Source organism: Paenibacillus sp. JMULE4, assembly GCF_013337105.1.
Classification (GTDB): Bacteria; Bacillota; Bacilli; order Paenibacillales; family NBRC-103111; genus Paenibacillus_G; species Paenibacillus_G naphthalenovorans.
This window is the reverse complement of sequence record NZ_SGWF01000014.1, coordinates 458,300-515,970: the sequence shown is the minus strand read 5'-3', so window position 1 is coordinate 515,970 and position 57,671 is coordinate 458,300. Positions and strand designations below refer to the sequence as shown.

The 57,671-nt window shown below is 48.3% G+C and carries 56 protein-coding genes, 1 tRNA gene and 2 pseudogenes (2 of these 59 running past the window's edge); 37 read left to right on the top strand and 22 right to left on the bottom strand.

Going from position 1 to position 57,671, the window contains the following annotated elements:
• On the top strand, positions 1–368 hold the 3' portion of the coding sequence (locus tag EXW96_RS15430; RefSeq protein WP_062407004.1) for a lytic transglycosylase domain-containing protein. The gene continues 208 nt to the left of window position 1, outside the view; 368 of the gene's 576 nt are visible here — the last part of the coding sequence; its start codon lies beyond the left edge, outside the window; it ends in the stop codon at positions 366–368.
• Between the two features lie 95 nt (positions 369–463).
• Here the strand turns inward: EXW96_RS15430 and EXW96_RS15425 are convergent, their stop codons facing one another.
• A complete protein-coding gene (locus tag EXW96_RS15425; RefSeq protein ID WP_054819156.1) occupies positions 464–688 on the bottom strand; it encodes an alpha/beta-type small acid-soluble spore protein in 225 nt (74 codons plus the stop codon).
• A gap of 97 nt (positions 689–785) precedes the next feature.
• On the opposite strand from EXW96_RS15425, the gene nrdR reads away from it, so the two are divergent.
• Positions 786–1,268 (top strand): transcriptional regulator NrdR, encoded by a 483-nt coding sequence (gene nrdR / locus EXW96_RS15420; RefSeq protein WP_062407006.1) that lies wholly within the window; start codon positions 786–788, stop codon positions 1,266–1,268.
• A gap of 275 nt (positions 1,269–1,543) precedes the next feature.
• Positions 1,544–1,616, top strand: a tRNA-Ala gene (locus EXW96_RS15415).
• 1,150 nt (positions 1,617–2,766) lie between these two features.
• Here EXW96_RS15415 and EXW96_RS15410 read toward each other — a convergent pair.
• Positions 2,767–4,104, bottom strand: a complete 1,338-nt coding sequence (locus tag EXW96_RS15410) for an IS1380 family transposase (RefSeq protein WP_027093557.1) — start codon at positions 4,102–4,104, stop codon at positions 2,767–2,769.
• 157 nt (positions 4,105–4,261) lie between these two features.
• Here EXW96_RS15410 and EXW96_RS15405 point away from each other — a divergent pair, with 157 nt between their 5' ends.
• Positions 4,262–4,996 (top strand): stalk domain-containing protein, encoded by a 735-nt coding sequence (locus EXW96_RS15405; protein WP_174350919.1) that lies wholly within the window; start codon positions 4,262–4,264, stop codon positions 4,994–4,996.
• A 279-nt stretch (positions 4,997–5,275) separates the two neighbouring features.
• Here the strand turns inward: EXW96_RS15405 and istB (EXW96_RS15400) are convergent, their stop codons facing one another.
• The gene (gene istB / locus EXW96_RS15400) at positions 5,276–6,001 is read right to left on the bottom strand and encodes an IS21-like element helper ATPase IstB (protein WP_174350918.1); all 726 of its coding nucleotides are present in this window, start codon (positions 5,999–6,001) and stop codon (positions 5,276–5,278) included.
• A 1-nt stretch (position 6,002) separates the two neighbouring features.
• Positions 6,003–7,493 carry an IS21 family transposase gene (gene istA / locus EXW96_RS15395; RefSeq protein ID WP_174350917.1) on the bottom strand — a complete coding sequence of 497 codons (1,491 nt, stop codon included), beginning with the start codon at positions 7,491–7,493 and terminating at the stop codon, positions 6,003–6,005.
• 137 nt (positions 7,494–7,630) lie between these two features.
• Here istA (EXW96_RS15395) and EXW96_RS26970 point away from each other — a divergent pair.
• The 3 genes and pseudogenes from EXW96_RS26970 to EXW96_RS15375 form a co-directional block, all read left to right on the top strand.
• A pseudogene (locus EXW96_RS26970) lies at positions 7,631–7,891 on the top strand (alcohol dehydrogenase); the annotation flags it as partial.
• A gap of 408 nt (positions 7,892–8,299) precedes the next feature.
• Positions 8,300–8,722 (top strand): VOC family protein, encoded by a 423-nt coding sequence (locus EXW96_RS15380; protein ID WP_062407012.1) that lies wholly within the window; start codon positions 8,300–8,302, stop codon positions 8,720–8,722.
• A 160-nt stretch (positions 8,723–8,882) separates the two neighbouring features.
• Complete coding sequence (locus EXW96_RS15375) at positions 8,883–9,296, top strand: EAL domain-containing protein (protein ID WP_174350915.1); 414 nt, start codon at positions 8,883–8,885, stop codon at positions 9,294–9,296.
• A 587-nt stretch (positions 9,297–9,883) separates the two neighbouring features.
• On the opposite strand, the gene EXW96_RS15370 is transcribed toward EXW96_RS15375, so the two are convergent.
• The 3 genes from EXW96_RS15370 to EXW96_RS15360 all read right to left on the bottom strand — a co-directional run bounded on the left by EXW96_RS15370 (position 9,884) and on the right by EXW96_RS15360 (position 14,443).
• Positions 9,884–12,103: a methyl-accepting chemotaxis protein gene (locus EXW96_RS15370; protein ID WP_174350914.1), complete on the bottom strand. Its 2,220-nt coding sequence runs from the start codon at positions 12,101–12,103 to the stop codon at positions 9,884–9,886.
• A gap of 261 nt (positions 12,104–12,364) precedes the next feature.
• Positions 12,365–13,702 carry an IS1380 family transposase gene (locus EXW96_RS15365; RefSeq protein ID WP_027093557.1) on the bottom strand — a complete coding sequence of 446 codons (1,338 nt, stop codon included), beginning with the start codon at positions 13,700–13,702 and terminating at the stop codon, positions 12,365–12,367.
• Positions 13,703–14,095: 393 nt separating this feature from the next.
• Complete coding sequence (locus EXW96_RS15360) at positions 14,096–14,443, bottom strand: hypothetical protein (RefSeq protein ID WP_174350913.1); 348 nt, start codon at positions 14,441–14,443, stop codon at positions 14,096–14,098.
• Positions 14,444–14,721: 278 nt separating this feature from the next.
• Here EXW96_RS15360 and EXW96_RS15355 point away from each other — a divergent pair, with 278 nt between their 5' ends.
• Positions 14,722–14,988 carry a VOC family protein gene (locus tag EXW96_RS15355; protein ID WP_174350912.1) on the top strand — a complete coding sequence of 89 codons (267 nt, stop codon included), beginning with the start codon at positions 14,722–14,724 and terminating at the stop codon, positions 14,986–14,988.
• 256 nt (positions 14,989–15,244) lie between these two features.
• Here EXW96_RS15355 and EXW96_RS15350 read toward each other — a convergent pair whose 3' ends face one another.
• Positions 15,245–15,937: a cupin domain-containing protein gene (locus EXW96_RS15350; protein WP_062407018.1), complete on the bottom strand. Its 693-nt coding sequence runs from the start codon at positions 15,935–15,937 to the stop codon at positions 15,245–15,247.
• Between the two features lie 604 nt (positions 15,938–16,541).
• Between EXW96_RS15350 and EXW96_RS15345 the strand changes: the two genes are divergently transcribed.
• The 7 genes from EXW96_RS15345 to EXW96_RS15310 all read left to right on the top strand — a co-directional run bounded on the left by EXW96_RS15345 (position 16,542) and on the right by EXW96_RS15310 (position 25,026).
• The gene (locus EXW96_RS15345; protein WP_254611395.1) at positions 16,542–17,345 is read left to right on the top strand and encodes a transposase; all 804 of its coding nucleotides are present in this window, start codon (positions 16,542–16,544) and stop codon (positions 17,343–17,345) included.
• An 861-nt stretch (positions 17,346–18,206) separates the two neighbouring features.
• Entirely contained in the window at positions 18,207–18,599 is a 393-nt protein-coding gene (locus EXW96_RS15335) for a hypothetical protein (protein WP_174350910.1), read from the top strand.
• Between the two features lie 334 nt (positions 18,600–18,933).
• Positions 18,934–19,932, top strand: coding sequence for a hypothetical protein (locus EXW96_RS15330; protein WP_375256455.1), 999 nt, complete (start codon positions 18,934–18,936; stop codon positions 19,930–19,932).
• Positions 19,886–20,122 (top strand): hypothetical protein, encoded by a 237-nt coding sequence (locus tag EXW96_RS15325; RefSeq protein WP_174350908.1) that lies wholly within the window; start codon positions 19,886–19,888, stop codon positions 20,120–20,122. The genes EXW96_RS15330 and EXW96_RS15325 overlap by 47 nt, the downstream gene beginning before the upstream one ends.
• The gene (locus EXW96_RS15320) at positions 20,094–22,211 is read left to right on the top strand and encodes an NEAT domain-containing protein (RefSeq protein ID WP_174350907.1); all 2,118 of its coding nucleotides are present in this window, start codon (positions 20,094–20,096) and stop codon (positions 22,209–22,211) included. Before EXW96_RS15325 ends, EXW96_RS15320 begins: the two co-directional genes overlap by 29 nt.
• Positions 22,212–22,299: 88 nt before the next feature.
• Entirely contained in the window at positions 22,300–23,766 is a 1,467-nt protein-coding gene (locus tag EXW96_RS15315) for an S-layer homology domain-containing protein (protein WP_174350906.1), read from the top strand.
• A 99-nt stretch (positions 23,767–23,865) separates the two neighbouring features.
• Entirely contained in the window at positions 23,866–25,026 is a 1,161-nt protein-coding gene (locus EXW96_RS15310) for an S-layer homology domain-containing protein (protein WP_174350905.1), read from the top strand.
• A gap of 15 nt (positions 25,027–25,041) precedes the next feature.
• On the opposite strand, the gene EXW96_RS15305 is transcribed toward EXW96_RS15310, so the two are convergent.
• Both EXW96_RS15305 and EXW96_RS15300 read right to left on the bottom strand, forming a co-directional pair.
• Positions 25,042–26,235, bottom strand: a complete 1,194-nt coding sequence (locus EXW96_RS15305) for an oxalate decarboxylase family bicupin (RefSeq protein ID WP_174350904.1) — start codon at positions 26,233–26,235, stop codon at positions 25,042–25,044.
• Between the two features lie 168 nt (positions 26,236–26,403).
• Positions 26,404–26,847, bottom strand: coding sequence for a hypothetical protein (locus EXW96_RS15300; protein WP_217437367.1), 444 nt, complete (start codon positions 26,845–26,847; stop codon positions 26,404–26,406).
• 1,078 nt (positions 26,848–27,925) lie between these two features.
• Between EXW96_RS15300 and EXW96_RS15295 the strand changes: the two genes are divergently transcribed.
• Complete coding sequence (locus EXW96_RS15295; protein WP_062407030.1) at positions 27,926–28,255, top strand: winged helix-turn-helix transcriptional regulator; 330 nt, start codon at positions 27,926–27,928, stop codon at positions 28,253–28,255.
• A 57-nt stretch (positions 28,256–28,312) separates the two neighbouring features.
• Here EXW96_RS15295 and EXW96_RS15290 read toward each other — a convergent pair whose 3' ends face one another.
• Entirely contained in the window at positions 28,313–29,059 is a 747-nt protein-coding gene (locus EXW96_RS15290) for a polysaccharide deacetylase family protein (protein ID WP_062407032.1), read from the bottom strand.
• Positions 29,060–29,176: 117 nt separating this feature from the next.
• Complete coding sequence (locus EXW96_RS15285; protein ID WP_074727789.1) at positions 29,177–30,193, bottom strand: aldose 1-epimerase; 1,017 nt, start codon at positions 30,191–30,193, stop codon at positions 29,177–29,179.
• Between the two features lie 236 nt (positions 30,194–30,429).
• Between EXW96_RS15285 and EXW96_RS15280 the strand changes: the two genes are divergently transcribed.
• The 4 genes from EXW96_RS15280 (at position 30,430) to EXW96_RS15265 (ending at position 35,519) form a co-directional block, all read left to right on the top strand.
• The gene (locus tag EXW96_RS15280) at positions 30,430–31,428 is read left to right on the top strand and encodes a LacI family DNA-binding transcriptional regulator (protein ID WP_174350902.1); all 999 of its coding nucleotides are present in this window, start codon (positions 30,430–30,432) and stop codon (positions 31,426–31,428) included.
• Positions 31,429–31,539: 111 nt separating this feature from the next.
• Positions 31,540–33,345, top strand: coding sequence for an L-fucose isomerase (locus tag EXW96_RS15275; protein ID WP_174350901.1), 1,806 nt, complete (start codon positions 31,540–31,542; stop codon positions 33,343–33,345).
• Complete coding sequence (locus EXW96_RS15270; protein ID WP_174350900.1) at positions 33,342–35,015, top strand: ribulokinase; 1,674 nt, start codon at positions 33,342–33,344, stop codon at positions 35,013–35,015. Before EXW96_RS15275 ends, EXW96_RS15270 begins: the two co-directional genes overlap by 4 nt.
• Before the next feature lie 171 nt (positions 35,016–35,186).
• The gene (locus EXW96_RS15265; protein ID WP_054819715.1) at positions 35,187–35,519 is read left to right on the top strand and encodes a metal-sensitive transcriptional regulator; all 333 of its coding nucleotides are present in this window, start codon (positions 35,187–35,189) and stop codon (positions 35,517–35,519) included.
• 72 nt (positions 35,520–35,591) lie between these two features.
• On the opposite strand, the gene EXW96_RS27565 is transcribed toward EXW96_RS15265, so the two are convergent.
• Positions 35,592–37,097, bottom strand: a complete 1,506-nt coding sequence (locus EXW96_RS27565) for a transposase (protein ID WP_254611197.1) — start codon at positions 37,095–37,097, stop codon at positions 35,592–35,594.
• A 169-nt stretch (positions 37,098–37,266) separates the two neighbouring features.
• Between EXW96_RS27565 and EXW96_RS15255 the strand changes: the two genes are divergently transcribed.
• The 5 genes from EXW96_RS15255 to EXW96_RS15235 all read left to right on the top strand — a co-directional run bounded on the left by EXW96_RS15255 (position 37,267) and on the right by EXW96_RS15235 (position 41,747).
• Entirely contained in the window at positions 37,267–37,428 is a 162-nt protein-coding gene (locus EXW96_RS15255) for a cation transporter (RefSeq protein ID WP_309225121.1), read from the top strand.
• A 327-nt stretch (positions 37,429–37,755) separates the two neighbouring features.
• Complete coding sequence (locus tag EXW96_RS15250) at positions 37,756–38,982, top strand: GTP-binding protein (protein ID WP_174350899.1); 1,227 nt, start codon at positions 37,756–37,758, stop codon at positions 38,980–38,982.
• A 33-nt stretch (positions 38,983–39,015) separates the two neighbouring features.
• Complete coding sequence (gene rpmG / locus EXW96_RS15245) at positions 39,016–39,165, top strand: 50S ribosomal protein L33 (protein ID WP_137669913.1); 150 nt, start codon at positions 39,016–39,018, stop codon at positions 39,163–39,165.
• Between the two features lie 148 nt (positions 39,166–39,313).
• Positions 39,314–41,089, top strand: coding sequence for a stalk domain-containing protein (locus EXW96_RS15240; RefSeq protein ID WP_174350898.1), 1,776 nt, complete (start codon positions 39,314–39,316; stop codon positions 41,087–41,089).
• A 172-nt stretch (positions 41,090–41,261) separates the two neighbouring features.
• Positions 41,262–41,747: a hypothetical protein gene (locus EXW96_RS15235; RefSeq protein WP_074727801.1), complete on the top strand. Its 486-nt coding sequence runs from the start codon at positions 41,262–41,264 to the stop codon at positions 41,745–41,747.
• 52 nt (positions 41,748–41,799) lie between these two features.
• Here EXW96_RS15235 and EXW96_RS15230 read toward each other — a convergent pair whose 3' ends face one another.
• Entirely contained in the window at positions 41,800–42,750 is a 951-nt protein-coding gene (locus tag EXW96_RS15230) for an SPL family radical SAM protein (RefSeq protein WP_256832001.1), read from the bottom strand.
• A gap of 111 nt (positions 42,751–42,861) precedes the next feature.
• Here EXW96_RS15230 and EXW96_RS15225 point away from each other — a divergent pair, with 111 nt between their 5' ends.
• The 3 genes from EXW96_RS15225 to EXW96_RS28580 all read left to right on the top strand — a co-directional run bounded on the left by EXW96_RS15225 (position 42,862) and on the right by EXW96_RS28580 (position 44,923).
• A complete protein-coding gene (locus EXW96_RS15225; RefSeq protein ID WP_137669915.1) occupies positions 42,862–43,140 on the top strand; it encodes an alpha/beta-type small acid-soluble spore protein in 279 nt (92 codons plus the stop codon).
• Between the two features lie 184 nt (positions 43,141–43,324).
• Positions 43,325–44,683, top strand: a complete 1,359-nt coding sequence (locus EXW96_RS15220; protein WP_174350897.1) for a sensor domain-containing diguanylate cyclase — start codon at positions 43,325–43,327, stop codon at positions 44,681–44,683.
• 84 nt (positions 44,684–44,767) lie between these two features.
• The gene (locus tag EXW96_RS28580; RefSeq protein WP_375256454.1) at positions 44,768–44,923 is read left to right on the top strand and encodes a transposase; all 156 of its coding nucleotides are present in this window, start codon (positions 44,768–44,770) and stop codon (positions 44,921–44,923) included.
• Positions 44,924–45,173: 250 nt separating this feature from the next.
• Here EXW96_RS28580 and EXW96_RS27560 read toward each other — a convergent pair whose 3' ends face one another.
• On the bottom strand, positions 45,174–45,302 hold the full coding sequence (locus EXW96_RS27560) for a DUF6254 family protein (RefSeq protein WP_254611394.1): 129 nt from the start codon (positions 45,300–45,302) through the stop codon (positions 45,174–45,176).
• A 186-nt stretch (positions 45,303–45,488) separates the two neighbouring features.
• Between EXW96_RS27560 and EXW96_RS15210 the strand changes: the two genes are divergently transcribed.
• Positions 45,489–46,694: an MFS transporter gene (locus tag EXW96_RS15210; RefSeq protein ID WP_174350895.1), complete on the top strand. Its 1,206-nt coding sequence runs from the start codon at positions 45,489–45,491 to the stop codon at positions 46,692–46,694.
• Between the two features lie 106 nt (positions 46,695–46,800).
• On the opposite strand, the gene EXW96_RS15205 is transcribed toward EXW96_RS15210, so the two are convergent.
• Complete coding sequence (locus EXW96_RS15205) at positions 46,801–46,986, bottom strand: hypothetical protein (RefSeq protein ID WP_062407055.1); 186 nt, start codon at positions 46,984–46,986, stop codon at positions 46,801–46,803.
• Between the two features lie 217 nt (positions 46,987–47,203).
• Between EXW96_RS15205 and EXW96_RS15200 the strand changes: the two genes are divergently transcribed.
• Positions 47,204–47,683 (top strand): DUF2062 domain-containing protein, encoded by a 480-nt coding sequence (locus tag EXW96_RS15200; RefSeq protein WP_174350894.1) that lies wholly within the window; start codon positions 47,204–47,206, stop codon positions 47,681–47,683.
• A 30-nt stretch (positions 47,684–47,713) separates the two neighbouring features.
• On the opposite strand, the gene EXW96_RS15195 is transcribed toward EXW96_RS15200, so the two are convergent.
• On the bottom strand, positions 47,714–48,145 hold the full coding sequence (locus EXW96_RS15195) for a MarR family winged helix-turn-helix transcriptional regulator (RefSeq protein ID WP_174350893.1): 432 nt from the start codon (positions 48,143–48,145) through the stop codon (positions 47,714–47,716).
• A 111-nt stretch (positions 48,146–48,256) separates the two neighbouring features.
• On the opposite strand from EXW96_RS15195, the gene EXW96_RS15190 reads away from it, so the two are divergent.
• From EXW96_RS15190 to EXW96_RS15185, 3 genes are all read left to right on the top strand, one after another.
• Entirely contained in the window at positions 48,257–48,430 is a 174-nt protein-coding gene (locus EXW96_RS15190; protein WP_375256453.1) for a DUF2642 domain-containing protein, read from the top strand.
• Complete coding sequence (locus EXW96_RS28575; protein ID WP_375256457.1) at positions 48,414–48,485, top strand: DUF2642 domain-containing protein; 72 nt, start codon at positions 48,414–48,416, stop codon at positions 48,483–48,485. The genes EXW96_RS15190 and EXW96_RS28575 overlap by 17 nt, the downstream gene beginning before the upstream one ends.
• 198 nt (positions 48,486–48,683) lie before the next feature.
• Positions 48,684–49,001 carry a hypothetical protein gene (locus EXW96_RS15185; protein WP_074727817.1) on the top strand — a complete coding sequence of 106 codons (318 nt, stop codon included), beginning with the start codon at positions 48,684–48,686 and terminating at the stop codon, positions 48,999–49,001.
• A 209-nt stretch (positions 49,002–49,210) separates the two neighbouring features.
• On the opposite strand, the gene EXW96_RS15180 is transcribed toward EXW96_RS15185, so the two are convergent.
• Both EXW96_RS15180 and EXW96_RS15175 read right to left on the bottom strand, forming a co-directional pair.
• The gene (locus EXW96_RS15180; RefSeq protein ID WP_174350892.1) at positions 49,211–49,837 is read right to left on the bottom strand and encodes an FMN-dependent NADH-azoreductase; all 627 of its coding nucleotides are present in this window, start codon (positions 49,835–49,837) and stop codon (positions 49,211–49,213) included.
• A gap of 129 nt (positions 49,838–49,966) precedes the next feature.
• Complete coding sequence (locus tag EXW96_RS15175; protein WP_174350891.1) at positions 49,967–50,224, bottom strand: hypothetical protein; 258 nt, start codon at positions 50,222–50,224, stop codon at positions 49,967–49,969.
• A 272-nt stretch (positions 50,225–50,496) separates the two neighbouring features.
• On the opposite strand from EXW96_RS15175, the gene EXW96_RS27555 reads away from it, so the two are divergent.
• Positions 50,497–50,922, top strand: a complete 426-nt coding sequence (locus tag EXW96_RS27555; RefSeq protein WP_309225120.1) for a tetratricopeptide repeat protein — start codon at positions 50,497–50,499, stop codon at positions 50,920–50,922.
• 639 nt (positions 50,923–51,561) lie between these two features.
• Here the strand turns inward: EXW96_RS27555 and EXW96_RS27550 are convergent.
• Together EXW96_RS27550 and EXW96_RS15165 are read right to left on the bottom strand one after the other, a co-directional pair.
• A pseudogene (locus tag EXW96_RS27550) lies at positions 51,562–52,599 on the bottom strand (recombinase family protein); the annotation flags it as partial.
• A complete protein-coding gene (locus EXW96_RS15165; protein ID WP_174350889.1) occupies positions 52,596–53,255 on the bottom strand; it encodes a helix-turn-helix transcriptional regulator in 660 nt (219 codons plus the stop codon). The gene EXW96_RS15165 and the pseudogene EXW96_RS27550, both read right to left, overlap by 4 nt.
• Positions 53,256–53,563: 308 nt before the next feature.
• On the opposite strand from EXW96_RS15165, the gene istA (EXW96_RS15160) reads away from it, so the two are divergent.
• The 3 genes from istA (EXW96_RS15160) (at position 53,564) to EXW96_RS15150 (ending at position 57,317) form a co-directional block, all read left to right on the top strand.
• Complete coding sequence (gene istA, locus EXW96_RS15160; RefSeq protein ID WP_155615814.1) at positions 53,564–55,159, top strand: IS21 family transposase; 1,596 nt, start codon at positions 53,564–53,566, stop codon at positions 55,157–55,159.
• Positions 55,156–55,935 carry an IS21-like element helper ATPase IstB gene (istB, locus tag EXW96_RS15155; protein ID WP_174349575.1) on the top strand — a complete coding sequence of 260 codons (780 nt, stop codon included), beginning with the start codon at positions 55,156–55,158 and terminating at the stop codon, positions 55,933–55,935. The genes istA (EXW96_RS15160) and istB (EXW96_RS15155) overlap by 4 nt, the downstream gene beginning before the upstream one ends.
• Positions 55,936–56,171: 236 nt before the next feature.
• Positions 56,172–57,317: a hypothetical protein gene (locus tag EXW96_RS15150; protein WP_174350888.1), complete on the top strand. Its 1,146-nt coding sequence runs from the start codon at positions 56,172–56,174 to the stop codon at positions 57,315–57,317.
• Positions 57,318–57,609: 292 nt separating this feature from the next.
• On the opposite strand, the gene EXW96_RS15145 is transcribed toward EXW96_RS15150, so the two are convergent.
• Positions 57,610–57,671 carry the 3' portion of a hypothetical protein gene (locus tag EXW96_RS15145; RefSeq protein ID WP_174350887.1) on the bottom strand. Its footprint extends 721 nt past the window's final position, so the window shows 62 of its 783 coding nt (coding positions 722–783); its start codon lies beyond the right edge, outside the window; it ends in the stop codon at positions 57,610–57,612.

Genomic DNA, 57,671 nt, shown 5'->3' with positions numbered 1-57,671 from the left:
CTTCCAGTAAAGGTGCGCACGGTCTTATGCAATTGATGCCGGATACATCGGAATGGATTATAGAGAAGGCTCCTTTTCCGGGTGAATTCAAAAACCGCTTGGATGATCCGGCCGTCAGCATTGAACTCGGTTCATGGTATTTGAACTGGATGTTTAAGCAGTTTAACGGCAATACGTTTGCCGTCCTTGCCGGCTACAACGCAGGACACGGTATAGTGAGCCGTTGGCTGCTTGAGGGAAGATGGGATGGAACGCTCGACAATACAGATCAGATTCCTTATGGCGAGACCAAGCGTTATGTGCAGCGTGTCACGTATTATTATGACAAGTATTACAAAACCTATGCGGAGGATTGGGGAATCCGTTAATATTTTGGCTTATAGCAATAAAGAAGCGCCGGACAAGCTCTCCTTATGGGGAGTTTGTCCGGTCTGCTTCTTCTCGTATGCTTCAAAACGTGTTATTATTTGAATTGACCAGCGATTTGCTGCTCGGCGATTTGCACCAGGCGGCGCGTAATGTGACCACCGATCGCACCAGTATCACGAGTAGCCATATTACCGTAATAGCCATCTTGAGGAATGGCTATACCCAGTTCCTGAGCTACTTCGTATTTCAATTGATCCAGAGCGGCATTTGCTTGTGGTACTACCAATACATTGCTGCTGCGGGATTGACCTGCACCCATGTCTGTTCACCTCCTTGTCGTTGGTAAACCTATTATGTGCGTTTACACGAATCTCATGTCAGGGAGCTGTTGGGAATTATGGAAAGGAGAAAGGCCGATGAAATGCCCATATTGCGATTATCCCGGCACCAAAGTGTTGGACTCGCGTTCCGCAAACGAGAATAAATCGATAAGACGCCGCCGGGAGTGCGAGAAGTGCCAGAAGCGGTTCACTACGTTTGAAATGGTGGAAGAAACGCCGTTGATCGTCATTAAAAAAGACGGCAGCCGTGAGGAATTCAGCCGGGAGAAAATGCTCCGCGGGCTTATCCGCGCTTGTGAGAAACGACCGGTATCCGTAGAAAGATTGGAAATGATCGTCTCCGAGGTCGAAAGGCAGATCCGCAATACCGCCCAGGCGGAAGTAGACAGCCGCGAAATCGGCGAGATCGTCATGTCCGAATTGTATCCCGTTGATGAAGTAGCCTACATTCGTTTTGCCTCCGTTTACAGACAATTTAAAGACATTAATATGTTTATGAAGGAGCTGAATGAATTGCTCTCCAAGCACCATGTTGGCGGGAACGGCAGCGTAAATTAATTTTAATAAAAATGTTGACAAGCCCCATCCCGATGTGCTATCTTTAATTTTGTCGCCGCTGGAGAACAAAATGATAACAACATCAGGGGGCCTCAGCGCAGCCGGGAAAACGATGTTGTCTGGTACATTATCTTCTCATAAAAACGGACAGATTATCATCGCAATGGTTTCGTAATTTATGGGGTCACGGCTCAGTTGGGAGTTCGGGCCGAGCGAAGACGCCGCTCAAAAGTGGAACAACTTCATTCTTGATATTTCCTTAACCGAAAATTCCTGGGGAATTAGCTCAGCTGGGAGAGCGCATCGCTGGCAGCGATGAGGTCAGGGGTTCGAGCCCCCTATTCTCCATACACCTTAAATTCAAACGGCAGAGATGCCGTTTTTTATTTTGATTTGTTTTGTACCGACACATGTAGAATGCGTAGTATCAACATATCGTGTTGATAAATGACGGGACACCTAAACCATATACTTTAGTGGAGCGAATATGATTAGGGGTTCGACCCTCCACTATAAAAGCTCGACTCTTACGGTCGGGCTTTTGATTTGCTCGAAAATGTACAATCAATTTAACTTTTTATCGCTATTTGTAGTCATCATTAGGAACATTAATCCTATTTTCTAGTTCCTTCTTACGTTCAGCAAAACATTGTAGTTAGCGTTAAATAGGGCTAAAAGAATTAGTACTTTTTGCAGGAAAAACAATGAAAACGTCGAAATTTTGGAATGTTTGATTAATTTCCATTAGGAGGAACAAGATGGAACTTATTGAAATATCAAGACCTGCTCGTCCTCAAAATGGCGAGATCCTTTTTGGCACTCCGATTCCTCCTATTGATAAATTACTGTTACTACACTTTTATTGGCGATTACCCTATCCCTCAAAAGTACAATATTGTTGCATCTCAGGGGATCGGTCCCAAATTAAAAGATTATATAAATCCAGCGCGCGGGTTGCCGCATGGTGGCGGAAATAATCCTCACACAATAGCCGAAGATTTGATACAGAATTGGGATAAGTATTGCAATGCAAGACTGGTATCAGCAAGAAGAGCCATGTAAACCTCACTGTAGAGTTGGAGACATATATACGCAATTTTGATTTTTCTATTGTTCAGGAAATCCCTCCCATTCAACTTATTGATGAATACAGTAAGACATAGTTTTTCTTTCAATTGGGAGTAAGTATATTTAGTATTGTAAAACTGAACTTTAAGGGGAAATTACTTTTTTTACATTCATACACCAAAAACCTCCATTTATTGGTATTTTAAAAACTACCTGAATCCGTGACAAACTTAAGTCCACTCCGCCAGAGAGGGCAGTATATGGAAAAAAGTAATCGGAAATCCCCCCATCAGCTAAAGATTCGTGATGAAAACAAATCTACAAATGACAGAATCCATCAAGCAAGGCATGCTCAATAAGCCTTGCTGTTTACGGTAAGGCCGGAACAGGGAAGAGCAGTTTGGGTTGGTCTGGATGGCGAAAAATGGATTCAGGCAAACGCTTGGTACACTCGTCGTACGGTCTGAAACCAGGGACTGTATCGCCCAAAATTGAAAATCGTTTGACGAGCGTGTCGGCTGACTCTAGCCGCGATGTACACGATGTTTTGAATCACGGTGCGGATGCGGCGACGTTGTACGCCTCCCCGAATCGGAGCATCGTCTTGGCGCAAGCTTTCCTGCCCCATGATGCGGAGCAGGTTGTAAGCGAACACCCCCGCGTGCAAAACCAGATCGTTGGTATCGAATTTGCCGGCGGGCAGTCGCTCCAAATCCAGATCCGTCTTCAGCTCACTATGAAATTGTTCGCTCGTGCCGTGATCGCGATACAACTCGATGACACGCCACGGCGAGCAGGTAAGAGAAGTCCAATAGACGTTCACTTCAATTTCCGGGAACAGGAGCATCTGACCTTCACGGTCGATCGTCCGTACGATCACTTGAAACACTTGACGAAGGGCTTGATCGAAGCCTTTTTCGGGAAAGGCGATCACGCCCATGTATTCCGTCTTGCCGGGGCGCTGCTCACAGGCCATGCCCTTGTCTTCGGCGATCCGTAGCCAACTTTCCTTGGATGTATTGCGCAGATTGACCTTGATGATATAATCGACCTCTGGCTCAGCATGACACACCTGCAGATTTTCCAGACTGTCGTGAGCGGAATCCATCCGCACGAGAAGGCGCTCTTTCGTGATGCGCCGGGCATACTGGATGCTTTCGCGCAGAAAATCAGCGCCATCCTTCTGACTGTGCGTGCTGCCTTCCCGAAGCTGCACATTCACGCTATACCCCTCCTGTCCGAGGTAGGCGAAAATGGGGGCGTAGCCGAACGTGCCTTTGTAGGTCAACGAAACACCCTCTTTTTTCGTACCGGAGTTATCGAACGGAGAGACATCGATATCCAGCGGAATCACCGTATGCTCGCCTGCTGTCAGTCCGGTTACAGGTGCTTTTACGTTTCGAATCAGATCGGCGGATTCTTGAAGCAGGATCTCGTTCCAGTTGGCATTCATCGTTTGAGCTGCGGCATCCAGACGCTGACGGAGCGTCGGGCTTGACGGCACCTTGCGGACACCGAGGCAGGTTTGGAATACGGGATCTTTTCGGAAAGGTTCGATGTGGTCGAAGTCGCTTTTGCCTTGGCAAAGCAAGCCAAGATAGCTGGTCATGACATCGCCATGACTGTGAATCGGGTTCTCCATTCCTTTCACGGTGGAGCGATTGAGACGCTGCGGCAATCGGGTATGGGAAAGCAAGGCGCCGACGGTGGCCAGGCCAGCATGCGTAGTCAACAGAATTTCCTTAGATTGGGTGAATTGGATTCTCATATGTAGCACCTCGCAGGTGAAAGTGGATCATTCATGGTTCCTTTAAAATTCACCATCGGAGATGCGATTTCCTTTCTTTTTCTTCTTTTTCACAGAAGAACTATCACGGATTCAGGAACTATATTATATAATATAGATGAAAATAAAATTTGGAGGTTTGATTTATGAAAAAAAGATAGTTATACCAGGATTAGTATTAAGTTTTTTATTTTCATCAATAGCATATTCGTCTGATTCTATTCAGGCTCTTTTATTCCCTGTATCTTTATCTATTAATGGAGAACGTGTTGAAAATTTGTATAAACCGATTTTAAATTACAATGGCGATGCTTATTTACCATTACGTTTTTTTGTAGAAAAGACTAATGGTAAAGTAGATTATGACAGTTCCACTAAAAATATAGATATAGAATATCAAAATACCGATCCATTAAAATCAGAAGTAACTTCCTTAATAAAAGATGAAAACTTTCACCTTTTACTAAATTCCGAAAAAAAGATTTACGATAGTAAAGAACCTATTAATATGTGGGGAACATTAAGATATATAGGGGAAGACCAAATAACGATCACCCATGGCGACCCCTTGCTTATTTATTCAATAAAAGATAGCAATGGTAATTATGAGGAGATGGGTATAAGAACCGTTTTGCTGGAAGAAACATTTAGTCCCAATAATGAATATACTTCAAAACCTCCATTATATCTTTCTGAATCATTTAATTTCCAAAAGAGTAAAATGTCAAGTCCTGAACAATTTCTTCAACAAACAAGAAAGGCATGGAAGTTAAATCCAGGTGAATTCACCATAGGAGTTCGTGCATTATTTACTCCAACTTCAACTAATCAAAATAAAGAGTTATATACTGAAATCGTTATACAAGTTAAATAAATGGTTTTAGTAATGTAAATCGTAAAGACTAATTTGGTTGGCTCGTCCACAGCATGCCGAGGCTAAGGGGGTAAATTCGCCGGATGCGGCGCAGTACGGCAAGGTGTTGACGCATAGCGCCGTTGCCGCTAGTCCGGTATATAAGCAAGTGTAATGGATGTGGACAGTCAGCCGCTGTATCGGCAAGAGTAGCAGTTTGCCCGCATGGGTGTTTTTCGCAAGAGAAAAATGCTAATTTCGGCAGCGAAAAATGCCGACAGACACTTGCCAGTAGAATCATCAACCCGGAATTCGTTCCATCGCCTGTTTCAGACGGAAACTATCTCCGGTAAACGAGAGAATGTGAGCGTGGTGTACAAGCCGGTCCACCAGCGCTGACGTCAATTTCGTGTCCCCAAAAATACTCGTCCATTGTCCAAATTCCAGATTAGACGTCACAATCACGCTTTGCCGTTCGTAACAATCCGCAATCACGTTAAACAGTAGTTCTGAGCCCGTTTGGCTGAACGGGACGTATTCCACCTCATCGAGAATCAGCAAATCCATCTTCCTCAGCTTCTCCCGAAACTTACTGAGTGTTCCGGAAGCAAATTTCTCTTGTAGAACAGCCACCAGATCACTGGAACGGTAAAACTGCACCGCTTTGCCCCGTCGGCACGCTTCCACGCCCAAAGCAATTGCCATATGCGTCTTCCCCGTACCCACAGCTCCCATCAGCAGCAGGTTTTCCTTGCGTTCCAGCCATTCCAGCTGCCGCAAGGTATCCAGACTTCCTCCCTGCGGGAAGACAATGTGATCCGTTACGTATCCCTCGAAGGTTTTCAGATGCGGAAATCCCGCCTGCTGGACCAGTTTGCCCAATTTGGCCCGCCGTCTGCCGTCCAGTTCGGCAACCAGCAGTTCCTGTACCAACTGCAGCAACTGCTCGCTTTGCTGGGCAGAGACGTATTCGGCAATGTGCGCCAAACGCAGCTGTCGGCACAGATTCGTCAGTTCCACCGCCATCTCACATCACCCCCATCAACCGGTCATACCGATCTAATCTGGGCTCTGTTCGTGTTCCCGGCGGGGACAACGTCTCGGACCAAGACGCCGGCACATTCCGGCTGCCGTGTTTCATGCCAAGAAAGGCCGTGATGCCAGAAATGTCTTCTGCAAGCCCAGTCATGTTAAGAGCATTAGTAATCTGCTCCAGCGTGTACACACTGCTTAAGTAGTGCAACCCCTGTAGCCGTTCTTTGCGTATATCCACATCGGGAACCGTCACATAAGTTTTCAGCACTTCAGGCAGCATCCGTAAAAACTGGGAGTGGGTCACGCTGCGCGGTTTTCGCAGCCAGCCCGCAAACACCTGCGACCAAGGAATGTCCGCTGTCTTTCCGGTGTACGGCCTTGGCACCGTCCGCATCGGTTCATGCCGGTGGTCGAGCACCACAATACGATCCCAAAACAGCTGCGCCATCACTTCTGTACCGGGAGAAGCTTGTCCCAGCAATGGAATGACCGCATCATCCACCTGGATTTCGCCGTATTTGTTCACCACCGCGGTTTGCAGCCGGAATGCTTCGAACGGTTCCTCCGGCAACTGCAGCAGATGCCGTCTTTCTTCTTCCTGCCATAATTCCTCGATCTGTCTCTCTTTGACATAATGGTGGCGTTTGCGATCCTGCTCGGCCTGATCCGTGAAGTGAGCGGTAAGCTGCTCTTGGCTTGTGAACAGCGGAATCGGCACCGCCCAGTTTCGCTTCGAGTATCCGCACTTGGTTTCCACATGTCCTTTTTCATGGCCGCTGTACGGGTTGCAAAACACCGCTTCAAATCGGTAATGGGCGCAGAATCTGCGGAACATGTCTGTCAGCTGCCGTTCACCTTGTTTTTCGATGTGCACGACGGCAGCAGAAAGATTGTCGAACCAGATGCGCTGCGGAACCCCGCCGGTCTGGTCGAAGACCTGTTTCATTGCTTCGAGGAAGCATTCCTGGTTTTCGGACGGCACCGGGTACACAAAGGCCGCATTGCTATACGGGAACGAGAGGACGAACAATTTATAGGAAACCAGCTTCTGGTTTTGGCACACTTCCATGGTCGTGAAGTCTGCTTGTGCTTCACCCGGCGGATGCTCGAGCCGTTCGTACGTTTTGGCCCGTTCCAGTTCCATCTCGGTCCTGCGCCGTTTCACATAGGTGGAAACGGTGCGTTCGCTACCGGGAAACTGGTACTCGTCGCGCAACCGTTGGAAGATACGAGCAGCGGTATGCCGCTGTTTCCGGGGAAGCAATCGATCTTCTTCCAACCAGGCATCAACGATTTCCATATAGGGTCCCATGACAGGGGAACGGCTTTTTCTATTGGTCATCCGGAGGTTCCAGTTGTCCTGATCCGCATATTTTTTAGCGGTTCGCCAGTGGACACCAACCCGATCGGCGATCTCTTGAATGGAGCAACCTTCTGCTTCTCGCAAAAATCTGATATATTGTTGTTGAGGCATTTTCAGCATCCTTTCGAGTCTCTCCTTCGTCAGTCTTAAGCAAACTTAACGATAGGAGGATTTTGGAGTGCTGACAAGTGCCTTTTTTATTGCCGATCAAGTCGGCAATTTTCTCGGCATTTTTACGCTGCAATTCTCGGCACTTTTATTTTGCGATAAACAGAGTCCATGGAAAGCCTGTCGAATTACATTTGGAGGATTTGTGGATTCGAAATGTAACGATTACAACCGGATTGGTGAGCACGTCTACGACGCCGATGTTATTGAAAACTGTTCAGTCTGATAAGATTAAACCGGCAGAGCTGATTACACACCGTTTTCCACTGCAAGATATTATAAAAGCATATGAAGTATTTGGCAATGCAGCCAAAGAAAAAGCGTTGAAAGTCATTTTGTACAATGAGTGAAGCTTTTAGGCCCTAAATCACTCCTTTACGGCTATATTTATGATGTAAAGACGGGGCGTCTGGTGGAAGTTCCGCAAGCGACAGAAGCGGGACGGACGAATGCAAACGTACAATCGCAGCAGTCTTTTATCCCATAAAAAATCATCCCTGAGAACCCTCCATAGATATTCTTATAAGACAAAGGCACCGCTTAATAACGGCACCTTTGTCTTTTTGTTATAAAACCACTCTTTCCATTATAGCTTTAAAATACAGATACTATGATCAATCCCATTTTATACATCATTTCAAGCGCTTTTACGGTCTGGCTCCTGGTCAATAACTTTGTCCGTTTTTTACAAGATCACAAAGTTAAATATGCTATCATTCAGGTAAGCAAAAATAAATCGATTTGAGGAGGTATTTATGATGAAACCACGCATTTCTGTTCTCACATTAGGCGTAGACGATTTGGAAAGGTCTTTGACCTTCTATCGTGACGGACTGGGGCTGCCGACACAAGGCATCATAGGCAAAGAGTTCGAACATGGAGCGGTTGCCTTTTTCGACTTGCAAGCTGGTGTAAAATTGGCTATCTGGAATCGCATCGATCTTTCCCATGAGGCAAAGGTCCCCCTGACACCGCCGAGTTCTACCGAAATGACGATTGGTCACAATGTAGGCAGTAAAGAAGAAGTGGATAAGATCATGGAACAAGCCCAAAACGCAGGAGCCATTATTACGGACCCTGCGCATGATACCTTCTGGGGAGGATATTCCGGCCACTTCCTAGATCCGGATGGGCATTTATGGGAAGTGGTGTGGAATCCAGAGTGGGACATCACGGATTGAGTCGCTGACAGATTCACAGTCGATTATTTATTATCTATCGCGGAATGTAGTACTCATTAAGCTAACTTTGACCCGAGCCCGCTTTACTTTATCCAGCCATTTGGAGCGTAGCGCCTCCGATGACGGTTTAACCGGGCCGATTTCGGTAACGCGTACGGGTGTGATTCCGCAAGATTGTTTAGTATTTGAAATCACGGAAAGTATCAGTATCCACCAAATCGATTCCATACTTGGCACCCTCAATGACCTGAAGAAGATCGGAGTTCGTGTGGCGATTGACGATTTTGGAAAAGGGTATTCCGCTCTCAATTATTTGAAACACTTTCCCATCGATATTTTGAAAATTGACAAATGTTTTATAAAGGATATCAACGTGGATGAGAGAGACGCCGTGATCACGCAGGCCATGATCAATATGGCGCACGGTATGGGATTGAAAGTGATCGCTGAAGGCGTGGAAACGGTAAGACAGTTGGAATGTCTGAAACATTTGAGATGCGATATGATGCAGGGTCATTTGATAAGTAGACCTTTGCCGGCAAAAATACCTTCAAGATTTTTAGAACATCCGTAATCATTCTTTACATAATTAGGAGTGACCCATATGTGGATTAAAAAGAAGCTTCATTTTCCCCAGCTTACCGATTTTGAACATCATTTTTTGGAAAAAGCAAAGCCGCCTTCGAATCCATGAATCATAACATTCAGGAATTGCAAGCGAACGCGCAGGATCTCCGCTCCCTCGTCATAGTCATTGAGGAAATCGGTACGGCTACTCAAAAAGTATCGCAATCAGCCGAAAAGCTTAACAATCAAGCGCTGCATAAATTCTGATCGGTATCTTCCTCCCGCCGAACTTCATTTGTCCAAGATATGAAGTGTATAAGCCAGACGTAAGTGCCAGCTGTTCTTGGTTCATTTCATTTCTGAGCCCCGCGGCACACTCGAACATAGAAACAAAAACTCAAAAAGCTTTGATCCACAAAGCTTTCCTCTGTTCTTTCCCTTACATACAAAACTCCATTTCTCCACCGGCAGCTATTTCGGAGGGGTTCGTCTCCCTTGGCTACATAAACGAAGAAAACCGATCCAAAAAGGTCGGTTTTCTTCGTTTTTGAATTAGACGCTGCTTTCCCGGTTATAGGTATTCTTCGATTCGGGTCAGCGGACCCGGGATTCACTCAGCTTGAATTGGCCTACGAGCTGCTGCAGCAGGACGGTAATCGCCTCCACGCTTTGCGAGGTTTGGCGGACGCTCATGATTTCGCTCATCAGCTCCTGCACCTTCGACTCGACTTCGGTTGAAATGCTGCGGTTCTCGATGCTGACGGCCGCAATCTTCTCCATCAGCGTTACGACTTCGTCGACCACCTGGGATTTCCGCTCATCCTCCGCCGTAGCGGCGGTCAGCATTCCGGAAGCGGCGGCAACCAGCTCATTGCCTTCCTTGACCACCTGTGTGCCTTCGTCCATCGATTGATACGCCCGCTGCGCATCCTGATAAATGTGCTGGATGATTTCATGCACTTCCCCGGTCGATTTTTTCGTCATTTCCGCCAGCGTGCGGATCTCCGACGCCACTACGGCGAAGCCTCGGCCGTGTTCGCCCACGCGTGCCGCCTCGATAGAGGCATTAAGCGCCAGCAGATGCGTTTGTGCGGATATTTCTTCAATGGCAATCAGCACGCTGCGGATTTGCTCGGCCGTATGCATGAACGTCCGGATCGATTCGTTGGTTTCCTGTACTTTGGAGGAGATGTGGTGCATCTTGTCCCCGATCCGCTCGACTTCACTCTGGGCCGTCGCAATTTGCCTCGCGGCTTCCATCTCCATCTGACGAAGTTGCAGCCGCATTTCCCCCGCAACGTCCTTGGCGATATCGATGTCTTTGAGCTGGCTTCGTATGCTGCGGATCATTTCCTGTACATTGAGGCTTACCCGCTCGGTCGAGTCGGCTGTGATGCCTGCGGATTTGTTTAATACGTGCTGGCTGGTCAACACGTCATTCGCTGCAGATTTGACCCGGAGCATAATGCTTTCCAGCGAATCGATCATATTGTTGATCCATTTGGCCAGCTCACGGGTCTCATCGTTTTCGAACTCATTCGGTTTTAGACGCTGTGTCAAATCCCCTTTACCTTCCGCATTGATGCGGATGAACCGGTTGATGGCGCGCAGACGATCGACAACGTTCCTTGTCTCTTTCCTGTGAAGCATCCGGGCGGCCGTTAAAGCGAACAGCAGCTGGAAAAAGGCCGCCATCGTGCCGGTTATCCAGAGAGGAGCCCGGGCGGCGATGAAATAGATCAGAAACCCGGCTATGAATGCGAAACAAACGGCCAACAACGCGTGGAGCTTGAAATGCCGCCAGCTTATGCTGCGGATCCGGTACACCTCTTCCAAATCGCCCTCGCACATCATTCCCCACAGATCCGGGCAGTGCGGGAGCCGGAACGTCACTCCCTTGCCAATGACGGGAATGTGACGATAATCGGAATATCCCGGAAATTCCACAAAAAGGTTGCTGCCGTTGCGTATGGTATTGGCGACGCCCGGGTGCAGCTGTCCGGTAGCCGGATCGGTGAATACCAGCTCCAGCTCAGTATGCTCCTTCACGCTGACAACGCCCCATTCGGTCGTCACACCGTCCTTCAAGTTTTCGCCGTGGGTAAACGTGCGGTCCTCGAACCGGCTTCTGGACAGCGCCGTACCCGGCGCGATGTGCTTATTCAGCTCAGGCTTCGCCATAAATATGTAATTGTCCCCCGAATCCGGGTAAACGTGACCGGATTCCCGCTGGATCAAGTCCCCGATCACATCGTTCGGCACTCTGCCGCAAATCGCCCCGCGCCAGCGTCCGTCCTCCACGACGGGCTGTATGAATAAAAGCGTCATTTTGTCGTGGAAGGAGGACGATCTCGGGCCGATCTGGAGCGTCAGCTTGTCTGCATACGGCCCGAACAGGCACTTCCTGCCTTCTTCGGCCGAAGCGGAATAGCTTATACCGGGACAGAACGCTTCCTGCTCCGCATAGGTTTTCCCGATATGCTGCGGAAAAGTCGAGTACACGACGCTGCGCTTGTCGTCCAACAAGAACAGTTCTGTGAAATCGGTTCCCCGATTGTAGCAGTCGGCAAACAAACGATCCCAAACCGCGGATGGCTGTCCGCTAAACAGCGAAGCGCCGTCAGCAGCAGACCTCATCAGATCGAGGAGACGATCCAGATGCCGCCAATAATCCTCCGTCCAAGACATGAGGACGTTCATTCTTGTCTCGGCGATTCCTTCAAAAATTTCTTCCACGTCCATTTTCAAGTCGTGATTCAAACGATAAGAGCGCCAAAGCGGAAACCCCTTTTTAAAACCTAACCAATCAAACATGTACCCACCCCTCACAAATGATATTTTCTATCTTTATATGTTACCTGAATCCGTGACAAACTTAAGTCCACTCCGCCAGAGAGGGCAGTATATGGAAAAAAGTAATCGGAAATCCCCCCATCAGCTAAAGATTCGTGATGAAAACAAATCTACAAATGACAGAATCCATCAAGCAAGGCATGCTCAATAAGCCTTGCTGTTTACGGTAAGGCCGGAACAGGGAAGAGCAGTTTGGGTTGGTCTGGATGGCGAAAAATGGATTCAGGCAAACGCTTGGTACACTCGTCGTACGGTCTGAAACCAGGGACTGTATCGCCCAAAATTGAAAATCGTTTGACGAGCGTGTCGGCTGACTCTAGCCGCGATGTACACGATGTTTTGAATCACGGTGCGGATGCGGCGACGTTGTACGCCTCCCCGAATCGGAGCATCGTCTTGGCGCAAGCTTTCCTGCCCCATGATGCGGAGCAGGTTGTAAGCGAACACCCCCGCGTGCAAAACCAGATCGTTGGTATCGAATTTGCCGGCGGGCAGTCGCTCCAAATCCAGATCCGTCTTCAGCTCACTATGAAATTGTTCGCTCGTGCCGTGATCGCGATACAACTCGATGACACGCCACGGCGAGCAGGTAAGAGAAGTCCAATAGACGTTCACTTCAATTTCCGGGAACAGGAGCATCTGACCTTCACGGTCGATCGTCCGTACGATCACTTGAAACACTTGACGAAGGGCTTGATCGAAGCCTTTTTCGGGAAAGGCGATCACGCCCATGTATTCCGTCTTGCCGGGGCGCTGCTCACAGGCCATGCCCTTGTCTTCGGCGATCCGTAGCCAACTTTCCTTGGATGTATTGCGCAGATTGACCTTGATGATATAATCGACCTCTGGCTCAGCATGACACACCTGCAGATTTTCCAGACTGTCGTGAGCGGAATCCATCCGCACGAGAAGGCGCTCTTTCGTGATGCGCCGGGCATACTGGATGCTTTCGCGCAGAAAATCAGCGCCATCCTTCTGACTGTGCGTGCTGCCTTCCCGAAGCTGCACATTCACGCTATACCCCTCCTGTCCGAGGTAGGCGAAAATGGGGGCGTAGCCGAACGTGCCTTTGTAGGTCAACGAAACACCCTCTTTTTTCGTACCGGAGTTATCGAACGGAGAGACATCGATATCCAGCGGAATCACCGTATGCTCGCCTGCTGTCAGTCCGGTTACAGGTGCTTTTACGTTTCGAATCAGATCGGCGGATTCTTGAAGCAGGATCTCGTTCCAGTTGGCATTCATCGTTTGAGCTGCGGCATCCAGACGCTGACGGAGCGTCGGGCTTGACGGCACCTTGCGGACACCGAGGCAGGTTTGGAATACGGGATCTTTTCGGAAAGGTTCGATGTGGTCGAAGTCGCTTTTGCCTTGGCAAAGCAAGCCAAGATAGCTGGTCATGACATCGCCATGACTGTGAATCGGGTTCTCCATTCCTTTCACGGTGGAGCGATTGAGACGCTGCGGCAATCGGGTATGGGAAAGCAAGGCGCCGACGGTGGCCAGGCCAGCATGCGTAGTCAACAGAATTTCCTTAGATTGGGTGAATTGGATTCTCATATGTAGCACCTCGCAGGTGAAAGTGGATCATTCATGGTTCCTTTAAAATTCACCATCGGAGATGCGATTTCCTTTCTTTTTCTTCTTTTTCACAGAAGAACTATCACGGATTCAGGTATGTTATATATAATACCATAAAAGATTAGATTTTGGGAAAAATTATAAAAATCAAATTTATGTTATGTAATATTACTCAAGATACGTATGTTTCGGTATGGTTACGATGACATACTAGTTTCGAACCTATTCTTTTCGGAAGGCAGATTCCTTATAAAAGAGCGAAACGATAAGGTCATTCTCTTACCGTTTCGCTTTTATTTTCTTTTTAAAAAGTCTGCGGGCTTGATTTTAAGCTTTGTGCAAAGCTTGAAATCTCCCCAATCATGGAACAATTTACAATGTTTGCCGTGTCGAGAATCGAATCAGCGCACTTAAATCCTGTGCCTGCTTGAACACGAGCAAATACGGATGCTGACCTGAAGCATTGTGGTATGTGTAAATACCCGTGCGTAAATATTCTAAATGAAGTACATATGCATCGTTGATTACATTCCACATCAGGTCACGGATGAACTCAGCATCTAGGCCGACTTCGAGCAGAACGTCTTTGCAGAGTTGAACATAGGAGGCTACATCAAAGTTGAATTGTCTGCGAAGATTTTCTGCAATCGATTCGGCCAGTCGTTGTTGGATGTATATCTTGCTGAGTTCAATGTTGTAGACAAGACTGCTCTGAGCCATTGGCATCACCTCCTCTCTGGTGCATAAAAAAGGGCACCATACCAAGCATAACCCAAAAGTTACGCCTTGCGTGGTGCCCTCCAATTACACGTAAGCAACTCTATAGTGAGGGTTCAGTCTATGCTTGGCTTGGGGTGCCTGGATCACTAGGAAGAAATGATTCATCTGCATTCGGATAAGGAACTTGGAATTCTCGTTGTTCTCCAAGTCAGCAATCCCAGCAGCAACATAGCAGTAATCAAGCGGAATTAGTCATTGGTGAGAATCATGTTCTCATCGTGCTTTTTCCGGAGCCTGTATTTAAAAATTTTACAGGGAATGAAATTGCAGATCCAAAGCAATCTTCCGAGGTATTGTTTTCCATTGATGCGGAGAGCAGGGGAGAAGTTGATGAAATCGCAAAGTGGGCGGTAGAGGCAGGCGGTATGATCTATAGTGAACCCGCAGAACATCAAGGCTGGATGTACGGCTGCGGTTTTGCTGATTTGGATGGACATCGGTGGAATGCGTTATATATGGATATGAGTAAGTTACGTGAAGAGTAAAATGCCATTTTTGTCCGCCGCGTAGATGAGCCTCCGGGCATGATTTTTGGCGATGCAGTCTATTTTTCTACATTTCTTATTTTTCTGTAAATAGTTCATCTAATCCACACTCCGCTTGCGGTAAATTACCAGTCACGCAAAAAAAAGCCGCCCTGTTCGGCAGCTTGCGTCGTTTCCCTGCTTGACAACAACAAATGAAATCGATATTTCCCGGGGATGCGGCAGATCCCGTTTTTTTTCGTTAATGCGCAATCATTCAGAGACCGTTATGATAGTATCCCCATCCATTGCCGATAACGGGCTGCTGCTGCCAGTATGCATCATGTTGAAGCTGCGGGTAGCCATATGCCCGGTTGTAGTATGTCTGATTCGTATTGGCCGGATTGGCCGCAGCTTGGCTTTGGACCTGATCTGACATGCAATCGCTGGGTGGTCCGATAACAACGGTTTTTGTAATAGGTGCCAATGCATCCTTCACTTTTGCCTCATTGAGGCAATACGTATGAGCAAATACATTCGCCGGCGTTAATCGCAAGAGATCGGAAGCACCTATGAACTCCGGAATTGGCGCATCGAAAATGGCCAATAAATGAGTGTTGTCGGCCGAGGCTATCTCATAATGCCACCATCCCTGGGGCACACTGGCGACCTGGCCCGGCTGGATGGGAAAATGGAGAAGCTCTTTGGTAAAAGGGTTAATCAAGGAGACAACAGCGGCGCCTGAAATACAATAGACCAATTCTGAGGCATTTTGATGGATATGGGGCTCGATGACGTTTCCCGTACTAAGATAAATGTCCAGCAGGGATACATTTCCTAATGTATTAAGCTGGTGGATGGAAAGACCGTTAATATAATTCCGATTATCTTTTTTAAAAAAAAGATTGTTGTTTAAATCAAACGAAAATTGAACGGATGGCGAAGTATAGTCCATATATGAAACCGACACTTTTTTTTCTTCCCTTCATTTTAAAATAGGCACTTGACTGATGGGATATCTTATGTTGCACCCCGAATAAACGTGCGCTTGATGAAGCCGCCGATTTGGGGAGCATTGTAGTCCAACTATAAAATGGATTCATCTATTAAAAAATTTAATAGTTGGAAATAGGGATTGACATAATTTAGAATTCGAGTATAAAATTTTGGTATCGATGAACGATGTACACGTTATCGATAATCTGCAAAATGAGGTACACGGCCTGAAGATTTATGTACCTCTGCAACAGGTTTTTTTCTACGGCTGACCAATTAACTAACAAGGATTTCCAATGACCTTCGTCGAAGTATTTTTTACATACTTTGACGGAGGTTTTCTAATGCCTTTGCCTAAAAATCGAATTGTTCCCGAGAGAAAAATATACTATCGACCTGAGCTTGAGCGTTGTCTCCATTGTGGTTCGAAATTGAAACGTAGCCACACAGCATGGAAGAAAAATATTGCGACTCTTTCCGGTGTTATTCAAGTATGGAGCATGGCATATGTCTGCTCCAACTCTAACTGCGCCTACCCTAAGACATACTACAGATCAGCTGAAGCAGATTCCTTGTGCATGAAACATACATCATACGGCTTCGATGTATTGGCTCTCGTCGGGCAATTACGGTTTAAGCATCACATGACCATTGCAGAAATCACCCAAGAACTTAATGAACGCGGTGTCGCTACTTCTGAGCGAAACTCACAAAGATTGTACGAGCGGTACGTCACTTTACTGCGCTCTAGCGTCACAGACCATGTGAAATCCGTCCTCAAACAAGTTGCTGAAGAACACGGAGGAATTATGATCTCCATGGATGGCGTTCAACCCGAGAAAGGAAACGAGACGCTCTATGTGATCCGTGAAGTGTTTAGCGGGACGATTCTTGTCGCGAAAAGCGTGAAGAGCAGCTCGTCGGAAGAACTGAAAGAACTTATTCAGCCTGTCATTGATCTTGGCTTCCGTATCATTGGAATTGTCACGGACGGACAGCAATCTATACGTCTTGCAATGGAGTCGCTGCTCCCAGAGGTGCCGTACCAATATTGTCAGTACCACTACTTAAAAGACATCGCTAAGCCAGTAGTGGAGCTTGACCGGAAGCTGAAAACCGGCATTAAGAAAAGTCTTCGCGGAATCCGCGACATCGAAAGAAAATTAGACAAAGACGAATCGCCGGAAAACGAAGTAGTGAAAGACTATTTGGCGGCGATCCGTTCTGTACTACTGGAGGACGGTAATCCACCGTTAGACTTACCCGGAGTGCGAATTTACGAAAACGCCCAGGCCATTCAGACTTCGCTTCAAAATTGCCTGGATAAAAAAGGGGCCCTCTCTGCTCCAGAACGTTTTCAGAATATTCAACAAACTGAATGAGTTCCATCAACTCTATGAAGAAGTGAAACGCTGGTCACGTCCTCTGCATCACGCCGCTAACATCTTGAATCCAGACATTGACCAAACGAGTGAATCGGTGCGACTCCACATGCGATGTTTGATGCAATGGTTGGAGCAAACATACACCAAAGAGCACGACCGCCCAATGGTCACTAACTTCAAGAGTTACACCAACGGATTCTGGAAAGGACTCTTTACTTGTTACGATCACCCTCATGTTCCTCGAACAAATAACGATCATGAGCGATTTTTCCGACGGACAAAGACACGTCATCGACGAATGACGGGACTCAGAAGCTGGAACGAGTACATCATGCGGTCCGGTGAGTTTGTTGTATTTGTCGATGATGCTCTCCGGCAAACCGATGTGTTGAATAGGCTCCAAAGCGTTAGCTACGAAGTGTTCCACGCTGAACGACAACGTTGGGCTAGACGCCTTGAAGAAACAACAAAGCGCAGAAGATTTAGACGGAATCCTGCAAAGTACCTCAAGGAAACAGAAAATAAGTATTGTATGTTAATTGGTCAGTCGTAGTTTTTTTTACAACATGATTGATAATGATTATCGTTGTCATTATCTATATACTTCCTTTGTACTGTGGCATCAATTTCAAGCAAGCGGGAAAGGAGGAATGAAGTCCGGTCTCATTTCTAAAGCTTAGTCTGATTGGCTTAGCTTTCATCGGACGCCTGTCAGTAATTTTTTTGCGTTATTACTGATAATGATTATCATTTTACTTATTTTTTCTGCGGCAGGCATTCCTGCTTCAAGAAATGCTTTAGGCCTAAGCAGTCGTCAAGTTGAAAGTACAAAACCAAACTAAGGGAGTGTATTCCAAGATGAAATTATCGGTGAAAAAAACGTTCTCCATGCTGATGCTGGTGTTCATGCTCACCATTGTGTTGGCATTACCTGCTTTTGCTGCGGCTACGAACTATCAATTTTTGGATGCAAACGGGAATTACTCTCCACATTCGACTGCTTTCACTTATGATGCGGTGATTTCCGGATCGACAGTGACCGTCCATTACGATAGTGCTTACGTCTACGGCTTGAAGGTCTATAATGCCACCACAGGTCTCTATGATACAATTCCCGGTACGGTATCAGGCAGCTATATTTATTTCACATTTGATGTGAATGACTTTGATACGAATCTGCCTGTTAAACTTGGTGTGAATGCTGGGCCTCATAGCGGAGACCTGGATTTGTTCATCGAATGGCTATTATAATCCGCAGTTAGCCGGCTAAAGGCAACTGCTAATCATGTAAGGAGTGAAGAATGGCTTGCCGTTACCGGAGCCATTCTTCGCTTGTTATGCAAACACCGAATGTTTAAGGAGAGTAATTCAATTGGCTAATCAATTTAGGAAAACTGTGGCGATGATTCTTACCTTCGTATTGTTTCTGTCTGCCATACATATAGGGCCGGCATCGGCGGAAGAAAGTCCGGCTACCGTGCCCGACGGGGTATACCCGATCGAATTCCGGTATGTTCAGGATAAAAACCCTACGCAAACCTCGGTATCCAATTCATACATGGTTCCGGGCACAGGGAAATTAATTGTGCAGAACGGAAAGGCGAAATTCGAGAATGAAATTTCGAAGGAAAACTATGCTTTATTTGAATATTTCGGTTCGCGTATGGCTGGCAGGGATAAGGCTGTCATTCAAGAAACCGTAGGTCAGGAACCGGTTATTATTGGCATTGAGGGCTATCAACCGGTTGCGACCCGGTTGACCGATGACGGCAATCATGTGATTGTCCAGATCGAAATAGCGGAAATCGGGAAGATACAAGATATTTTAATGCATATTCACGATAAGGATAATATCTATCAATTACCGCAGCCTTATAACTATTGGTATAATGTCGGTTTGGAATTGGATATAAGCGGTCTTCCCGGAACCGGCGGAGACGGTGGAGACGGTGGAGACGGCGGAAGTGGCGGTGACAGTACACCAGTTACTTTAGAAATGTTTAATAATCTGGTTACAGTGGCACGTTCCGTTTATGAAAGCACTTACGAAGGAACGGGCGATGGTTTCTATCCTGTCGGATCCAAAACGGCATTATATAACAGTATCACAACAGCGGAAAGCATCGCAGCGAGTGCCGGGGGCAACCAGGTGCTGTTGAAGGCAGCCTACGATATTTTAAACGAAGCATTAAATCATTATCAATCTTTGCGTATTGTCGTTAACAAGACAAGTTTAATTGAATTAATAGAACAAATAAGGTTATTTACGGAAACAGCCAAGGAAGGCGGAACAGCTGAGGGCGGTCCGGGCGGTTCAACTACCTTTGCCATATCTGATAAAGAATATGCCTATCCCACAGTCAGCAGCTTTGTAAACAGACTTGCAGAGGCATCGAATGTTGTAGCTGACCCTAATGCTTCTCCGGAAGATGTGGCCAATCAATATAATTTGTTGTATAACGGTGATTCGCTCCGAGTCGGATTTAAAGATATCGAGAAAAGACAGTTTCTGGCTTCGACAGTGAGAATTATGGTTCATGGATACGGATACCGTAACCACTACTTACTCCGTTTATGCCAATGAGTTCAAGCCAACGGCGACCATACTCCATCAAGCGGAAGCGCCTTATTACCAAGCCTACGCTAACATTACTTTTGTCAATCCTGCAGGCGAATTGGATGTCAAACGAACCAATCCCAATTCGGCAGGATACTCCAACCTCGTTCAGCCTCAGTGGAGTTCCGGTGCGGAACAGCTCGGACGAGCACAATAAAACGTACCAGGTGAGCATCAGATATCAAACTGCTGATGATTCCAAATGGAGGGGATTGTCGGGGCTGCGGTACACGGTCAACGGTGTTACCAAAACCGTCTTTATCAGCTACAATGCGGAGCAGCTTGACGCATTAAACGCCTCCATTGATGCCGCCAAGCAGATCTATCATACGGCTGTGGAAGGTACGGCGCCAGGACAATATAGTGCAGGCTCCAAAGCAAAGCTGCTGCAAGCCATTGAGCTTGCCGAAGTTACCGGAAGCAACCTTGCCGCTCCAAGACCGCAAATCGCTGCGGCTGCGACCGCTTTGCAAACGGCAGTGGAAGCATTCCAGGCAACGGCTGCGCGTACGGTCTATTTCTCGGCCGTTCATGCAACGAAGGACGCTTTCTCTTCCATGGATAACTACTTCGTGAAGCCGGCGGTCGTGACTACAGAAGAGGATGGCGCTGTCTATGCATCTGTAACCATTAAGGACAGCTCACGCATACCGGAATTCAAAGTTAAGCAAAACGGCGAATTTGTGGAAGCCGCTTTGGTGAGCGAGGATACAGCAGCGAATACAAGGGTCGTTAAATTCAAGATTGATCATTTGCAGGAGCTTCTTGATGCGAAGGTGCGTGTGGTCGTGCCGGCGCAAGGTTATGAGAGTACCCATGACATTCGTTTGAACTTTAACAATGTAGACAATACTGCGCTGTCCCAGGCTATTGCCAATGCGACTGCAGTACATCGGGCGGCGGTGGCAGGTACACAGCCGGGCCAATACCCGGAAGCGGCCAAGGCTGCTCTTCAGAGCGCAATCGATGCTGCCGGTGCCGAAGCAGCACGAGTAACGGGCACGCCGGAACAGACAGCCGCAGCGCTGCTGGCGCTGCAGCAAGCATTAAATACGTTCAAGGCGTCTGTGATTTCCAGTCCCGGCCAATATCCTATCGGTTTCACGATCTACAAAGTGAATACCAATGAACCATCGGTTATGTACGACTATGTAGATAAAACAAGCGGCAAATTAACGCTAAGAGACGGCAAAAAATATGTGTCGTTCACCCTAAATCAAAGTAAAGAAATTGTAAGCTTCAAAACAAAGTTAAACGCGGACTCGCCGTTAATCGAAACCACTACAATAAATACCGATGCAGCAGCTAACCAAAGAACGGTTGAATTCGAAGTGGAGGATTTAACAAAAAAAGTTGACGGATGGGTAAAAATTTATTGGGATTTAGGGCCTCCGATCGGCATTTACGATCATGAGTACGAGGTTCAGATCGGATTCAGCGATTTGCCGGCCATTCCCGATCCGGTAAACAAAACCGCATTAAACACATTGATTGCCGACGCCCAAGCGAAACATGCGGCGGCAGTGGAAGGAACGCAAGTTGGGCAGTATCCTGCAGGTTCGAAAGCCAAGCTGCTGACGGCGATTACTGCAGCACAAGCGGTAGCTGCCGACTCGGCGGCCACACAGCAGCAGGTGAACGAAGCGCATAACGCGCTGCAAGCAGCGGTAACGGCGTTCGTTAACTCTGTTAATACCGGCGGACCGGTGACAGTAGACAAAACCGTATTAAATGCTGCTATCGCCGACGCTCAAGCCAAGTATGATGCCGCAGTCGAGGGAACGGCGTTAGGTCAATATTTGGCCGGCGCCAAAAATAAATTTAAAAAATCGCTCGATGCGGTAAAAGCTGTGGCTGCGAATACCCAAGCAACGCAAGCGCAAGTGGATGAAGCGGTAAAAACGTTGCAGGCAGCCGTAAAATTGTTCAGCTCTGCGCAGTATAAAGATGCCGTTACCCAACTGCCCGATGGAGAGTATTCATTGCAGTTCAATATTTTCACAGCAGGGACGGAGCAGCTATCGGCCGTTCAGGACTATGTTGATGCAAGCAGCGGCAAATTGCTCGTTGAAGGCGGTAAAAAGTACGTATCGTTCACATTGAATCGGGCTAAGGAAGTGAGCTCCTTCCAGACGAAGCTGAACTCAACTTCAGCCTTGACCGAAGCGGAAGTGGTCAGCAAAGACGATATGGCGGATACCAAAAACATCAAATTCGAAGTACAGGATTTGTCGATCGATCAATAAGCAATATGGTCTTGTCAAGCTTCTGACTTCCGATGCACAAGAAGTAAATTACGATGTACAAATCGGATACGGCAAGATCCAATTGGACTTGACTAAACCGGTGAAAGACGGCCAGTACCATGTCAGCCTCGCCCCAAGATCGGATGATCCGGCAGCGCCTCCGGTCATAGATTACATCGTGGAAAGCAGACTTAACGTACAAAACGGCAAAAAACTAGCAACAGTGAAATTGAAGAGCGGAGTAACGCTTTATGAAATTTTGCTGCTTAATGCCGACGGTACGACCAATAAAGTCATCACGCCAACGTATTCGGCTAAAGCTTCGGGGCTTGTTCGGGTGCTTGCCGATGAACCTGCAGGTCAAACCGTTCAATTTGAAGCAGCGGATGATTTGACGGCCACCTATGCATTCGGTGTAGTGAAAGACGGCCAGGATGCAACCATCAAAGTCGGGTTTGGTGCCATTGAGCCGGTAACAAGCGTTAGTGTGATCACACCTACGCCGGACGAGCCCATCGCACCGGTTGACTCTGGAAGCAATGATAGCGGAATCATCTACCCAGTAGGAGGCTCTTCAGGAGGCGCTGCGGCGATCAGCACGCTTCAGGACGGGAAATACTCCGTAAATTATGCAATCCATAATGTGGGCACGGATCAAAAATCAATTCTTCAGAATTATGTCGTGACACCGGCATTATTGACGGTTTCCGGAAACAAAAAGGTTGTCTCGGTCAGGTTGAAACAAAGCAATGAAATCGGCTCTTTAAAAACAGAGCTTAACGGCGCATGGACCGATGTAAAGGTGATTGCTGAAGATCAGAAGAATAATACGCGCGATGTTCAATTCGAGATTAAAGATTTGTCATCCAAATTAAAAATTTCGGCAAAAATCAATTCGGATGAGATCCAGGCCGAAATTTCATTTGATGCGAAAAACGTTCAAAAGGTGAGTGACGACGCACAGCTGACCGGCGGCCAAACGACTGCGGAAGGCCAAACTCCGGAGTCGAAACCAACGGTTCAAGTACTGAAAGATATCGAGAATCACTGGGCCCAAGCACTCATTGAACGCGCAGCAGGGCTTGGCATTGTCAATGGATATGAGGATGGAACGTTCCGTCCTGATGGCGAAATCAGCCGTGCCGAGTTTACAGTTCTCATTTCCCGCGCACTTCAACTGGACAAGGGTGGAGAACTGAATTTTGCCGATCTGGACAAGGTTCCGGATTGGGCGAAATCCCATCTGGAGAAAGCGGTAGCCGCAGGCCTTATCACAAGCTACGAGGATCATACGTTCAGACCTGAGCGCAGCATCAGCCGTTCGGAAATCGCGGTCATCATTGCCCGTGCATTGGAACTTCCGCTTGACGAAGCAGCCACTGCAGCATTCGCCGATGCGGAGCAAATTCCGGATTGGGCTTATGCTCATGTAGCCGCAGCCTCCAAGAAAGGGATTATTAATGGACGGGACAACCATATTTTTGCTCCTCATGCCAATGCAACAAGGGCTGAGGCCGTGAAATTAATTTTGTCGCTCCTTGATGAAGTGAAGTAACCTGGATGTTTGAAGTCGGTTTTTATCCGATTATGAAGTTGACGGGAGGATACCGGGCAACCGGCGTCCTCCACTATTTTTGCTGTGAAGGAGAAGAATATGAAAAGACCCATGAAGAAACTGATGTCCGGTGTCTGTATCGCATCTTTGCTGGTGTCGGCCGCTCCCATCCCGGCAGCATGGGCTGCGGATGCGCCGCCCGCTGTAACCGCAGCCCAACCGGGCTCCGGTTCGGCCGTACTGCAGGACGGCAAATATACTATTAATTATATGGTAAAGAAATTCGGTACCGAACAGAAGTCCGTTATGCAGGATTATGTCGTTACCCCCGGGACTTTAACCGTGGTGGACGGCAAGCAATATTTCACTATGACAATTAAACAAAGCAAAGAGACTACGGCGTTTAAAACCGAGATTAACGGCTCCTTGAAGGATACAGTGGTCGTTGGCACAAACGAAGAAAAAAACACGCGCGATGTCCAGTTTGAAGTCGAAGATTTGTCCAAGAAGGTTAAAGCCTGGGTTAAAATTGAATGGGCCGAATTGAATTACTTTCATGATTACTATGTAGACATTTCAATCGATAAAGACAGTGCCCGAAAAATTAGCGGGAGCGCGGAACCGGCCGGCAATGCGGATTCGGCGGCGGATGGGGATACGGTGCAGGAAGATCGGGGCCAGCCGGCTTCCGATGATCCATCCAAACCTGTAGAAGCACCAAAACCGTCCTTTTCGGACATTCATAACCACTGGGCTAAAGAATTCATTGAGCAGGCAGCGGAATCAGGTATTGCCAACGGTTATGAGGACGGCAAATTTAATCCGGACGGAGAGATAAGCCGTGCCGAGTTTACGGTTTTAATCGGACGTGCGTTGAAGCTGGAAGGCAAGAAAGCGGAATTAAATTATACCGATGATGACCAAATTCCGGATTGGGCCAAAGCTCATCTTGAGCAGGCGGTTGGCGCAGGCATTATTAGCGGCTATGAAGACCGCACCTTCCGTCCGGACCGCAGCATTACCCGTTCGGAAATTGCCGTTATGCTGGTTCGCGCACTGGGGCTTCAGCCGGAAACGAGCCAAAAGCTATCCTTTGCAGACGAGGCTCAGATTCCGGAATGGGCTTATCCTTATGTTGCGGCAACAACCCAAAAAAGCATAATGAACATCAGAGACAACAACCACTTCGCACCGAATGACAACGCAACCAGGGCCGAGGCCGTAACGTCAATTTTGCTTTTGTTAAAATATAAGAAGTAATGCTTACACTTCGCCCTACTTCGAGCCCTGGGATTGGCCGGGATATTTGACGACAGGCCATTTTTCCTTTCGCAAAGCATCAAGCAATTCCGGACCGACATGAAGATTATCCCGGACAAGCTCCCGAGGGGTTAACGCCATCCACTGGTTTAAGGAAATATCGGCAAACCGTTCGCTCTTGAACATTTCCAAAAACCATAACGTTTCAGTCCCGGTATTTTGTATGTAGTGGCCAAAGGCGAAAGGCACGTAACCGACATCTCCCGCTCGGTAATCAAAAGTTCGCGCCACTCCGTTGCCGCCAAAAACGGTCATCCGTCCTTGTCCGGTAAGGTAATACTGCCATTCGTCATTATTGGGATGCCAGTGCAGTTCCCTCATCGCGCCGGGTTGAATTTCGACCAACGCCGCAGCAATGGTTTTTGAAATCGGGAAATTGGAGGAATCCGCGATACGCACGCTTCCGCCCGGCGTAACCAACGGAGTTTGGGCTAACAGCCGATGCTTGAAACTGATTGGAACTGTGCCATAAGGGGATTGGACTTCCTGGCTCTCCAGTGAACCTGGAACACGGGTTTGAAAGATATAAACCTGGTCTGGGGGAATGGAATCGAATGCGCTGGCAGGAACGCCGAAATTGGCTGACAGTACGTCTTTTGGGGTATGAGCAAACCAATCGGAGATAGACAACGTGTTCAGGTCGGAGAAGTGTCCGTCATCGAAAACAAGTAAAAATTCGCATCCTTCCTCCAATCCCTGAATGGAATGCGGCAATCCGGCCGGGAAATACCAGAGATCACCCGGGCCGATGTCTGCAATAAAGTTTCGTCCGTTTTGGTCGACAGCCGTTATTCGTGCGCTGCCCCAAATCATGTATGCCCACTCCGCTTGTTGATGCCAGTGCAATTCCCGCGTTCCGCCCGGCATTAAGCTCATGTTAACTCCCGCAAGGGTTGTGGCGATCGGCAATTCCCGAACGGTGATTTCCCGGGACCAGCCCCCTTGATTCAGTTTCATATGAGTGTCGGAGAAAGACATTCTGAGGTTGGGCAGCAAGCCGGAATCCGTGACCGGCGGGACAAACATATTCGGATTTTCCAGGTCCCTCATAATATCGCGAGGACCGTAATCAGGCCCGCCGGCACCGTCGCTTCGAATCGGCTGGGGCACGATAAATGGCTTACCGTTATTGGGGTGAGGAGTGTTCATGGTAATCAGGTTCCCTCCATTGAATGAATGTACGAACCGCTTTTAGGCATACAAAATATGTTTATGAGACAGGGCTTGGATATTATGAAGCAAAGCCAACATATCATATGCATTATGAACAAGAACGCCACTTAGCGGACCATTCTTCCGCCAGGTGGCGTTTTCTTTTTAAGCAAACACTTTTTGTGCCATGTCCAGTCTTACCGTAGTTAAATATGAAATTTGAGGAAGGGAAAAGAAGGAAGCCAAAGATCGAAGTCTGGTGTATATGGTGCGCAAAATGACAGAGTCCAGCTCAATAATCATAGATTCGTTACCTATGTAATCCTTTAGACAAACTCGGATGAGATAGGGGCTATCTTTTAAGGTGACTGATGTTCGATGGGCGGGGTCATCATCATTGTAAAAAAAGTAATGGGTTTGCTTCACGGCATTTTGATAGAGTTCAGCGCACCGTTCGCTGACTTTTATAGTTCTTTTTTGCTCCAGACAATCTATTACGGTCAGGATTCGGTTCGAACCATCCAAAGAATCTTTTTTCAAATACACGATCTCGTGAATCTCTACCCCTTCCATGAGCAGTCGGATGATAATGGCATCCTGGGGATTCAAGCACTGCCTCTCAATAAAATACAGATTTTCCAATGTGAGGTTGGTCATAAAATATACATCTTTCCTTTCCTTTTTACGGTATAGGGGGCTGCGAGAATATATTATACATGATAGAAATATAATTGGAAACAGATGTAAAATAAGAGGTTTTGTCGTTATTTGCCGCGGCTGAAACGCTGATATTCATTCGATCCGTTATCGGCTTCCGGGCAATGCACTGTTCCGGGTTACAAAAAACGCCACTCACGGATGATGCCGCAGGGTGGCGTTTTGCTTTTAGCTTTTGCTTGATCGATGTGTGCCATGTACGCCATGTGACCCATGTACGCCATGTGCGCCGTGAACCCCGTGGACACCAGGCCAGCCTGGATGGTAACCGCCGGTATAACCGCTGTAATAACCGCCGATAGAATGTACTCCGGGGTAGTAGGAGGAATAGGGAGTCGAATAAATAGTGATCGGATAATAAGGATTATAGCCATATCCAAAAGGCGTATAAGCCATCTCATCAGCTCCTCTCTGGATGGGATGATACAACTTATGCATGGTTCATTGATCGTGATGCTTGCCCTATAAAATTAGACGAATGACACAGGAAAAATTCGGTCTAACGCTTTCAACGAACTTCAAAAAGGTGAAACAGTAAAAAAGACGACCCCGTAAGATCGCCTCGCAAAATCACTGTATAAGTTCAATGGAAAATCTCGACAAAGCTTTTAATCACCAGAAAAGGTAATGCGCCAATAGAAATAAAAGCAAAACCTATGCCTTTAGCGATCGATTTCACTGCTTCTATAATTCCCATAATGAATCCTCTCCTATTTCTGTCCAAAAGTTTGTCCGTTATGTGAATATTGTAAAAAAATTCAGATAATTGGTCAACCAAAAAATATTTTATACATAAACAATTGAATGCTAAATATAATTAATCTCTAAAATCAGGCTTGCCGGCGCTTTTAACCAAAGGGAAATAATAATTACTTATAGTAATTAAATATAAATAAAGAAATAAATTGTATTATGTGAGCTTGTTGTCGGGACAATTTTTGTTATAATAAAAGTATAGGTGGTGATTAAAATGGAACAATCTTCTTTATGCCCCAGATTTGAGAAAGGTATGCAGATTATAAGCAAGCGCTGGATCGGTTTAATTATTCATCAACTGCTGTCAGGTCCCCAGCGTTTTTGTACGATTGAAGACGCACTTCCCAACATCAGCGGAAGGCTTTTGTCGGAGAGATTGAAGGATCTGGAACATGAGGGGATCGTAAGACGGGAGGTCTTCCCGGAAACTCCCGTTCGAATAGAATATTCATTAACAAAAAAAGGTCTTGCCCTGGAACCGGTCATCAGAGAAATCGAAAAGTGGTCTGCCGATTGGGTCGAGCTGGAACCGGAGGCCCAATGACCTGTCCCTCATAGCCAAAAAACCTTACTCTGCAAGAATAAGGTTTTTTTGGGCTGGTTAATTTTTTACGGTCGTCGATTTACGGTAATGAAGCAATTCGGATACCGTAACGAATCGATAGCCTCTCTCTTTTAATTGAGGAAGGATTTGTTTTAACGCTTCAATCGTTTGGCTTTTTCCTTCAACGTAATCGTGAAACAGAATGATGTCGCCGTTTCTGGCGTTTTTGAGTACTTTGTTGACGATTTTGGCGACACCGGGCCTGTTCCAATCCTCCGTATCTTGATGCCATGACCACATCACGACCAGATACCCCGATTTTTTGGAAGCATCGACCAAATTATCCCCGTAATAACCGCCGGGAGGGCGAAAAAGACTGGGTTTGTGACCCGTAGCATCAAGAATGATTCGTTCCGCTTTTAAAATTTCATCCCGGATCTTCTCCCCGGCAATTTTCTGTTTGAAATAAGGGTGACTATAGGTATGGTTCGCAATTTCATGGCCCTCCCTAAGTTCCCTTTTTACTAACTCAGGATGCTTTTCAACACGTTTGCCAATGACAAAAAAGGTAGCTTTGGCTTCATATTGGCGCAACAGGTCCAATATCGCCGGAGTATCCGCAGGGTCAGGACCGTCATCAAACGTTAAAGCGATTATTTTTTCGTCGGTCGGCACTTCCCAAACGATTTCTCCTCGTGCTTCATAGTAATGGCGCCCTTTGGTTGGCGGCTGCGCCTCGGCATGATTCCATAGCGTGGCCATGACACAAGCGGCGACAATGATGGATATTCTCCATTTTTGCATGGTAACCCCTCCAAACGTTAACAGGATTATCATGTCTTGTTTGTCCCCGTTCTAATTTTCCTTTAATTTCCTAAAAAAGAAGGAGCCGTTTTAGACCGGCCCCCCCAGTTCGAAGCTCTATGCGTTGCTTTGCGCCTTGATGTAAATCCGGCTTGTTTCTTCCCAAAGGTCTCCCGGCTCCAGGCTGTTCAAACCGATCAGCTCGGGATCTAAAGGAAAATTCAGGTTGGGCGCATTGACCAGATTGACTTGAGGCTCAGGGCAGAAAAAGCCCTCCGTTGCATTGTTGTTCCAAATCATCCACTGCTTGTAAGCCGTTCCTGCATCATAGACCAATGTGATTCCTTCTTTTATGTCGGTCAGTTCCATCCGGTTGCGACCGTTTTGCGGCGCGGCGGTATAATGGTTGTCCATGGGTTCAAAATACGGCGACAGTCCGCCTTCTTTCATCCGTTCTTCCTCCGGGGTCAGCGGCTGATATTGTCCTGTCGGGAGCATTCGCTCATTCAGCTCCCAGCGCTTGCCAATGGTCATCTTGAAGCGGCAATCCGCCGCGGTGCTATCGGGAGCGAACGGAGCATTAATGGCGGTGTGAAATGCAAGCAGGCAGGGCATCCGGTCCTCTCCGTCATTGCGTACGGTCACATGCTGAAACAATCCCAGCCCGCTAAGCGTGTAGCGAATTTTGATGGTGAAGGCATGCGGGAAATAGCGGTAAACCGGATGATCCTTGTTCACCTTAAGCGCCAGAGTTACATGGCTTTCCGCATCATCGGCCGAGAACCGTTCGACCTGCCAAGGAATGTTATGTACGAATCCGTGCAGATGATTGCCTGTCCTCGGTTCGTTCACCGGAAATTGGTATGTGGCTCCGTTCCAGTGAAATGTACCGTCTTCATAGCGGTTCGGGGGAAACAGCACGGGAATGCCGTGAACGATCGGCTTCGCTTTAAACGAGTCCATTTCGTCCATGGCAGGCTCGCGCAAAAAACGGTAATTCTTTTCCGTGTCCCGAAAGGCGATCAGATTGCCTCCGATTTCTGGCAGAACCGCAGCCTCGTAGCAGCCTGACTTAAGCCATACGGCTTTTTCTCCTTGATATGTTCCTGCATAAGCTTTTGCGTCGTGTCCCATGTTTTCCTCCTGTGAGTAAAAGTGAAAGAGATATTCTACAGCTTCATTATATAAGACATGGCCAAATTGGAATATAACCAGTCGGATTCAAGGGAAATAAGACGTTTGGTAAAAGCTGTCATGGGCTGCATCTGATTTGGACGACATTTTCATATTGAAACCCATTCGACTTCATGATACATTAAATGTGTAAACGTTAACCTATCATGAGTTGGAATGCGGAGGAGAGCTGTGGATTGCGCAAGCTGACGATTAAAGACGTAGCAAAGCATGCAGGAGTTTCCACCGCGACAATCTCCCGGGTGTTGAATGGCAGCGGTTATGTGAGCGAGGATGTACGGCGTCAGGTGCTGGCTTCGGTCAAGGAGCTGAACTATCGGCCCAATGCGATCGCCCGCAGCCTGAAGCAGGAGAAATCGCGAAGTATCGGGATGATACTGCCTGATATGAGCAATCCCTACTTTATGACGATTGCCCGCACGATTCAGCAAAGGTTGGTTGCTGAAGGCTACCGCCTGCTATTTATGGATTCGGATGAAAACCCTGACAAGGAGCGTGAGGCGCTGGATGCGCTTCTGAGCAACCGTGTGGAAGGCTTGCTTCTTGCCGGTACCGGGGGCAATAAGGAACAGCTCCGGCAGCTGATTGGCTCCGGCATCCCGGTTGTGCTTGTGGATCGCTGTGTGCCCGGTGTTTCCTCCGATTTGGTTATGGAGGATAACCGCGGTCCGGTACGGCAGGCCATGGAATACTTGGTAAGCGCGGGACACCGCCATATCGGTATGATCCATGGGCCCAAAACGATCAGCACGGCGCTCGAGCGGTATGAAGCCGCAGTACGGGCGCTGCAGGAAGCCGGTCTTCAGGTTGGCGAAGAGTATGTATATTCAGGGGATTTTTCCAGAAAGTCAGGCAAGCAGGCGATTCAGAAGCTGATGAAGCTGCCCGTTCCGCCTACGGCCGTATTTTCCGCCAATAATGAGATGACCTTTGGCTTGTATTTGGGGCTGCAGGAGATGGGCATCGGACTGGACGAGGTGGAGGTGGTGTCGTTCGGCGATCTGGAATTTTCATCTCTGTTTAAACACAGGCTTTCGGTCATCATGCAGCATCCGGAAAGCATTGGAGATTCGGCGGCAGGCATTCTGCTGGATAAGCTTCTGCATCAGAAGAGTGCTATGGAAAACCGGATCATCATTCCGAAATTTGTGCAAAAGAATAAGCTGTCCTTGTGATCAGGCATGAAGAAGGACGCTTTTCTTTATCTGATGTGTAAACGTTAACACATGATTTTATCGTGTGAAAGCGCATTAATATTCTATTTATATGAGGAGGCCCAACTCATCATGAGTACACCCATCGTAAACCGACTGAATGTCCCAATGCCCAAAATCGGAATCCGTCCGACCGTAGACGGTCGTCGGGGCGGAATTCGCGAGTCGCTGGAAGACATCACCATGAACATGGCTCATGCCGTAGCCAAGCTGCTGTCCGAGAACATACGCCATTCGAACGGCCTGCCGGTGGAATGCGTGATTGCCGATTCCTGCATCGGAGGTGTGGCGGAAGCAGCGCAAACCGCAGAGAAGTTCGCCCGCGAAGGGGTCGGCGTATCCATTACGGTGACGCCTTCCTGGTGCTATCCTCTGGAGACGATGGATACCGATCCATTGATCCCGAAAGCGATATGGGGCTTTAACGGAACTGACCGCCCGGGAGCGGTGTACCTGGCTGCCGTGCTGGCGGCACACAACCAGAAAGGCTTACCGGCCTTTGGCATCTACGGTAAAGATGTACAGGATTTTGGCGATGACTCGATTCCGGCCGACGTGCAGGAGAAGCTGATCCGCTTTGCCAAAGCCGGTTTGGCGGTGGCCACGATACGCGGGAAGGCGTATTTGTCTTTGGGTTCGGTATCCATGGGCATCGCCGGTTGTATCGCTGACGAAAGCTTTTTCCATGAATATTTGGGCATGCGCAACGAATATGTGGATATGACCGAGTTTGTACGCCGCATGGAACGCGGAATTTACGATAAGGAGGAATACGAAAAGGCGCTGCGCTGGGTGAAGGAGCACTGCAGGGAAGGCGAGGATGTGAACCCGGATCACCTGAAGCGGACACGCGAGCAGAAGGACCGCGATTGGGAGACCGTTGTGAAAATGACGCTGATTGCACGCGACCTGATGGTCGGCAATCCGAAGCTCGCGGAAATGGGTTACGGAGAAGAAGCGCTCGGACACCATGCTATTGCCGCAGGATTTCAAGGCCAGCGTCAGTGGACGGATCATTACCCAAACGGGGATTTTATGGAAGCGATTCTGACTTCATCCTTTGACTGGAACGGGATTCGGGAGCCGTATATCATGTCTACCGAGAACGATACATTGAATGCGGTGACGATGCTGCTGGGGCATTTGCTTACGGATGCGGCTCAGATTTTTGCGGATGTCCGTACGTATTGGAGTCCTGAAGCGGTGAAGCGTGTGACGGGCAAAGAGCTGGAGGGCATGGCCGCGGGAGGTATCATCCACTTGATTAACTCGGGTCCGGCGGCACTGGACGGCACGGGACAGCAAACAAAGGACGGAGCGCCTGCGATGAAGCCGTTCTGGGAAATTACCGGGGAAGAAGTAGAGAAGTGTCTTCAGGCGACAAAGTGGTGTCCGGCCGTCGATTTCTTCCGTGGCGGCGGCTTCTCGACGGATTTCCAAACGAAGGGCGGAATGCCGGTAACGATGGCCCGGATCAATCTCGTCAAAGGGCTGGGACCTGTTCTTCAGCTGGCGGAAGGCTACACCGTTGACATTCCGCAGGATGTTCACGATATCCTGGATCAGCGTACGAATCAGACTTGGCCGACCACCTGGTTTGTGCCTAATCTGACGGGCGAAGGCGTTTTTAAGGATGTATATTCGGTCATGAATAACTGGGGCTCCAACCACTGTGCGCTGAGCTACGGTCATATCGGGGCGGACCTGATAACGCTCGCGTCGATGCTGCGCATTCCGGTCAGCATGCACAATGTGCCTGCGGAGAAATGCTTCCGCCCAAGCGCGTGGAGCGCCTTCGGCACGGCGGATGCGGAAGGAGCCGATTTTCGGGCGTGCGCGGCTTATGGGCCGCTGTATGCGGGAGGTCGGGGACGTTGAGCGGGAAGTACGTTTTAGGCGTCGACTATGGAACGGAATCCGGCCGCGTGCTGCTGGTTAACACAGCTACCGGCGAGGAACTGGCCACTCATGTGACCGCGTATCCCCATGGTGTCATGGACCGCAGGCTGCCCGGGGGACAGCCCTTGGAGCCGGATTGGGCGCTGCAGCATCCGGATGATTATCTGGAGGTGCTTTCGCTTTCCATTCCGGAAGTGCTGCGAGCCTCCGGGGTTGATCCGCAGGATGTGATCGGTATCGGTATTGATTTTACCTCTTGCACCATGCTTCCCGTCGACAGCTGCGGCATTCCGCTGTGCCGCAAGGAGGAGTACCGGTCTGAGCCGCACAGCTGGGTGAAGCTGTGGAAGCATCATGCCGCGCAGCCGGAGGCGGATCGGATCAATGAGCTGGCGAAACAAACCGATCAGCCGTTTCTTGCCCGGTACGGCGGAACGATTTCTTCGGAATGGATGCTGCCCAAGGTGATGCAGATATTGAATGAAGCTCCCGAACTGTATGATGCGGCGGATTTGTTCGTGGAAGCGGCGGATTGGCTTGTGTGGCAGTTAACCGGGAAACTGACCCGCAGCAGCTGCAATGCAGGCTATAAGGGAATATGGCATAAGCAGGACGGTTACCCTGCACGGGAATTTCTGAAGGCGCTGGATCCCCGGCTTGAGCATCTGTATGAGACCAAGCTGCGGGGAGAGGTCAAGCCGATCGGTTCCCGGGCGGGAATCCTGAGCGCAGAGGCTGCAAGCCGTTTCGGGCTGAGTCCGGGAACGGCAGTAGCCGTAGCGGTCATCGACGCTCATGCGGCTGTACCGAGCGTCGGCGTGGTCAGCGGCGGCAGCATGGTGCTGGCCATGGGCACCTCGCTGTGCCACATGCTGCTTAGCGAGAAGGAAGTGTACGCGGAGGGCATATGTGGCGTCGTCGAGGACGGGATTGTGCCTGGGCTTTTCGGCTACGAAGCCGGACAGCCGGCGGTCGGAGACTTGTTCGCATGGTATGTGAATCAGGCGGTTCCGGCGCATGTGAAGCTTGAAGCGGAGGCCGAGGGGCTGCACGTTTATGCCCTGCTCGAGCGTAAAGCCTCCCGGCTGGCGCCCGGCGAAAGTGGTGTGTTGGCCCTGGATTGGTGGAACGGCAGCCGTTCGCCGATCATGAATGCGGATCTTTCCGGCTGCTTGATCGGATGCACCCTATCGACGAGGCCGGAAGATATTTATCGTGCCCTGTTGGAAGCGGCGGCATTCGGAACCCGGCGCATTATCGATACGTTCGAGGAAGGCGGAGTCGAGGTGCGCGACCTCTATGCTTGCGGCGGTCTGCCGGAGCGCAACCGGCTGTTGATGCAAATATTCGCCGATGTCACCGGGCGTACCATCAAAGTTGCGGCCTCCTCGCAAACGACTGCGCTTGGCGCGGCCATCTATGGAGCCGCTGCCGCCGGGGCGGCGGCCGGCGGGTACGACAGCGTACGGGAAGCCGCCGCAGCCATGGGAAGGGTCAGAGAGGAGGCCTATGAACCGAATTTGGAGCACACGGAGACGTATGAGCTGTTGTATCGCGAATACGTCCGGCTGCAGGACTACTTCGGCCGCGGCGGGAATCGTGTGATGAAGACGTTGAAGACGCTGAAGGAAGCGGGACGGTCCCGGTAAATCGGTTCTGCGCCTTCCCGGGCGCGTAAATGAAATAACGTTTGAATTCTCGGCAGCAGGCGGGATTCAAACGTTATTTTCTTTGTCCGGGCTGATCGAGGTGAGCTGAAGAGGGTCGGCTTGACATACCCCATAGGGGTATTATATTCTATTGGTGTGAGGAGGTACGCCATGGATCATTTAAATGGAGCCACTGAAGACATCTCGTGCTGTTCCAATACAGAGGAGCGCAGGAGTCATCACTCGGACAAGACGAAAAGCAATTTGATCAGCCGCTTAAATCGGATCGAAGGGCAAATCCGGGGTGTCAAAGGTATGATTGAGAGAGACACGTATTGCGACGATGTACTGAATCAGATTGCAGCGATTCAATCGGCCTTGAACGGTGTTGGCAAGCTACTCCTTGAGAATCACATGAAAAGCTGCGTTATCGAGCGTATCCAATCCGGCGATCATGAAGTCATTGACGAAATTTTGGTCACCATGAATAAACTGATGAAATAAGAAGGAGTGGTAAGGATGAAACAGGCAACGCTGCAGGTGGAAGGAATGTCCTGCAATCATTGTGTACATGACCTATGCAGTTCGTGGTAAGACCTGGTAAAGTTCTGGTCTGGGTGTAACCCAAAGAAGCATTAAATAATGCTCTGGCCAAAACAATTCAATTAGTCTTGCAAATTGCCGCACTTGTATGTCACAATCAATAGAGATTCGCTGAATGCCCTTGTGGTTTTTCACGCGAACCTGACAACGAGTGTGGAAGAGGCCACGAACCATTTCGCCGTGGGTGTAGCCTTCATCACTCGTTTTTTCTTTGTTCAGTTCGAAAAGCGCAACGGCTAATAATGTCTCAGCGGCGAACAATAGCTCGAAATGAGCATGGTGATGCGCTTCGGATTGGGCATGGCACTTTTCAAAAGCCAGTTCCTGCTTGGCTGCACGAAAGAACACTTCGATCCGCCAGCGTTTTACGTAGGTCTGCAATGCTTGCTCCGGCGCATCAAAGCGGTTACTGATGAGCAAGTACGCGCCTCTGTAAGTGGCAGGGGACTCTTCCTCTTCTGTCTGGACGGGATTCGAATCGGGTTGTTCATCTTCCTTTAATCGCATGGCGACAACAGCGGCGATCGGTACAAATCGTTGTTTGGTCACTTGCTTTCCTTTTCGATTTATAGTGGTGTAAGGGCGCTTCATGTAAATACCCGGAATGGAAATGGAACTCAATCCGGATGTCGCTTGACGAGTCAAATCCTTGAACACTTCGCGGATGAGCATGACCGGAGTCAGCGGCACGAAGCGTTCTCGACGGGTACCGGGTTCAATGACTTTACGGAATAAAGCGGTGTTGCGCTTGGCCTTGGTTACCCAATCAAAGTTGTTTTCTTCTAGGAATACGAAAAATTTCTTGCACAGATACCACCGGTCCATCGCCACCCACAGTCGGCATGTGACGGATTCACGCAGCATCAAAAGCATCTGTCTGGCCAGATCCAGCTTCGTAAGACCCTCACCCTTCGTTTCCGGCTTATGCCACACGCGGTAAAACAACGGATATTCCAATCCGCTTTTTAGGACAGCTTGCAGGACCACAAGATTCATCGCCCATGCATATGTTTTTGTGGAATGGTCGTAGAGCCAGCTGAGAAACGGAAGTTGTTTGGCGTAGGGATGCGCACTATGCGTATCATCGAGATTGACCACATCCCCATCGGAGAGTCGGGTCAGGGTATCTTGCTGCAATCGCTCGACACGCTTTTTTCCAAAGGTCATCCAGGCAAAGCTAGTCGTGAAGAAGCGGCTCAACGTATACTGAGTGAGCTTCCAGGGCTGGAACATGACTTTCAGCAAGGCATCCTTGTCGGCTAACTGTGCCATTTGAACAACGGATGAACAATTGGAAACGAGACCGACGACATAAAGGAAGCAAAGGAGCCAAGACGGTGTTCCACTACGCTTCATCATGCCGGATTGGGAGAGCAGCAGAGAGAAGTCAAAACGATCCCACAAACTTTTTAGGACGGGGGCTCCCGCGCATTCACTATGATTGAGCTCAGTAAATCTCAGTTTTTGTAACGCTGACATTGGCAAACCACCTATAATCTAGAAGATATACCCTGCAAATAGAGGTATCCTTCGCGATTATGGGGGTGTTTCCAAAATGTCAAGTGGTTTTTCGTCCTAATTTCGAGAAATTAGTGACATTTGTGCAGCAAAAACCACCGTTTACCAGTTAATGACACGAACTGCATAGATCATATGTGTAAACTCTATTGAAAAAGCCATAAAAGAGCTGGGTGCCGAGGGGAAAGTAAATTTGAGCGGCAAGACGGTTACCGTGGATTACGATGAGAGCAAGTTAACTATTGAGACCATTAAGGAAGCCATTGAAGATCAAGGCTACGAGGTAGTTTAATCCGCGACCGTATCGATTTTAGATTAAGACGGCTCAATCAAGAAGGGACAAGAACAGCAGCCGGCAAAAAGTATACCATTTTTTCAACGACCATACATCCACATGGAGCCGATCGGGACGATCGGCTCCTTTTGGTTTAACCGGGAGTTCCGATCCCACAAAACCATCTGGGAGGCGAAGTGCGTCCATTCGAAGAACCTGTGTGCTTCATGCGGTAGACAGATAACGCATCATAATTCATAATCGTAAAAAATACTATTTACACATAGGTGTTGTTGATATACAATATATTTAATTGTAATAATTACGTATAAAAGGAGCCTGAGTATGCTTGAAAGAAAAAACAAAATTCCCGTTACGGTATTGAGCGGCTATCTGGGCGCAGGTAAGACTACGATATTGAATCACGTATTGAATAACCGCCAAGGGCTGAAGGTCGCGGTCATCGTGAACGACCTGAGCGAAGTGAATGTCGATGCGGAGCTGATTAAGGACGGGGGCGGTCTTTCACGTACGGAAGAGAAGCTCGTGGAAATGTCGAACGGCTGTATATGCTGTACGCTGCGTGAGGATTTGCTTAAGGAAGTGGAGCGCTTGGCGCGGGACGGTCGTTTCGATTACATTCTCATCGAATCGACGGGCGTCGGCGAACCGGTACCTGTGGCGCAAACCTTCACTTACATCGATGAGGAGCACGGCATTGACTTGTCGAAAATTTGCCGTCTCGATACGATGGTCACGGTGGTTGATGCTTACCGGTTCTGGCACGATTTCTCTTCCGGCGAAACGCTGCTCGACCGCCGGCAGGCGGTAGGTGAAGACGATACGCGTGACGTGGTCGATTTATTGATCAGTCAAATCGAATTTTGCGATGTGCTGATCTTGAACAAATGCGGCATGGTGGAGCCCGAGGAGCTGAATGAGCTTGAACAGGTACTGCGCAAGCTGCAGCCGCGCGCCAAGCTGATCCGGACGGATTACGGCCAAGTGGACCCGCATGACATTTTGAACACCGGCTTGTTTGATTTTGATGCGGCCAGCACCTCAGCCGGATGGATTCATGAGCTGGAAAAGGAGGAGCATACACCGGAAACGGATGAGTACGGCATATCGTCGTTCGTCTATGAGCGCCGCAGGCCGTTTCATCCGCAGAGACTGACCGAGTGGATGGCCGATTGGCCCGGGGAAATCGTTCGCGCAAAGGGGACGATCTGGCTGGCAAGCCGTAATGAGCTCGCACAAAGCCTGAGTCAGGCAGGCCCGTCCATCCAATTCGGGCCGGCAGGATACTGGGTCGCTTCCCTGCCCGAAACGGAGCGTCAAGCGGTGCTTGCCGAGGAGCCTGAGCTTTTGAAGCATTGGGATGCCGAGTATGGTGACCGGATAAACCGGGTGGTCTTTATCGGTATCGGCATGGATCAAGAGCGCTTTGCTTCCGAGCTGGATGCCTGCCTGCTGACGCCGGAAGAGATGAAATCCGATTGGAAAAAGCTGAAGGATGAGCTGCCGAACGCTTCCTCCGAGCAGTTGGAAGCGGCATTTGCCCAGCAGTGATATCTGAAAATCAAACAAAAAGGAGCTGTCCATATGCGAGTTATCGTAACCTTGGCGTGTACCGAATGCGGGGACCGCAATTATACGACCACCAAAAATAAGAAAACCCACCCTGACCGGCTGGAGCTGAAAAAATATTGCCCGCGTCTGAACAAAGTGACGCTTCATCGGGAAACGAGATAACAAACACCAGAAAGGGGCGCTGCCAATTAGAACAATCGTTGGCTGTGCTCCTTTTTTTCGTATTTTTGGGTAAATATACTGCAACCTGCATCTCCCTGGATACGTCTAATGAACAAGAAAGGCAATCCGGGATGATAGGGGACTGGGTATGAAGAGTAAACAAATGCTTGCTTGGATAACCTTGCTGGGCTTACTGATTCCCGCATCAGCACAAGCGGACGCTCCGGCGTCTTCAGCAGCCGTTCATTTGAATGGGAAAAACTTGAAGCTGCAGCATGCGCCGATCGAAGAAAAGGCCGGCTTTCTCATTCCTCTGCGTGAAGTGCTGGAGGCGTCCGGATGGAAGATCACCTGGTACGATGAGGATCAGACTATTACGGCAGAGAAGCAAACCGGAAACCAAAATCATTCGTTGAAGGTCAGTATCGGTTATAGCCGCGGGGCCTTTAATGGAAATATGCTCGATCTGCCCGTCCCTCCGAGGTTGGTGGACGGAACCGCTTACCTTCCGGCAACCGCCCTGCAGCATTTGGATATGAAGCTGGATTGGGATGAAGCCAAGCGCGTCCTGATCATTGAAGAGGCTCCGGAAGCGCGAACATTCGTATATTTGAACGGAAGCCGGTATGAGGGTGAATTGTTCGGAGGTGTGCCGAACGGTCGGGGAAAGCTGTACAGCGCGGAAGGTCGTTTGATTTATGAAGGGGAAATGGCAAACGGGCTCGCTCACGGCTCAGGAAAGCTGTACAACAAAGACGGAACACTACAATACAGCGGCAGCTTTAAACATGACCAGTTTCATGGATGGGGTAAGGCGTACAGAGCTGACGGTACGCTGGAGTACGCGGGAATGTTTTCTTACGGAGAACGAACACCGGGGGGCTTTTCCTATCTAAGCAACGGAATAAAATGGGTTCCGGACCGGGAGGCGCCAGCCTTATCACAGCGGAAAACCGTTATTTATCCGAACGGAGTCATGTTTACCGGCACCTTCTCGGGAGGCCGGGCAGAGGGGGAAGGCAAGCTGGCGTCCCTGTTCGGGGAGGTCATTGCAGAAGGAATATGGAAGGAAGGGCGATTGGAGACGGAAAGCGGTTCGTCGACGAGATTGGCATCCGTATCGGACAGCGTTTATTACAGCCTGACCACGCATTCTACCAAACTGCGGCGTTATGTAAGCGAAGCCCATGGGTTTGACGTGCAGCTTCCGGACGTTTGGCTCGGCAAGCCGCTTGAGATAAAGGAAGGTCCGGATGAAGTCTCGTTTTTTTATATTTCGCCATCCCAGCCTGATCGGAAGGCACTTCTGTTTACCATCAAGCAGTATACGGAGAAGGAATGGCCGGGGACAGGGACGGCTGTCCGTTTGCGGGAGCATAACGGTTGGGTTTACGGGTATGCGATAGAGAGTGGAGGGGCGGATTTGCCTGCAGAGGAAGCAGCCGATGCTGCAGCGATGCGAGAAAGCTCCGGACAATTACTCGAAGGCTTCCGGCTGATCCGTCCGGATGTTAGCGTAAGCGCAGAGGATCTTAAACGGCCGGATAAAGAGCTGTGGGAGAAGTTTGCGCATATCGAAAAGTGGACTCTGCAAACGGCCGGGATTTATCCTGAAGGTGTATGGTTGAACGAATGCGATAAGCAGCTGGTCACAAGCAGGCTTCAGGAAGTGTATGATCCCGCAATGGCTGAACGGATGTTTGCCAACCAGAACAGACCGGTAGACGGAGGCTATGAACCCATTCCGATCGGCTATGTATCCATCGCCATGATCGAAGATGACTTGAGAGTGAAGCGGGAACAGGATTCAGCCGAAAATCGGCTTCGCATGACGATAGCCGGCGATGATGTCGAGGTCATGTACACACTGGATTCAGCCACCCTCAAAATTGTGGATTATCAAGTAATCAGGTCCAACTATTAAGCGAGTGGGAAAAACCTTTTGGATCATCGCCCAGGCCTGTCCCGGTTCTCCGATATAGTGGTTGAGCGTGCTTGGGCGGGCTGTCAAATCCTCGCAAAGCTGAACTTGTATAGCATCTGCCGTACGGATGAATACTTACCTTAAGATGTCTGTATATTCTGAGGGAGGTATTATGAAAAAGCTTTATCTTTTGGCATCGATCTTACTGCTGTTCTTTGCAATCCATCCTGTTCAAGCCAAGAGCGTTGTACCCTATGAAGAACAATGGCAGAGTACGGATGATACCGGCAGGTATGAGGCCAACAGGTATAGATCGGGCAGAGGCTCTTATACGGGCGGAAGAACCGGGGGAATTGCGCCCGGCACGGGAACCGCTCCAAGGACGCCCGGCGATTATGCAAGAAACAACCCCAGAACCGCCGTTCCCCCCGGAGGAGGCGCAGCGGCCCCCAGACCAGGAACCGGCTTGGGCGGATGGTTCGGCGGATTGGCTGCCGGCGCCATCCTGGGCAGTATTTTGAATCCGTTCGGCTTCTTTGGCTGGGGGTACGGGTTCGGTACGCCGTACGGCATATTCTCGATTCTCGGGCTGCTGTTTTGGGGAGCGATTTTGGTTTTTGCGTACCGCTGGTTTAAGCGGGCGATGAGAAACAGTTAGCCCATCCATGGCGTCACGCAATCAAGGCGAAGCAGCGTTCCGGTTAAATCATCTAGTCGAATGTAAAGGATAATTGGACAGGCTCGGACGATGTTGGATCAAGGTCCGCCGGTCCGCCGTTTTCTTGAAGGAACGGCCGGTAAGCGGGCACGCGATATTTTTGCAGCAGCGCATGAAGCCGGTCCATGATTTCAGTTCTGTACTGCTTTGGAGCGTATGGAGAGCGGCTGTACAGCTTCGCAAAGGGTTCCAGCATTTGGGGATAATGCTCGCGCAGCGTACCGAAAAACCATGACTTCACGGCATTCGTGTTCAGCCGGAGCACCGATCCCATAATAAAATGAGCACCCGCCTCGGACGAATGCTTAACGACTTGTTCCATTGAACCCGGGCCATCCGTCAAGAAGGGAAGGATTGGCGCCATAAAAATGCCGGCTTCCACACCTTCCCCGGTTAAGCGCTCTAAAGCTTCCAGCCTTCGCTGCGGCGAGGGAGTCATGGGTTCAAAATGACGCCACACTTCCTTATCCAATGTGTTCAGACTGATGTTGACGGAGCTGCCGGTAAGCTTCTTGAGGATATCCAGATCGCGCAAAATCAACGGGGAACGGGTCGTAATGCTGACTGGAATCCGGTAAGCCGCAAGCACTTCCAGACATTGGCGGGTGAGCAGCATACGGCTTTCGAGCGGTTGGTAAGGATCCGTTGCCGTGCCGATGGCCACTTTGCCCAGCTTTCCCCGTCCGTTTTTTGAGCGGAGCATGCGTACAACCTGAGCTTCGAGAGCCTCGCGGGCATTGTTTTTATATAAAATATGATGCTGAAACGTATCATCCGCATCCATGCCCAGAAACGAATGAGTGGAGCGGGCATAACAGAAGCTGCAGCCGTGCTGGCAGCCGCGGTAAGGATTAATAGACCAGTCAAACGGCATGGATGGGGCTTTAACCGGATTCAGCACCTGCTTGGCATGAAGCGGTTCAAAGGTTGTTGGCAAAGCCACTTTAACATCCATCCTTTCACCTGAAATAGGAATATATGTTCTATAAACGAATTATAAAACGGAACATTTGTTCTGTCAAACTTACTGACGAAAGAAAGGAGCCATAACAAGATGGCGAGAAGAAGAGGGAGAAGGCCTCTTGTACCGGGGGCTGGACATGGATTGGATATGCTTAAGGCGGAAGTGATGCAGCGTGCAGGATATTCGGTGAGCCGGGACCGCCCCGATCTGGTGAAATACGAGGTGGCCCGTTCGTTAGGCGTTCCCTTGCAGACCGCGAATAACGGAAACCTATCCACCGAGGAGGCAGGCAAAATCGGAGGCCAGATCGGCGGACGTATGGTACGGGAAATGATCCGCATGGCCCAGGAGCAGTTGACGAAACGGTAACCGGGCCTTCAGAGCGCCTTCTGACGAGCAGAACGTCAGAAGGCGCAAGCAATGAAATGATGGGCCTTCCGGTTGACGGCCTATCTTTATTTTTTTTTTTTTACAATATTTGTTGAAAAAGAAATAATGAAATCTTATGATAGGACTATATATACTACAGTCTTGGACAAGGGAGGAGTTTTCCATGTACAAAGTATGGCGCAGACTCCTTCCGAAGCATCATTTTGGTTCCGATATAATTGAAAGTCTGACTCGCATGATTTTTATTCTGGGACTATTTTTTCTGTTTATGATTATATGGATCAATGGTTGCCTGAACCGATTGAATGAAGAAATCATGCAGTTGGAGAAAGTTTCGAGACATGTGCTTATTTTGCAAAAAGCGTTTATCGATCAGGTAACCGCCCGGCAAAGTTATCATTTGACCGGAGACGCAGCGTTTTTGCAGTCTTTTGAGAGTTCATCATCGGACTACATACAATCGGTGAGGGAATTGCAAAACGCTGTCACCGCTTATCCTGAATTTCTCGAACCTATCCGGAAATTAGTAGAAGCGGGCATGCATTGGCAGGACAAATACGGATCACTGGAAGCCTTGAAAAATGGCAAAACATTGACGACCGGGGAGCTGCTCGAAGGAAAAACGATCGCCGATGATTTTCGCAACAGGTCCATGGAAATTTCCCGTATGCTTCACGCCAAGCAATCGGAAGTATCCAAAGCTTACACATCCGGGATTACAAAAATGTTGTATACGTCCATTGCCGTCTGTGCGCTGGTGATAGGCCTGGTCGTAACCGATGTGGTTCAGAAGCTGCGGCGGATTATCCGGCCGATCAAAGAGTTAAGCTCCGCTGTCGAAGGATATGCCCGGCAAAAGTTTGATGTGCCTGTGCCGTCCCTGAAAAAAAATGATGAGCTTGGCAAGCTTTTCGATCATATCGAACATATGCGGCTGATGCTGAAGGAGCATTTTGAACAGAGCCGGCGGCAGGTGTATCTGGACGGTTTAACCGGCATCGGGAACCGGCGTTACTTTGATGAATCTCTTGATTTGGCATTCGAACGGGCAACATCGGAGGGAGAGGCGTTCAGCCTGATCCTGATGGATATCGACCGGTTCAAATGGTTTAATGATACCTATGGTCATGCGGAAGGCGACAGGCTGTTGAGGCACGTTACCGGTATCGTGCAAAGAATGTTGCCGGATCATATGGTGTTCGCCAGATACGGAGGGGAAGAATTTGCGGTTATTGTCCCGGGGCTCGACATGAATGAAACGATGATCGTGGCAGAGATGCTGCGAAGCGAAGTGGAACGGCAAGCGCTGGATTCCTACCGGATCACGGCGAGCTTTGGCATCTCTTCTTTAAGAAAAGGCGATACGGCGGAAGCGCTGCTGGTGCGTGCGGATCAAGCGTTGTACGCTTCCAAAAAAACGGACGCAATTGTGTTTCGGCAAGATAAAAAATCTAAGGACCCCACGGGCCTCGCCACGGTGGTATCCTCGGCTGTGTACGCCCAGCATGGGCGTCATCTCTAGGGTGAAAGTCCCGAACGGGGGCTGGCGAGCGTCTACCGTTAGCCAAGGGCAAGGGCCAAGAAAAACCCTAATGTACCCTTACTTATGGGTATACCGGGCATATCGGTGTTGAGTGCTTTAACCATCCTTGCAGAAATTGGGGATGTGACAAGATTTCTTTCTCCAAAGAAGCTAGCATGCTATGCCGGACTTGTGCCATCCGTTCATCAATCCGGAAAACGCGTTATACGGGGAACATAACGAAAGAGGGCCGAGCAACACTGCGATGGATTCTGGTAGGGAGAGCGCCTTGACAAAACCGACCTTAGATTATGATTGGTTATTAAGCAAGCCAGGGAAAATGCAGGCAGGGTCAAAAAACGAAAATGGCCCGGTCCAGTTTGTTATTGCCATTTTTCGATCCAAATCAAGCAATACATATTTTTTGAACAAGGGACTTGCACTTTTTCATAGGTGAGAGGACGGGGGTTAGTCGCCCTCTCCTACTCGATTACTCTTTCGGATGTTCCGCATCGTATTCAGTCGAGTATTGTGCAAGAGACTTGATTTTACCGTGCGGTCGCTGAGTTTGCTTACGGATTTTCCATTGGTTTTCCTCACGTCGTTTGGAATGGCTCATCCCTTGTCAGCTCCTTTGCTTCACGTTAAATAAAGTGGTCTTGCTTTTTTAGCATGGCGGAGCTCAAGAGGTTTTATGCTTGACTAAATTTTCACGAGCCGGTACGCGCTGCCGCAAAGATGTTTGCTTTAAAACGCAGCTGCAGGTCAGATACAATCAAAAGAAGCTTAAGAACGGGTGGAGTAGATGAGGGCGTTTTTTTGGAACGGTTGTTTGTCGTATCTGTTGATCGGATTGGCCCATGTCATTATGGGATCTCTTCTTCCTGAAATGTTGGTTTACTATAACAAGGATTACAGCGATGGCGGTCTTCTGGTATCGTTTCAGTTCACGGGGTTTCTGATCGGTGTGCTCGCAGGCCCATGGTGCGCCCGACAGCTTGGGAAAAGGGGAGCTATCCTGATGTGTCTGTTCTGCCTGAGTGCAGCGCAGCTTGTCTTTTTTTCGCTGCCGGCCTGGGGGCTTGTGCTCGCCGTCGCACCCGTGGCCGGCTTCGGATTCGGAATGGTGGAGACCATTATCGGTGCTTTAGTGATTCAATATATGGAGGGTAGTCAAAAAACGTCATCCATGGCAAGGCTGGAGGTATTTTTCGGCTTAGGCGCTCTATTGATGCCGCTTTTCTCTTCCGCCTTCATCGCCGCCGGCTGGTGGCGGGGCGCTTTCCTGAGCTTGAGCCTCCTTTCCGTGATCGTACTGGTCCTTTGGGCGAAGCTGCCTCTGGGCAGAATGCAGAGTTTGATGGGACGGCAGGACGGGGGGCAGGCCGCAGAAGCCCGTACCCGGCTGAGAATGAGCGGCGGTTCCTGGACGCTGTTGATCCTGTTTTTACTTGTATTTGTGGTTTATGTAGGGACCGAGATGAGCGTGGCCAACTTCTTGCCGTCCATACTTGTTGAGAATGTCGGGGTTAAACCGGAGATCGGAGCACTCGGGGCAACCTGTTTCTGGGGCGCAATAACCGTCGGGAGATTATTTGCCGCTCAACTGGCGGAGAAGGTAGGCAAAACCCGTTATTTACTGCTCGGGTCTTTAGGAGGCGCCGTAATTTTGGCCGGATTTAACATGGCAAGCGGAGCAGCAGCCAGCTTTACGCTGATTCTGCTCCTTGGACTTGTGATGTCAGGCATGTTTGCCGTTGCGCTTGTTTATGCCAACGAGTTCTTCCGTGGAAGGGAGGAACGGATCACCAGCATGCTGATCGCGGCAGGCGGGGTTGGCGGCGCACTCGTTCCACTGCTGACGGGATGGCTTATGGAACGTCTGTCCATACAACAGGCCTTGTGGGCATTGGTTCTGTTCTATGCGCTGATGTTTGTTCTGGTGCTTCAAGCTTCACGGGTGGAAGGAAAAGACGGCTCATCGGCTTCGGTCCAAGACTCCGGGGGATAAGCAGGGCTGTTCCCCGATCAATCAAGCGAAGCGAACATTGGAGCATATCTGATCATGCTTATTATGCAGTAAACAAAAAACGGCCAGCAGGGCCGTCTTCCGACATTCATTCATTTTTATTGTCATCTTGATTCAAATGCAAGTCTTCCAGCGTATACCGATGATTCCACAAAAATTCCATATCGTACTCCGTTGAATCGTTCGCAAGAAGTTGAAGTAAAACGACGATAAATCCAATGAGGATCGCTCCGAACAACGCCAACCACATCAGAAGCTGAATCGTATGGTACATACGGACACGCTCCCTTTCGGTTTTGTTGCTATTATCGTATGAACCGTTCCTCCAAAAGTTGATCCCGATGATGCGGAATTTATGATGGCTAGCTAATCCTTGTCAGCGGCCGAATGGGCGGCTATAATGGAAATGAACGTCATAAAAAGACTAAAACGAATAGGAGCCCGGTAAACCATGGCTCCTATTCGTTTTTATCAGATCTTATGGAGACGGAATGATGAAATGGACAAGAAAATGGAGATTGACCCTGATCCGGCTGCTCCGGGTAAAATCTGCCGACCGTCATGTCGCCCTTGGACTTGTTGTCGGTTTTGTTCCGTGCTGGCTGCCTACTTTCGGCATAGGAGCCATTCTTTCAGCCGCCCTCGCGCGCTTGTTTAAGGCCAGTGTAACGGCCGCTCTGGCATCCGCCGCCGTCGGTTCCGTTCTTTGGCCGGCCCTGTTCTACCTCAATTATAAAATCGGCGGGCTCGTATCTTTGCTCTTCAGCAGACATACTCCTGCGGAAATCGAAATCGATGAAGTGGAGTATATGGAAGCTGCAGAGAACGTTCAAAGCCGGGCACAGATAGGCATTGATTTTACAGTGGGCGCCTTGATCAACAGCGTCGTATTCTCTGTTATAGGCTACTATGTTATTCTGGCCATTCTCAACAGATACCGTGTACCGCTGCTTAATAAACTGCGTTCTTAAGTACTTCTTAGATGCGGCAGCGGCCAGCGGTTATAATATTTCTTCCCTGCTTAATATCTGTTTGAAAATGCGGGTTAAATGACGGACATCCTCTTCGGGTAAATCCCCGAAATAAGCCTCGACCACTCTCTTCTTATGAGCTCTCAAGGCTTCAATGACTTCCCGGCCTTTATCCGTAATCTCCATCATGACAACCCTGCGGTCTTCCTCCGACCGGGTTCTTTTGGCAAAGCCTCCGGCAATCAGTTTGTCGGATAACGTTGTAACGGCACCGGAAGTAATCCACAGCGCCTCGGCGATTTGGGACACCTTGAGCGGCCCGTCGCTATCCAATTTTTCCAAAATAATCGCTTGGGAAGCCGATACACCCTGTTCTTCAAATCGGGACCAGCTTGTTCTTATCCTGCGAAATAATTGTCTGAATGTTTCTTCCAACTCATATAAGTCTTGACGGCTTGTCATGGAATCCCCCTTCATTCACCGGTCTATATAAACTATTGTACCACGAATAGCCTAAATTCCCGAAGCATATGTGCAAGAGAATGTTAATGATATGAGGAGGATTTATACATAATGAACCAACCGCATGTCGCCCAGCCTCAGCCGGTATTTCAGGTAGACCCGTTCGTCGTCCAAACGCTTCGAGCTGTCCTCGGCAAAAAGCTGGTGGTTGAGACGATCAGGGGGAGTGTTTCCGGAGACTTAAGGGAAGTAAAGCCGGAATCATGTCGTGGTGCAGCAAGCTGACGGAAAGCCGGTTTATGTCCGAATTTCCCAAATCGTCTGGATCATGCCGGTATGAATCTGTCCATTCAAACAAAAACCGTTTGCGTGAAACATGCGAACGGTTTTTGTAATGCGATGATGATCATCGACATTGTCCCCAAACTAATGACAGTTTCAAGACAATCGGAGAAGGCTGGTTGTATGGCCAACGTTTTCATGGTAATCTTGTGGTTGAAGCGCTGCATGTTAGGTCAACTTTTGGGAGTGAATCGCCTTGACATATGACTCCATATATTGGCTCATCCTGGGGGCCGGGTGTATTTTGACAGGTCTGGTAGGAATCGGCTCCATGATCAAAACCGGGAAGCTTCTTTGGTCTTTTTTGGCGGGAACTGCGGTTAACATGATCATTACATTTCCTGCCTGCTGGTGGTGGGCGTCGGTGTTTGCAGGACCGGATCACCATTTTTCACGCATGTTCGGCTTGTTCGGATTATTGATTTCGTTTGTAAACAACGAGGTGCTGCTGTTTTTCGCCCAATTCGTCATGAAAAAGAAAACGGGCGGAGAGCCTGCGTCCACCAAAGGATGACTTTCCCGGATGTTTTGTAACAAAACTGTAATCTGTCTTTTATTTGATATTAATGTTGCCGGTCTATAATAAATATCGACCCCCTTTTTAATATATATCCCTTGACGGCCTGTAATCCAAACGATTACGGGTTATTTTTTTGCGCATAGGATAAAAAAAGGCTCCGCGGCTCGGCGTACCGGACCGGGAGTCTTTTCGTTTGCGTATCCTTAGAAGGAAGCAGCCAGCTTGGAAGCTTGGTTCAGTCCTTCTTCCACGATGGATTGTGCGCGATCTGGGAATTGATTGTGTCCTTCGATAACCGTTACTTCAATATCTTTGATTCCGAAGAAGCCCATGATGGTTTTGACGTAATTAAGCGACATTTCCAATTGAGCCGCCGGACCTTCAGAGTAAACGCCACCGCGAGCGTTAAGCAGGACTACCTTTTTGTCGCCGGCAAGTCCTACAGGGCCTTCAGCGGTATATTTGAACGTTTTACCTGCTTGGCAGAGGTAAGTCAGGTATGTGATCAGCTGTGCAGGGACAGTGAAGTTCCACAATGGAAAAGCAATAACCACTTTATCAGCAGCCAGGAATTGGTTCAGATAGCGGTTAACGATGTCGGTCGCTTGCTTTTCTTCGGCAGTCAGCTCTATACCGTTAGCAAGCTTGTACATACCGGTCATGGAAGTGGAGTCGTAATAAGGAAGATTTTCCGCGAACAGGTCCAGCTCCGTAATTGTATCCGCCGGATGGGATTTTTTATAGCTCTCCAAAAAAGTATTGTACAGCTTTACGCTGATCGCCTGATCGGCAGGGCGGTCGTTCGCTTTGATAAATAATACATTAGACATGGTGCAGCCTCCTTTAGTATGAAGAAATTAAATGTTCAACAACTTACTTAACGTAAGTATAATAAACCATGTCACTTACTAAAGTCAAGTGAATTATTTATATATAGCTCTTTGCCTCAAACCGGCTCCTTACTCTGCATCTTTAGTCAAAAATGTTCTTTCATTGGCATCCCAGCGAAAATTGGCAATGAAGAATCCGACGATACTAAACACCACGAGACGAATTGTAAACCATGATCCGTTGAAAGACTGTTGGGAGAACCATTCGACAGCCGTAAAGAAAAAGGTCAGCAGCAGTCCCCAGGTCACTACTCCGTAATACATTACATATTTCGCTTTTCCCATTTGCCTTGTTTTCCGCCATTTGCCGGCTTGTGCTTTATTCATATTCCTTCGGTCCTCCTGATCGGCTTGCCTTATAAGCTCATCCATTCGCGACCCATTCACCGAATTCCTGCATGTTCAGAGAACGTTCACAGGTAAGCCGGGCAATTTTAAAATGTTTTGCCGTTTCTTTTATCATTATGCTATATCATGCTTATACTGCAAAATAAAGGGTTTTGGGATGGCGGATCGCGCCAGCGTTCGTGTATTGTTCACTTTACAGCAAAATATGGTACAATCGGCTAAGATGATATGAAGGCGGGAAGTGATGAAGAATGGGCAAATTATTGATTTTTTCCTTGTTGTGGTGGATTCTGGGCAATCCTTTTGTGGCCATTATTGTGGTTATCATCCTTTTTTATTTGCTGGATCGCCGCTTTATTGGAATGACACCGAGCGTGCTCAAGCCTCTCAAGAGATCGCGGCGCTTGTCGAAGCTTAAAGAGGAGCTTCGCCTGAGTCCGCACCATACATCGACCAAGCTGGATATTGCCAGAATCTATATGGAACAAAAAAAATACGCTGCTGCGCTTGAACTGCTGGATCAGGTAGGCGAGGTCATGGAGGATTCTGCGGATGTGCTGAGCGAGAAGGGAATCTGCAAGCTGAAGCTCGGAGCGGTGGAAGAAGGAGAGCGTTTGATCCTGCAGGCGGTGCAGCTGAATCCCAGGGTAAAATACGGCGAACCGTATCATCGCTAAAGGTAAAATATTAAGGGACTTCATCAAGTCCCCGAGTTTCTCTTCCGTTATGTTGTTCAGGCTATCCAACACGAAATGTTCCAGCGGCGCAGTGAAATCGCTTTGTTGTGTCGAAGCGAGGCGGGCAAGCAGGGAAGCGGAATCTCTTTGTAATGCGTCGATAGTAAAGTCGAAATGCAGATTGATTTTGGTAATTTGCCGTCCAACTCTCTTAGGAGAGTCTTTTGTAATGTGGATGCTTTCTACCATCAATCGAAGTAACGCTTTTTGTTCATCCGCATCTGCTTGCAGAAGTGCCTTTTGAATTCGGGTGAATAAATTTTGCAGGGCATCATAATCAACCGGTTTTTTGTTCTTCTCTGCCATTTCAGCTTCAAGAGCCTCCAATCGCTTTTGAAGCTGTTCTTGTCTGGCGTGCGCTTCTTTCAGGTCATCTTTGAAAATTGCAGTCAGATCAGGGTCGTTCAAGATGTTCTCTTTGATCTTTTGCAAATGCCTGCTGTTCTTATTCAATTCCGCGATGAGAGCTTTCTTTTCCTCCACAATCGGAGCGTCGGCATTTGAGCGCATTGTATTGATTTTATCGACCAGTTGCCGCAGGATATCAGAGCGGGATGCTACTTTTATAAGTTCCTGAAGCACTTGTTCTTCAGCAACATCGGCCCGAATCATATTCGAGCGGCATACAGCTTTTCCTTTGTTATGGAATTGTCCGCATACGTAGTATCGATACGATTTACCTCCGGCACCTTTGGAGCGGGCAGGAACCATTCCATGACCGCAGACAGGGCACTTTAGCAGTCCGCTTAGAATGTATGGCTGGTGTGATCGAGATGGCTTGTACGAACGTTGGACCAACTTCTGATGAACGCTTTCCCATAACTCAGTTGTAATCAGCGGCTCATGTGTTCCATCAACAAGCAAGTAATCGGGATTCTTCCCTTTGCGACGTTTCTCCGACCAGTTTTGAAGCTGGTTATACCGTATCTTTCCGATATAGATTGGATTGTTGAGGATCGTCTTAATCCCGAAAACGTTGAATGGCTTGTCCATTTTAGTACGATAGCCCTCTTCATTTAGACGGCGAGTAATGGCCTTAAATCCAAGTCCTTGATTGGCATAATCAAAGATTTTGCGGACGATGACAGCTTCAAATTCGTTGATTACAAGCTTCTTATCGATACTGTCGTAACCCAATACCTTTCCCCCGTTGTACTTGCCCTCTTTTGCTCTTTGTTCCATGCCCAGTTTTACACGTTCAACAATGTTATTGCGTTCAAGTTCAGCGAATGAACATATCATCTGGAATGCCGTCCGACCAAAGGCAGTTGTCGTGTCGAATTTTTCATTGAGACTAATGAGATTCACGTTGTTTCTTTCCAATGTTTCGCTGATTTCCAAGGCGTCTTTTAATTTGCGGGCCAGACGGTCTATTTTGTAAATGATGACAACTCCAAATTTTTGTTGACTAGCGTCTTTAAGAAGCCGTTTCATCTGTGGGCGGCCTGCGATACTTTTGCCGCTTGCACCTTCATCCACATATTCATCGACAATTTCGAAGCCGTTTTGCTCCGCATATTTCTTGATTTCAGAGATTTGGGCGGCAATGCTGTATCCCTCTTTGGCTTGTTCCTCGGTACTTACGCGGGCATACAGGGCGGCTTTCAGTTTGGTCATCGTTCATCTTCTCCTTTTGCTTCATATTTTTTGATGAAGTTGTTATGATGCTCATTCCACTCAGAACGCGGAAAAATGGGGAATGCGTTTGGATACTTGTCCCTTTCGTTGTATAGAGTAGCGGCTTTTACCATTGGGTGTGGTTGGTGAAACAATTCTTCCGTTTTTTTATGCGATTCGAATTCGGTAATGAATCGGCTCAGTGTTGATATAAATTGCTCCTTGTTCATGGGTTGAGACGATTGGAAGTCATGAATAAACCGCATCATCCCATCCGTGAAAATCTGATAGATGATAGCACCAATGAATGATAAGGAAGCATCGTTCCTGTTGGAAATGTCAGATTGAATCGGCTCTCCGATGGTTATCAATCGAAAATCTCCCTGATAAAATTCATCCGTTAATGCTTCGAATGGGATGCCAAGGTCTTGAGTGATTTTATACATGAGTTGATACGCTGGTTTTTTGGAATCTCCGCGTTCAATGGCGATAACGGTTTGATGACTCACTCCGATGCGTTCGCTCATTGCCGTGATAGTATAAGATTTTAATGAATGGAGCTTGCCAACTTCTTTACGGAAAAATTTTAGCCTGTCCCCAAGCTCACAAGTTTTTAGATAGTCAAATTCAGTGGGAGTTATTGTTCGTAAAGGCATAGATGTTCATCCTTTCATAAGCGGTGGTTTACAGAAAGTTTAATCCCTAATATAATATCAATATATCATAATAAATACTGATATATCAAAATAAATTGGAGTGATTCTGATGAATTATATTTGCGACATCGGGGTTGATCTCACTGAAATAGATGATGCTTTTCAAGTACTTGAGGAAAAACGGATAAAAGAAAAAGAATTTGTTTGTCTATGGTAACTTAAAAACAGGCCAGCAAAATCATTGAAAAACCGGCCACAACCGATAAACCTACTTGGAGAGAAAATCAACAAGTAGGGGCTGGGAGAGAATGATCGCGATGAACACGATGCAACAAATATTAATGATGCATATTCATGAGGGGAGGTCGCGCCGGGAGATTGCAAGATTGACAGGGATCCATCGGGAGACGGTTGGGAAGTACATCAGGCAATATGAGGAAAGGAGACAACAGCTACTAGCTGAGGGGAACAACTCGGTGGATATCCAAGCACTGATTGATGCCCTCACTACCGCGCCCAAGTATACAGTCGGAATTCGACCCAAACGAAAACTGACCGACGAAATGACAGCTAAGATTCAGGCTCATCTGGATGAGAACGAAGTAAAGCGAAGCCAAGGGCAACGCAAACAGCAAAAGAAGGCGGTAGATATCTTCGAGGCACTAGAAGCCGAAGGTATCCAAATCAGCTATAGTACTGTTCTTCGGACGGTTCGTAGTTTGGAACGAAAACCAAAGGAAGCATACATAAAGGCACTGTATGAGCTTGGGGACATTTGCGAATTCGATTGGGGTGAAGTGAAGCTCAAAATTAATGGAAAGTTTCAAACTTTTCAGATGGCAGTCTTCACATCCGCATATGGGAATTACCGTTTTGCATACCTGTTCACCAAGCAAACGACGGAATGCTTCCAAGAAGCACATGCCCTGTTCTTTCAGCATATCGGCGGTGTGTATCGAACCATGGTGTATGACAACATGAAAGTCGCGGTGAAACGGTTCGTCGGAACGGATAAGGAGCCGACACAAGGATTACTCCAACTGTCGCTTTATTACGGCTTTCAATTCCGGTTTTGCAATATTCGCAGCGGCAATGAGAAAGGACATGTGGAACGCAGCGTAGAAGTCGTGCGTCGGAAAGCCTTCGCCTTCCGGCACGAATTTGAATCGCTTGAAGAAGCGAACCAATATTTACAGGAGGTGTGCACTCAGCGCAACCAAAAGCCGCAAACCGAGAATAACGGCCAGACGGCGAAGGAACGACTGGAAGAAGAACGCCCCACCCTTTTGCCTTCCCCGCCCCCGTTTGACGCAGCCCGTGTACTTTACGGGCGGGCGGATAAATACGCGACGATTATGGTGGACCAAAATCGTTACTCCGTACCAGATCATCTGGTTGGAGAATCGATCATGATCAAGGTGTACTCGACCCGAGTGCTTTGTTTTCACCAAGAAACGAAAGTAGCGGAGCATGTACGGTGTACCGGCAGCCATGAGTGGCGGCTGGACTTGAACCATTATTTAGATACGCTAAAGAAAAAACCTGGTGCATTCGCCGGTAGCGCGGCGTGGCAACAGGCTCCCAAAAAGATAAAAACAATCTACGAAAGGTATTATACCAGACGCAACAAGGAATTTGTACAACTATTGCAATATATTCGAGATGATGCCAGTTTCGCGGAGATCGAGCAAGCTATTCAGGAATTGGAGTGGATCCACCCAGCCCATGTAACCACGGATAAAATTAAAGTGCTATGTGCCAAAAACCGAGATCTGGCGCCGGTGGTTCGGACGACACATTCGGAAACCGGCCAAGAGATTGCGGAGCGATCAGTTGAGCATTTGCGCATGTACGATGAATTGTTTGATACTAGGCCGACAGAAACGAAGGAGGGCGCTGCATGAGCCACTCGCCGCGCAAGGCGTTGAAGGAAATGATTCTGGAATACAGCAAAGAATTGCGGCTCCCGATGATTCGTAAGCATTTGGAAGAGCAAATTCAGGAAGCGACTCAACGGGACGCCAGTTACGAAGAATTTCTGACGCAACTTCTCGAAAAGGAATGCGATGCCCGTCGGGAAGCGTCCCGGTACAACCGAATACGGTTGGCGGAATTTACGCACAAAAAATATCTCGAAGATTTGGTTGTCGGGGACTTGCCGGAAGATGCACAGAAGAAGTTAAAACTGTTGAAAACGCTAGATTTTATCCGAGAAGGGCGCAACGTAATTCTGTCCGGAAACCCAGGGACTGGAAAAACGCACATTAGCATCGGGTTAGGTCTGAAAGCTTGCCTGGAGGGTTACAAAGTATGGTTTACAACCGTCCCCCTGCTCGTGAACCGGATCAGGGAATGCCGGTCGGAACAGACTCTACGTGCATTCCAGAACCGTTTCGAGAAGTATGATCTGGTCATAGCTGATGAGATGGGTTACATCTCGTTTGATAAAGAAGGGTCTGAATTATTGTTTACCCATCTGTCACTTCGGGCTGGACGTAAATCGACGATCATTACGACCAATCTGTCCTTTGAACGATGGGGTGAGATTTTTCAAGATCCGGTGATGACCGCTGCGATGATTGACCGGCTGACGCATCAGTCTTACATCGTCAACATGAACGGAAATTCATATCGCATGAAAGAAACAAAGGAGTGGTTGCAAAAACAGCAGTTGGCGTAGCTTTTATTTTTATGCCGCGTGGCCGGAAATTAAATGATTATGTGGCCGGATTTTCAGTTGACAAATACATTTGTTGAAATGCTTGCTTTGACACTCAATAAGCTATTATCTGAGAAAGAATAATAAAATCACCTCCTGATGCTCTCTTATAACTATCCCCGAAGTGGGACATCAAAAATGGAACGAGCCTTAGAGCCACAAGGATTTGAAGTTCATAAATATGATGGAGGCCCGAGATGTTCAAGAGGTTCGACGTTAAGGCAATTACTACCGCTTTGGAGGCTAACCTTCGCTTTAAGAATATTTTGCAGAGAATCAAGGGTAATGGCTCACTCCAATGTCCTTATGACGGTATCACTTTTGGCTTTGATGGGTCGCCGTCATCATATTTCTTGCAGATTGTTATGCCTGCCGCTTACGATGATCATAATGTCGTAGGCAGGCGAGTCTACAGGTACTTATTGAAGCACCCGTTGTTTATTGTCTGCTGGGAGCCGCTTTCAATGTTTAACCAGGCACCTTATACGATCATCAAAATAAATCCAGACCGTAACAACATTACTCCTTCCCAACTGTTGGACTTAATCAAGTTCATCATGGGCAACTACTTTACTGCGGCAGTCATCATGTTTGATGAAAAGGTTGATATTGAAAATCGCACTCCAAAGTCAGTAGCAGAGAGACTTTACGTTGCCCATAAACGAAAGTTGGTAGACTACAAACAGAAGAAACAGACCTACTACTTTGGTTCGCGCAAAGGTATGCAGGTAAAAGTGTACGACAAGTCCAAGCTATTGAAGCTAAAGAATAAAAAGCTTACCAGAATTGAGAAAACAGTGAAGTATATTAGAAATAAGCGGCCCGTCGTTACAGAATTTTTGTTAAAGCCACGTACAGATATGTTTGAAAATGTGGTTTTTATAGATACAGACAAGTTGGATGGTCGTACGAAAATCATGAGATTGATAAAACAAGAAGGAATTTTCATGGCGGCTTATAAAAAGCTTTTGCCAGCAGATCGAAAAGCATTGAGACGACATCAAGCGTTTACCAATCCATACATCGACCTAGGAAAATTGGCATCGGATGATTTGGAGCATTGGTTACGTTCATCTCCGAATTTGCCAATAAAGATTTTCATTGATTCCTATCGTCCTCATTTTTTGCAACACTTCATTACAAATTCACAGATCAGCTTTAACAATTATTACGACGACAAGCCCGTTGTTTATACGGGTACAAGACAATGGGGCCGGCAGGTTGTAGCGGGTTTGATGAAAAAATTGATTACGGCATCTAATTATCAGTCCCTTTCAATGAAATTGTTCGGGGTAGATTCTGATCTAGTAAGTACCTTTGAAATCAAAGCACTTACCGAGTAATATACACCAGAGTAAGCCAGTCAAGGTCGGCGTCAGCCGCCGAAGGGAAACCTTGAGTGGCGATGCCCACGCACCCACGCTCTTGTATTTGCCCGACAACTTGTTTGTCGGGCTCGCCCTAGCGGCGAGCGAATATGGGTGGTGAAGGAGGGCGGAGCCCTTCTTCGGCCCCTCAGGGGCAGTGGGGTGGTTTTCTTAGAACCTGTAGCAAGGCCGTAAGCGAGCCGAAGATGGGCAAGCGATCCCTCTTTCCTTTCCATCATCAGGTTTGCCTGGTGTATTGCCTGCTCACTCAAATTGCATATACGCTAAACGTCAGTTTCGATACTCTGCGAAGCGTATAAGCTAATTGCA

Excerpts from the sequence above, each read along its gene's own strand:
- EXW96_RS15425 (WP_054819156.1), bottom strand. The coding sequence starts at position 688 with ATGGGTGCAGGTCAATCCCGCAGCAGCAATGTATTGGTAGTACCACAA.
- nrdR (WP_062407006.1), top strand. The coding sequence starts at position 786 with ATGAAATGCCCATATTGCGATTATCCCGGCACCAAAGTGTTGGACTCG.
- EXW96_RS15410 (WP_027093557.1), bottom strand. The coding sequence starts at position 4,104 with ATGAGAATCCAATTCACCCAATCTAAGGAAATTCTGTTGACTACGCAT.
- istB (WP_174350918.1), bottom strand. The coding sequence starts at position 6,001 with ATGGCGGTGGAACTGACGAATCTGTGCCGACAGCTGCGTTTGGCGCAC.
- istA (WP_174350917.1), bottom strand. The coding sequence starts at position 7,493 with ATGCTGAAAATGCCTCAACAACAATATATCAGATTTTTGCGAGAAGCA.
- EXW96_RS15380 (WP_062407012.1), top strand. The coding sequence starts at position 8,300 with ATGAAACCACGCATTTCTGTTCTCACATTAGGCGTAGACGATTTGGAA.
- EXW96_RS15370 (WP_174350914.1), bottom strand. The coding sequence starts at position 12,103 with ATGTTTGATTGGTTAGGTTTTAAAAAGGGGTTTCCGCTTTGGCGCTCT.
- EXW96_RS15365 (WP_027093557.1), bottom strand. The coding sequence starts at position 13,702 with ATGAGAATCCAATTCACCCAATCTAAGGAAATTCTGTTGACTACGCAT.
- EXW96_RS15360 (WP_174350913.1), bottom strand. The coding sequence starts at position 14,443 with ATGGCTCAGAGCAGTCTTGTCTACAACATTGAACTCAGCAAGATATAC.
- EXW96_RS15345 (WP_254611395.1), top strand. The coding sequence starts at position 16,542 with ATGAAACATACATCATACGGCTTCGATGTATTGGCTCTCGTCGGGCAA.
- EXW96_RS15335 (WP_174350910.1), top strand. The coding sequence starts at position 18,207 with ATGAAATTATCGGTGAAAAAAACGTTCTCCATGCTGATGCTGGTGTTC.
- EXW96_RS15325 (WP_174350908.1), top strand. The coding sequence starts at position 19,886 with ATGGATACGGATACCGTAACCACTACTTACTCCGTTTATGCCAATGAG.
- EXW96_RS15310 (WP_174350905.1), top strand. The coding sequence starts at position 23,866 with ATGAAAAGACCCATGAAGAAACTGATGTCCGGTGTCTGTATCGCATCT.
- EXW96_RS15305 (WP_174350904.1), bottom strand. The coding sequence starts at position 26,235 with ATGAACACTCCTCACCCCAATAACGGTAAGCCATTTATCGTGCCCCAG.
- EXW96_RS15295 (WP_062407030.1), top strand. The coding sequence starts at position 27,926 with ATGGAACAATCTTCTTTATGCCCCAGATTTGAGAAAGGTATGCAGATT.
- EXW96_RS15290 (WP_062407032.1), bottom strand. The coding sequence starts at position 29,059 with ATGCAAAAATGGAGAATATCCATCATTGTCGCCGCTTGTGTCATGGCC.
- EXW96_RS15285 (WP_074727789.1), bottom strand. The coding sequence starts at position 30,193 with ATGGGACACGACGCAAAAGCTTATGCAGGAACATATCAAGGAGAAAAA.
- EXW96_RS15275 (WP_174350901.1), top strand. The coding sequence starts at position 31,540 with ATGAGTACACCCATCGTAAACCGACTGAATGTCCCAATGCCCAAAATC.
- EXW96_RS15265 (WP_054819715.1), top strand. The coding sequence starts at position 35,187 with ATGGATCATTTAAATGGAGCCACTGAAGACATCTCGTGCTGTTCCAAT.
- EXW96_RS27565 (WP_254611197.1), bottom strand. The coding sequence starts at position 37,097 with ATGTCAGCGTTACAAAAACTGAGATTTACTGAGCTCAATCATAGTGAA.
- EXW96_RS15250 (WP_174350899.1), top strand. The coding sequence starts at position 37,756 with ATGCTTGAAAGAAAAAACAAAATTCCCGTTACGGTATTGAGCGGCTAT.
- rpmG (WP_137669913.1), top strand. The coding sequence starts at position 39,016 with ATGCGAGTTATCGTAACCTTGGCGTGTACCGAATGCGGGGACCGCAAT.
- EXW96_RS15240 (WP_174350898.1), top strand. The coding sequence starts at position 39,314 with ATGAAGAGTAAACAAATGCTTGCTTGGATAACCTTGCTGGGCTTACTG.
- EXW96_RS15235 (WP_074727801.1), top strand. The coding sequence starts at position 41,262 with ATGAAAAAGCTTTATCTTTTGGCATCGATCTTACTGCTGTTCTTTGCA.
- EXW96_RS15225 (WP_137669915.1), top strand. The coding sequence starts at position 42,862 with ATGGCGAGAAGAAGAGGGAGAAGGCCTCTTGTACCGGGGGCTGGACAT.
- EXW96_RS15220 (WP_174350897.1), top strand. The coding sequence starts at position 43,325 with ATGTACAAAGTATGGCGCAGACTCCTTCCGAAGCATCATTTTGGTTCC.
- EXW96_RS28580 (WP_375256454.1), top strand. The coding sequence starts at position 44,768 with ATGGGTATACCGGGCATATCGGTGTTGAGTGCTTTAACCATCCTTGCA.
- EXW96_RS27560 (WP_254611394.1), bottom strand. The coding sequence starts at position 45,302 with ATGAGCCATTCCAAACGACGTGAGGAAAACCAATGGAAAATCCGTAAG.
- EXW96_RS15210 (WP_174350895.1), top strand. The coding sequence starts at position 45,489 with ATGAGGGCGTTTTTTTGGAACGGTTGTTTGTCGTATCTGTTGATCGGA.
- EXW96_RS15205 (WP_062407055.1), bottom strand. The coding sequence starts at position 46,986 with ATGTACCATACGATTCAGCTTCTGATGTGGTTGGCGTTGTTCGGAGCG.
- EXW96_RS15200 (WP_174350894.1), top strand. The coding sequence starts at position 47,204 with ATGATGAAATGGACAAGAAAATGGAGATTGACCCTGATCCGGCTGCTC.
- EXW96_RS15195 (WP_174350893.1), bottom strand. The coding sequence starts at position 48,145 with ATGACAAGCCGTCAAGACTTATATGAGTTGGAAGAAACATTCAGACAA.
- EXW96_RS15190 (WP_375256453.1), top strand. The coding sequence starts at position 48,257 with ATGAACCAACCGCATGTCGCCCAGCCTCAGCCGGTATTTCAGGTAGAC.
- EXW96_RS15180 (WP_174350892.1), bottom strand. The coding sequence starts at position 49,837 with ATGTCTAATGTATTATTTATCAAAGCGAACGACCGCCCTGCCGATCAG.
- EXW96_RS15175 (WP_174350891.1), bottom strand. The coding sequence starts at position 50,224 with ATGAATAAAGCACAAGCCGGCAAATGGCGGAAAACAAGGCAAATGGGA.
- EXW96_RS27555 (WP_309225120.1), top strand. The coding sequence starts at position 50,497 with ATGGGCAAATTATTGATTTTTTCCTTGTTGTGGTGGATTCTGGGCAAT.
- EXW96_RS15165 (WP_174350889.1), bottom strand. The coding sequence starts at position 53,255 with ATGCCTTTACGAACAATAACTCCCACTGAATTTGACTATCTAAAAACT.
- istA (WP_155615814.1), top strand. The coding sequence starts at position 53,564 with ATGATCGCGATGAACACGATGCAACAAATATTAATGATGCATATTCAT.
- istB (WP_174349575.1), top strand. The coding sequence starts at position 55,156 with ATGAGCCACTCGCCGCGCAAGGCGTTGAAGGAAATGATTCTGGAATAC.
- EXW96_RS15150 (WP_174350888.1), top strand. The coding sequence starts at position 56,172 with ATGTTCAAGAGGTTCGACGTTAAGGCAATTACTACCGCTTTGGAGGCT.